Annotated in this window: 57 protein-coding genes (2 of these 57 cut by a window edge); 24 read left to right on the forward strand and 33 right to left on the reverse strand. The window is 65.8% G+C overall.

The window, feature by feature from the left end:
• From N2K98_RS09345 to N2K98_RS09355, 3 genes are all read right to left on the reverse strand, one after another.
• Positions 1-571 carry the 5' portion of an SPFH domain-containing protein gene (locus tag N2K98_RS09345; protein WP_255865636.1) on the reverse strand. It extends 395 nt beyond the left edge of the window, so 571 of the gene's 966 nt are visible here — the first part of the coding sequence; the start codon lies at positions 569-571; its stop codon lies off the left edge, out of view.
• A 107-nt stretch (positions 572-678) separates the two neighbouring features.
• A complete protein-coding gene (locus N2K98_RS09350) occupies positions 679-1158 on the reverse strand; it encodes an NfeD family protein (protein WP_230023739.1) in 480 nt (159 codons plus the stop codon).
• Between the two features lie 190 nt (positions 1159-1348).
• Positions 1349-2185: a methyltransferase domain-containing protein gene (locus tag N2K98_RS09355; RefSeq protein WP_255865637.1), complete on the reverse strand. Its 837-nt coding sequence runs from the start codon at positions 2183-2185 to the stop codon at positions 1349-1351.
• Positions 2186-2242: 57 nt separating this feature from the next.
• Between N2K98_RS09355 and N2K98_RS09360 the strand changes: the two genes are divergently transcribed.
• Positions 2243-4282: a S9 family peptidase gene (locus N2K98_RS09360; RefSeq protein ID WP_255865638.1), complete on the forward strand. Its 2040-nt coding sequence runs from the start codon at positions 2243-2245 to the stop codon at positions 4280-4282.
• An 11-nt stretch (positions 4283-4293) separates the two neighbouring features.
• Here the strand turns inward: N2K98_RS09360 and N2K98_RS09365 are convergent, their stop codons facing one another.
• Positions 4294-4923: a peptide deformylase gene (locus tag N2K98_RS09365; protein ID WP_255797671.1), complete on the reverse strand. Its 630-nt coding sequence runs from the start codon at positions 4921-4923 to the stop codon at positions 4294-4296.
• Between the two features lie 64 nt (positions 4924-4987).
• Between N2K98_RS09365 and N2K98_RS09370 the strand changes: the two genes are divergently transcribed.
• The gene (locus tag N2K98_RS09370) at positions 4988-5545 is read left to right on the forward strand and encodes an SOUL family heme-binding protein (protein ID WP_255797670.1); all 558 of its coding nucleotides are present in this window, start codon (positions 4988-4990) and stop codon (positions 5543-5545) included.
• Between the two features lie 185 nt (positions 5546-5730).
• Here N2K98_RS09370 and N2K98_RS09375 read toward each other — a convergent pair whose 3' ends face one another.
• The 3 genes from N2K98_RS09375 to N2K98_RS09385 form a co-directional block, all read right to left on the reverse strand.
• The gene (locus N2K98_RS09375; protein WP_255865639.1) at positions 5731-6165 is read right to left on the reverse strand and encodes a cytidine/deoxycytidylate deaminase family protein; all 435 of its coding nucleotides are present in this window, start codon (positions 6163-6165) and stop codon (positions 5731-5733) included.
• An 89-nt stretch (positions 6166-6254) separates the two neighbouring features.
• The gene (locus tag N2K98_RS09380) at positions 6255-6557 is read right to left on the reverse strand and encodes a DUF4193 domain-containing protein (protein ID WP_229951861.1); all 303 of its coding nucleotides are present in this window, start codon (positions 6555-6557) and stop codon (positions 6255-6257) included.
• A gap of 1021 nt (positions 6558-7578) precedes the next feature.
• Positions 7579-8415 (reverse strand): class I SAM-dependent methyltransferase, encoded by an 837-nt coding sequence (locus N2K98_RS09385; protein WP_255865641.1) that lies wholly within the window; start codon positions 8413-8415, stop codon positions 7579-7581.
• 234 nt (positions 8416-8649) lie between these two features.
• Here N2K98_RS09385 and N2K98_RS09390 point away from each other — a divergent pair, with 234 nt between their 5' ends.
• Positions 8650-8979: a helix-turn-helix domain-containing protein gene (locus tag N2K98_RS09390; RefSeq protein WP_255797667.1), complete on the forward strand. Its 330-nt coding sequence runs from the start codon at positions 8650-8652 to the stop codon at positions 8977-8979.
• A gap of 43 nt (positions 8980-9022) precedes the next feature.
• Here the strand turns inward: N2K98_RS09390 and N2K98_RS09395 are convergent, their stop codons facing one another.
• Together N2K98_RS09395 and N2K98_RS09400 are read right to left on the reverse strand one after the other, a co-directional pair.
• Positions 9023-9610, reverse strand: a complete 588-nt coding sequence (locus N2K98_RS09395; RefSeq protein ID WP_255865642.1) for a ClpP family protease — start codon at positions 9608-9610, stop codon at positions 9023-9025.
• Positions 9607-10236 (reverse strand): ClpP family protease, encoded by a 630-nt coding sequence (locus N2K98_RS09400; protein WP_255797665.1) that lies wholly within the window; start codon positions 10234-10236, stop codon positions 9607-9609. The genes N2K98_RS09395 and N2K98_RS09400 overlap by 4 nt, the downstream gene beginning before the upstream one ends.
• A gap of 192 nt (positions 10237-10428) precedes the next feature.
• Between N2K98_RS09400 and N2K98_RS09405 the strand changes: the two genes are divergently transcribed.
• From N2K98_RS09405 to N2K98_RS09425, 5 genes are all read left to right on the forward strand, one after another.
• Positions 10429-10872 (forward strand): YciI family protein, encoded by a 444-nt coding sequence (locus tag N2K98_RS09405; RefSeq protein WP_255797664.1) that lies wholly within the window; start codon positions 10429-10431, stop codon positions 10870-10872.
• 2 nt (positions 10873-10874) lie between these two features.
• The gene (locus N2K98_RS09410; RefSeq protein WP_255865665.1) at positions 10875-12122 is read left to right on the forward strand and encodes an RNA polymerase sigma factor; all 1248 of its coding nucleotides are present in this window, start codon (positions 10875-10877) and stop codon (positions 12120-12122) included.
• 107 nt (positions 12123-12229) lie between these two features.
• Positions 12230-13861 carry a glycoside hydrolase family 13 protein gene (locus N2K98_RS09415; RefSeq protein WP_255865666.1) on the forward strand — a complete coding sequence of 544 codons (1632 nt, stop codon included), beginning with the start codon at positions 12230-12232 and terminating at the stop codon, positions 13859-13861.
• 158 nt (positions 13862-14019) lie between these two features.
• The gene (locus N2K98_RS09420) at positions 14020-14367 is read left to right on the forward strand and encodes a UBP-type zinc finger domain-containing protein (protein WP_255797662.1); all 348 of its coding nucleotides are present in this window, start codon (positions 14020-14022) and stop codon (positions 14365-14367) included.
• Between the two features lie 37 nt (positions 14368-14404).
• Positions 14405-15190, forward strand: coding sequence for an SDR family oxidoreductase (locus N2K98_RS09425; protein WP_255797661.1), 786 nt, complete (start codon positions 14405-14407; stop codon positions 15188-15190).
• 6 nt (positions 15191-15196) lie between these two features.
• Here N2K98_RS09425 and N2K98_RS09430 read toward each other — a convergent pair whose 3' ends face one another.
• The gene (locus tag N2K98_RS09430) at positions 15197-16291 is read right to left on the reverse strand and encodes a lysylphosphatidylglycerol synthase transmembrane domain-containing protein (protein ID WP_255865643.1); all 1095 of its coding nucleotides are present in this window, start codon (positions 16289-16291) and stop codon (positions 15197-15199) included.
• Between the two features lie 168 nt (positions 16292-16459).
• Here N2K98_RS09430 and N2K98_RS09435 point away from each other — a divergent pair, with 168 nt between their 5' ends.
• The 5 genes from N2K98_RS09435 (at position 16460) to N2K98_RS09455 (ending at position 19709) form a co-directional block, all read left to right on the forward strand.
• Positions 16460-17605: an ABC transporter permease gene (locus N2K98_RS09435; RefSeq protein ID WP_255865644.1), complete on the forward strand. Its 1146-nt coding sequence runs from the start codon at positions 16460-16462 to the stop codon at positions 17603-17605.
• Complete coding sequence (locus N2K98_RS09440) at positions 17602-18303, forward strand: ABC transporter ATP-binding protein (protein WP_255865645.1); 702 nt, start codon at positions 17602-17604, stop codon at positions 18301-18303. Before N2K98_RS09435 ends, N2K98_RS09440 begins: the two co-directional genes overlap by 4 nt.
• Positions 18304-18328: 25 nt before the next feature.
• A complete protein-coding gene (locus tag N2K98_RS09445; RefSeq protein WP_255865646.1) occupies positions 18329-18934 on the forward strand; it encodes a TetR/AcrR family transcriptional regulator in 606 nt (201 codons plus the stop codon).
• Complete coding sequence (locus N2K98_RS09450) at positions 18931-19335, forward strand: DUF3054 domain-containing protein (RefSeq protein ID WP_255865647.1); 405 nt, start codon at positions 18931-18933, stop codon at positions 19333-19335. The genes N2K98_RS09445 and N2K98_RS09450 overlap by 4 nt, the downstream gene beginning before the upstream one ends.
• A gap of 92 nt (positions 19336-19427) precedes the next feature.
• A complete protein-coding gene (locus N2K98_RS09455) occupies positions 19428-19709 on the forward strand; it encodes an Lrp/AsnC family transcriptional regulator (RefSeq protein WP_227921514.1) in 282 nt (93 codons plus the stop codon).
• 27 nt (positions 19710-19736) lie between these two features.
• Here N2K98_RS09455 and trpD read toward each other — a convergent pair whose 3' ends face one another.
• On the reverse strand, positions 19737-20783 hold the full coding sequence (gene trpD, locus N2K98_RS09460) for an anthranilate phosphoribosyltransferase (protein ID WP_255865648.1): 1047 nt from the start codon (positions 20781-20783) through the stop codon (positions 19737-19739).
• A 160-nt stretch (positions 20784-20943) separates the two neighbouring features.
• Between trpD and ctaE the strand changes: the two genes are divergently transcribed.
• The 4 genes from ctaE (at position 20944) to qcrB (ending at position 25270) form a co-directional block, all read left to right on the forward strand.
• Positions 20944-21582: an aa3-type cytochrome oxidase subunit III gene (ctaE, locus tag N2K98_RS09465; protein WP_255797654.1), complete on the forward strand. Its 639-nt coding sequence runs from the start codon at positions 20944-20946 to the stop codon at positions 21580-21582.
• Between the two features lie 82 nt (positions 21583-21664).
• On the forward strand, positions 21665-22465 hold the full coding sequence (qcrC, locus tag N2K98_RS09470; RefSeq protein ID WP_255797653.1) for a cytochrome bc1 complex diheme cytochrome c subunit: 801 nt from the start codon (positions 21665-21667) through the stop codon (positions 22463-22465).
• A gap of 85 nt (positions 22466-22550) precedes the next feature.
• The gene (gene qcrA / locus N2K98_RS09475; protein ID WP_255797652.1) at positions 22551-23582 is read left to right on the forward strand and encodes a cytochrome bc1 complex Rieske iron-sulfur subunit; all 1032 of its coding nucleotides are present in this window, start codon (positions 22551-22553) and stop codon (positions 23580-23582) included.
• Between the two features lie 2 nt (positions 23583-23584).
• On the forward strand, positions 23585-25270 hold the full coding sequence (qcrB, locus tag N2K98_RS09480; RefSeq protein WP_255797651.1) for a cytochrome bc1 complex cytochrome b subunit: 1686 nt from the start codon (positions 23585-23587) through the stop codon (positions 25268-25270).
• Between the two features lie 98 nt (positions 25271-25368).
• Here qcrB and N2K98_RS09485 read toward each other — a convergent pair whose 3' ends face one another.
• The 7 genes from N2K98_RS09485 to N2K98_RS09515 form a co-directional block, all read right to left on the reverse strand.
• Positions 25369-25926: a hypothetical protein gene (locus N2K98_RS09485; protein ID WP_255797650.1), complete on the reverse strand. Its 558-nt coding sequence runs from the start codon at positions 25924-25926 to the stop codon at positions 25369-25371.
• Between the two features lie 60 nt (positions 25927-25986).
• Entirely contained in the window at positions 25987-26784 is a 798-nt protein-coding gene (locus N2K98_RS09490; RefSeq protein WP_370646405.1) for a GntR family transcriptional regulator, read from the reverse strand.
• A 210-nt stretch (positions 26785-26994) separates the two neighbouring features.
• Positions 26995-27396, reverse strand: a complete 402-nt coding sequence (locus N2K98_RS09495; RefSeq protein ID WP_255797649.1) for a cytochrome c oxidase subunit 4 — start codon at positions 27394-27396, stop codon at positions 26995-26997.
• A complete protein-coding gene (gene ctaD, locus N2K98_RS09500) occupies positions 27396-29120 on the reverse strand; it encodes an aa3-type cytochrome oxidase subunit I (RefSeq protein WP_229951841.1) in 1725 nt (574 codons plus the stop codon). The genes N2K98_RS09495 and ctaD overlap by 1 nt, the downstream gene beginning before the upstream one ends.
• Positions 29121-29128: 8 nt before the next feature.
• Complete coding sequence (gene ctaC, locus N2K98_RS09505) at positions 29129-29986, reverse strand: aa3-type cytochrome oxidase subunit II (protein WP_255797648.1); 858 nt, start codon at positions 29984-29986, stop codon at positions 29129-29131.
• A gap of 182 nt (positions 29987-30168) precedes the next feature.
• Entirely contained in the window at positions 30169-30549 is a 381-nt protein-coding gene (locus N2K98_RS09510) for a HesB/IscA family protein (RefSeq protein WP_229951839.1), read from the reverse strand.
• Between the two features lie 160 nt (positions 30550-30709).
• Complete coding sequence (locus N2K98_RS09515) at positions 30710-32125, reverse strand: dipeptidase (protein WP_255797647.1); 1416 nt, start codon at positions 32123-32125, stop codon at positions 30710-30712.
• A gap of 38 nt (positions 32126-32163) precedes the next feature.
• On the opposite strand from N2K98_RS09515, the gene N2K98_RS09520 reads away from it, so the two are divergent.
• Positions 32164-32757, forward strand: a complete 594-nt coding sequence (locus N2K98_RS09520) for a DUF3043 domain-containing protein (RefSeq protein ID WP_255797646.1) — start codon at positions 32164-32166, stop codon at positions 32755-32757.
• 66 nt (positions 32758-32823) lie between these two features.
• Here the strand turns inward: N2K98_RS09520 and N2K98_RS09525 are convergent, their stop codons facing one another.
• Positions 32824-33894, reverse strand: coding sequence for a quinone-dependent dihydroorotate dehydrogenase (locus tag N2K98_RS09525; protein WP_255865649.1), 1071 nt, complete (start codon positions 33892-33894; stop codon positions 32824-32826).
• Between the two features lie 78 nt (positions 33895-33972).
• Between N2K98_RS09525 and N2K98_RS09530 the strand changes: the two genes are divergently transcribed.
• The gene (locus N2K98_RS09530) at positions 33973-34971 is read left to right on the forward strand and encodes an alpha/beta hydrolase (protein ID WP_255865650.1); all 999 of its coding nucleotides are present in this window, start codon (positions 33973-33975) and stop codon (positions 34969-34971) included.
• Here the strand turns inward: N2K98_RS09530 and N2K98_RS09535 are convergent.
• The 8 genes from N2K98_RS09535 to N2K98_RS09570 form a co-directional block, all read right to left on the reverse strand.
• Positions 34958-35800: an isoprenyl transferase gene (locus tag N2K98_RS09535; protein ID WP_407079982.1), complete on the reverse strand. Its 843-nt coding sequence runs from the start codon at positions 35798-35800 to the stop codon at positions 34958-34960. The genes N2K98_RS09530 and N2K98_RS09535 overlap by 14 nt on opposite strands.
• 41 nt (positions 35801-35841) lie before the next feature.
• On the reverse strand, positions 35842-36591 hold the full coding sequence (gene recO / locus N2K98_RS09540) for a DNA repair protein RecO (RefSeq protein WP_255865651.1): 750 nt from the start codon (positions 36589-36591) through the stop codon (positions 35842-35844).
• Positions 36592-36659: 68 nt separating this feature from the next.
• Positions 36660-38402, reverse strand: coding sequence for a 2-isopropylmalate synthase (gene leuA, locus N2K98_RS09545; RefSeq protein WP_255865653.1), 1743 nt, complete (start codon positions 38400-38402; stop codon positions 36660-36662).
• 175 nt (positions 38403-38577) lie between these two features.
• The gene (locus N2K98_RS09550) at positions 38578-40101 is read right to left on the reverse strand and encodes an LCP family protein (RefSeq protein WP_255797641.1); all 1524 of its coding nucleotides are present in this window, start codon (positions 40099-40101) and stop codon (positions 38578-38580) included.
• Positions 40102-40191: 90 nt separating this feature from the next.
• Positions 40192-41121: a GTPase Era gene (gene era / locus N2K98_RS09555; RefSeq protein ID WP_255865656.1), complete on the reverse strand. Its 930-nt coding sequence runs from the start codon at positions 41119-41121 to the stop codon at positions 40192-40194.
• Positions 41114-42418: a hemolysin family protein gene (locus tag N2K98_RS09560; RefSeq protein ID WP_370646407.1), complete on the reverse strand. Its 1305-nt coding sequence runs from the start codon at positions 42416-42418 to the stop codon at positions 41114-41116. The genes era and N2K98_RS09560 overlap by 8 nt, the downstream gene beginning before the upstream one ends.
• Positions 42419-42438: 20 nt before the next feature.
• Positions 42439-42915, reverse strand: coding sequence for an rRNA maturation RNase YbeY (gene ybeY / locus N2K98_RS09565; RefSeq protein WP_255797638.1), 477 nt, complete (start codon positions 42913-42915; stop codon positions 42439-42441).
• On the reverse strand, positions 42912-44021 hold the full coding sequence (locus N2K98_RS09570) for a PhoH family protein (protein ID WP_255865657.1): 1110 nt from the start codon (positions 44019-44021) through the stop codon (positions 42912-42914). The genes ybeY and N2K98_RS09570 overlap by 4 nt, the downstream gene beginning before the upstream one ends.
• A 366-nt stretch (positions 44022-44387) precedes the next feature.
• Here N2K98_RS09570 and N2K98_RS09575 point away from each other — a divergent pair, with 366 nt between their 5' ends.
• Positions 44388-45359, forward strand: a complete 972-nt coding sequence (locus tag N2K98_RS09575; protein ID WP_255865658.1) for a GerMN domain-containing protein — start codon at positions 44388-44390, stop codon at positions 45357-45359.
• A 15-nt stretch (positions 45360-45374) separates the two neighbouring features.
• Here N2K98_RS09575 and N2K98_RS09580 read toward each other — a convergent pair whose 3' ends face one another.
• The 3 genes from N2K98_RS09580 to hrcA all read right to left on the reverse strand — a co-directional run bounded on the left by N2K98_RS09580 (position 45375) and on the right by hrcA (position 48402).
• Positions 45375-46142 (reverse strand): 16S rRNA (uracil(1498)-N(3))-methyltransferase, encoded by a 768-nt coding sequence (locus tag N2K98_RS09580; RefSeq protein ID WP_255865659.1) that lies wholly within the window; start codon positions 46140-46142, stop codon positions 45375-45377.
• A 1-nt stretch (position 46143) separates the two neighbouring features.
• A complete protein-coding gene (gene dnaJ / locus N2K98_RS09585) occupies positions 46144-47283 on the reverse strand; it encodes a molecular chaperone DnaJ (protein WP_255865660.1) in 1140 nt (379 codons plus the stop codon).
• Positions 47284-47388: 105 nt separating this feature from the next.
• The gene (gene hrcA / locus N2K98_RS09590; RefSeq protein WP_255865661.1) at positions 47389-48402 is read right to left on the reverse strand and encodes a heat-inducible transcriptional repressor HrcA; all 1014 of its coding nucleotides are present in this window, start codon (positions 48400-48402) and stop codon (positions 47389-47391) included.
• Positions 48403-48623: 221 nt separating this feature from the next.
• On the opposite strand from hrcA, the gene N2K98_RS09595 reads away from it, so the two are divergent.
• Together N2K98_RS09595 and N2K98_RS09600 are read left to right on the forward strand one after the other, a co-directional pair.
• Complete coding sequence (locus N2K98_RS09595; RefSeq protein ID WP_255865662.1) at positions 48624-49472, forward strand: DUF3097 family protein; 849 nt, start codon at positions 48624-48626, stop codon at positions 49470-49472.
• A 117-nt stretch (positions 49473-49589) separates the two neighbouring features.
• A complete protein-coding gene (locus tag N2K98_RS09600; RefSeq protein WP_255797632.1) occupies positions 49590-50018 on the forward strand; it encodes a DUF4870 domain-containing protein in 429 nt (142 codons plus the stop codon).
• Positions 50019-50099: 81 nt separating this feature from the next.
• On the opposite strand, the gene hemW is transcribed toward N2K98_RS09600, so the two are convergent.
• Positions 50100-51332: a radical SAM family heme chaperone HemW gene (gene hemW / locus N2K98_RS09605; protein WP_255865663.1), complete on the reverse strand. Its 1233-nt coding sequence runs from the start codon at positions 51330-51332 to the stop codon at positions 50100-50102.
• Complete coding sequence (gene lepA / locus N2K98_RS09610; RefSeq protein ID WP_255797630.1) at positions 51329-53182, reverse strand: translation elongation factor 4; 1854 nt, start codon at positions 53180-53182, stop codon at positions 51329-51331. The genes hemW and lepA overlap by 4 nt, the downstream gene beginning before the upstream one ends.
• Positions 53183-53357: 175 nt before the next feature.
• Here lepA and N2K98_RS09615 point away from each other — a divergent pair, with 175 nt between their 5' ends.
• Both N2K98_RS09615 and rpsT read left to right on the forward strand, forming a co-directional pair.
• The gene (locus tag N2K98_RS09615) at positions 53358-54098 is read left to right on the forward strand and encodes a type II toxin-antitoxin system PemK/MazF family toxin (RefSeq protein ID WP_255865664.1); all 741 of its coding nucleotides are present in this window, start codon (positions 53358-53360) and stop codon (positions 54096-54098) included.
• 174 nt (positions 54099-54272) lie between these two features.
• Positions 54273-54533, forward strand: coding sequence for a 30S ribosomal protein S20 (rpsT, locus tag N2K98_RS09620; RefSeq protein ID WP_146361896.1), 261 nt, complete (start codon positions 54273-54275; stop codon positions 54531-54533).
• Between the two features lie 354 nt (positions 54534-54887).
• On the opposite strand, the gene holA is transcribed toward rpsT, so the two are convergent.
• On the reverse strand, positions 54888-55863 hold the 3' portion of the coding sequence (holA, locus tag N2K98_RS09625; RefSeq protein WP_255865668.1) for a DNA polymerase III subunit delta. 62 nt of this gene lie beyond the right edge of the window; the window shows 976 of its 1038 coding nt (coding positions 63-1038); its start codon lies off the right edge, out of view; its stop codon occupies positions 54888-54890.

Raw genomic sequence — 55863 nt, forward strand, 5'->3', positions numbered from 1 at the left:
TGGTTGCGCGGCGTTCCCGCTCGGCCCGCATCTGCTTCTCCATGGAATCCTGGATCGACAGGGGCGGTTCAATGGCCTTGAGCTCCACCCGGGAGACCCGGATACCCCAACGGCCGGTGGCGTCATCCAGGACGCCGCGCAGCTGGCCGTTGATCTGGTCACGGGAGGTCAGCGCCTCTTCCAGGTTCAGGCCGCCCACCACGTTGCGGAGCGTGGTGGTGGTCAGCTGCTCCACAGCCTGGATGTAGTTCGCGATCTCATAGGTTGCTGCCCGGGCATCGGTGACCTGGAAATAGACCACGGTATCGATGGAGACCACGAGGGAGTCCTCGGTGATTACCTGCTGCGGGGGGAATGACACCACCTGTTCACGCAGGTCCAGCAGCGGCAGCATCCGGTCCACAAACGGAACCAGGATGGTCAGGCCGGGATTCAGCGTGCGCTGGTACTTGCCAAGCCGTTCGACGACGCCTGCCCGTGCCTGCGGGACGATCTTGACCGCCTTGACCAGGATGACCAGTACAAAGATCACCAGGACGGCGAGAATTAATAGGACTGCTGTTCCACTCATGTTCCCCCTTGCGTTCCGCGCGATCCGGGACGGATTCCGCGGTTTGGTTCAGCGGGATTCCTTCCGGAATTCCTGCATTTGGTTCGGCGGCCATGCCGCCTGATTTGTCAGTGTGCTGCTGTTGTTCCGGTTCCGGCCGCCTGGACCAGGGCGGTGGCACCCTCAATCCGTGCAACGCTGACCTCGACGCCCGCGGGCAGCGGGGATCCGTCAACGCTGCGGGCAGTCCACGTGTCGCCGCCGATTTTCACCGTTCCGGAGGAACCCGTCACGGATTCCAGCGTCAGCGCAGGCGCGCCGATGATCCGGTCGATGTTGGACAACTGGTCCTTGTCGCCCTTCTGCAGGTGTTTCAGCGCGATCGGCCGTACTACGCCGATCATGAGGACGGAGACCACCGCGAACACCACCACCTGCAGGAAGAGCGGGGCGGCGAAGAACGAGGCCAGCATAGCCGCCAGCGCGCCCACGGCGAGCATTCCGAAGAACAGGTCCAGGGTAAGGGCCTCCACGGCGGCGAATCCGAGGAAAAGCACCAACCAGAGGGCCCAGCCATAGCTGAGCATCCATTCGAAGACTTCCTGCATCCGTTTTCCCCTTATCTTCCGGACAGTACCCGTTGTCCTGTTTGTCCTGCTTGCCCTGCTTGTTCCGTAGCCTGCGGCACCGGTAGCGCGCGCGGCGGCGGTTACCGGGCGTTTAGTACATTCTGCCCGAGACCGTGCCGCAGACCTAGGGCCGCGGGCGGCGGAAGGATAACGTTTTGTGCGTCCTGCCTCAGTCGGCGCGGAAGATCTGCAGGGTGAAGGAAGCAGTCACCTCGACGGGGTCGGGCAGGGCGGCGAGGGTCCGGTCGAGGGCGGCCGGCTCCAGGTGCCGGGCGGAAGGACCCATCAACACGGCGTTTCGGACGTCCGCAGGGCGCAGCTGCATGGTGTACGTGCACTGTGTGGTGTGCAGGGCGGAGAATCCGGGTGACAGGGACGCAGCGACCCGTTCTTCCTTTTCGGCGGCGATACCCAGCATCGCCGCCCCTGCCCGGATTTCCTGCAGGTGCTCCGGCCGCGGAGTCACCACGGCCAGGATGCCGCCGGGAGCCAATACCCGGTGGAATTCCGGCGGGTTCCTCGGTGCGAAGACGTTCAGGACCACGTCCACGGAGGCATCCCGCAGCGGAAGGCGCCGCCAGACGTCCCACACGAGTGCGTAGGTTCCCGGCAGTGCGCGGGCCGCCCGGCGCAGCGCGTACTTGGAAATATCCAGTGCCACCGCCTCGGCCCCCGGAAGCGGACGCAGCACCTCGCCGAGGTAGTAACCGGTGCCCGCGCCGGCGTCGAGGACGGCCCCTGCACGGGGTGCTGCAGCCGACACGAGGCGTGCCAGCTCGGCCGCCATGGGCTGGTAGTGTCCGGCCGCCAGAAAGTCCGTGCGGGCCTGCACCATGGCGGCAGTGTCCGCCTGGAATTTAGTCCCGCCGCCGGTAAGGAGATTGAAATAGCCCTGCTTGGCCGCATCATATCGATGGCCTGCCGGGCAGCTGAGGGACCGGAAATCGGGATCGGGTTTGAGGCTGCCGCCACAGACGGGACAGACCAGCAGCGGCAGGGAAGGCATGAATCCATCCTAAGGCGGCGGTTGGCCCCGGCGGCCGCGGACATTAGGCTTCGGAGCGTGAAACCATGTGACCTGCCTCTCCTGAATTCCCTGTCCGCTCCGGCCGTGCATCCCGATGCCCTGCACTGCGTGGTCTCAGTGACCCGCCCGGACTTCACCGCCGATGCCTATACCGGGCAGCTGTGGCGTATTCCGTTGACGCAGGGCGGCCGGCCGCGGCGGCTCACCCGCGGTTTCCGGGACACGTTGCCGAAGTACAGTCCCGATGGTTCCAGTCTCGGATTCCTGCGTGCGGCGCCGGGGGAGCCGGCCCAGCTGCACATCCTGGGTGCCGGCAGCGGCGAGCCCATTCAGCTGACTGACGCATTGCTGGGCGTGTCCTGGTTCAATTTCGCCCCGGATGGCCGCAGCGTGGTGTTTTCCGCCCGTGTGCCGGAGGAAGGCCGGTACGGAACCATTGACGGCGTGGGTTCCACCGCTGAGGATCCCCGGCTTATCACCACCTTCAAATACCGGATGAACGGCGTGGGCTACACCAATGACAAGCCCGTGCAGATCTTCCACTTGATGTTGCCTGACCTCGACGCCGAGCCGCACATCCAGCCGCGGGGCCGGGCCAAGGACGACGGCGGGCCCGGAAAGGGCCTGCCCGAGGCCGTGCAGCTGACATCGGACCCAGCGGACCATCTGCAGCCGGTGTTCACTGCGGACGGCAGCAGGATCCTGTTCACGTCCTCCCCGGATCTGGATGACTCCCTGGTGTCCGATGTCTTCAGCATCCATCCGGACGGCACCGGCCTGACCCGGCTTACCAACCACGACGCCGGCGACCCGCTGACGGTCTCGGACCCGGTGGAAAGCGCCAACGGGCACTGGCTGTTCTATCTGGGCCAGGAGGTTTCCGTCACCGGCACCGATTTCGTTGCCCGCAACACCGCCCTGTATGCGGCCCCGGCGGCGGATCCGACGGCAGTGCGCCGGCTGACGGACCCGGAGAGCGTCGACCTGGCGGAGGGTACCGTCGTGCCGCACAACGGCGCCGAGGTGCTGGTCTTTCGCCGGACGCGCGGGGCGGGCGAACTCCTGGCCGTGGATCCGCGCGGACGCGTGGAAGTTCTGGTGGCCGGCCCCCGGGTCGTGGAAGCCGCCGGGTCCGCGGACGGCACAGTGGTGGTCAGCTACACCGACCCGCGGACGGCCGGCGACCTCGCCGTCGTCGAGGACGGCCGCCTCCGCGACGTCACGGATTTCTCCGAAGCGCTGCGCCGGGAAACCACGGTGACGCTGCCGGCGGAGGAAACGCACCCGTCCGGGGACGGCTATCCCGTGCACGGCTGGCTGGCCCTGCCCGAGGGACCCGGCCCGCACCCGGTACTGCTGAACATCCACGGCGGTCCGTTCGCCCAGTACGGGTGGGGGTATTTCGACGAGACGCAGATCTACACCAACGCCGGTTACGCCGTGCTGATGTGCAACCCGCGCGGGTCAGCCGGCTACGGGCAGGCGCACGGGCGAAGCATCAAGGAAGCCATGGGCACCCTGGACCTGGCCGACGTGCTCGCGTTCGTTGACGGTGCACTGGCCGCGCATCCGGAACTTGACGGGAGCCGGCTGGGCATCATGGGCGGATCCTACGGCGGCTACCTCACGGCGTGGACCATCGCACACGACCACCGGTTCACCGCCGCCGTGGTGGAACGCGGCTTCCTTGATCCGCTGTCCTTCGTCGGCTCAGCGGACATCGGCTGGTTCTTCAGTGCCGGCTACACGGGTACGGATCCGGCCGCCGTCCTGGCGCAGAGCCCGATGGCGTGCGTGGACTCCGTCCGCACCCCCACCTTCGTGGTCCATTCCGAAGAGGACCTGCGCTGCCCGGTGGAGCAGGCTCAGCGCTACTACACCGCACTGAAGCTGCGGTCGGTGCCTACGGAGCTGCTGCTCTTCCCGGGCGAGAACCACGAACTTTCCCGCAGCGGCACGCCGTGGCACCGGCGCAAGCGCTTCGAGCACCTGCTCGCATGGTGGGCCCGCTGGCTCCCCACGCCGCAGAACCCGGCCCCGGAGCAGGCGCGCACCCCGGAGCCTGCCCGGGCCTAAACCTGCCGGGTCTAGAAACCCAGTATCCGCTGGGCCTCGCCGATACCCGGCGCGGCCCAGCGGCGGGCGTATTCGGCATTGCTGCACAGAGACCGGGGAAGCATCCTGTCCACGTACACGGTTCCGAAGAGATGGTCCGTTTCGTGCTGGACGATCCGCGCCTGCCAGCCGCTGAAGCGTTCCATGCGCTGCCGGGACTGCAGGTCGGTGTAGTCCAGCACCACGGACCGCGGCCGGCGGACCACGCCTTGGTAGCCCTCGAAGGACAGGCAGCCTTCGAAGAACTCCGCAGTCTCGTCTCCGTCGGCTTCGTACCGGGGATTGATGATCGTGAAGAAGGGCAGGGGAGACCGCTCACGGACGGCCGAGGCCTCGGCTCCGGCGTCGAAGGTGTCCTCCAGCACCGCGATCTGCAGCGGAATACCCAGCTGGGGTGCAGCCACTCCCACGCCGGGGGCGGCGTGCATGACCCGGCGCAGAAGTGCAACAAGGGCGTCCAGTTCGGCGGCGTCCAGCTCGCCGTCGAAGGGCAGCGACTCACGGCGGAGGGCGGGGTGCCCCAGTTGGACTATCGGCACGAGCTCCTGTTCGAGCATCGGCAGGACCAGGTCACGCAGGAGGGCGGTGGAATCTGTGGGCACCGCTTCATCCTAGTAGCCGCTACGGTGTTCCCGCGCAGCCGGGGCGGCGTAACGTGTGCTCACCATGACCGAGCAGCAGCCGTACAGCGTCCTGGGACGGTATCCGGATTTCGAGTTGCGCCATTACCCCGCCCACCTCGTGGCCCAGGTCACCGTGAACGCAGGGTTCCAGGGGGCCGGCAATGCCGGCTTCCGGCACCTCTACGCGTATATCAGCGGGAGGAACACCTTTCTGTCTCCGCTGGAACCGTCGCCCGGAACCGACGGCATGCCCCTGGCGATGACGGCTCCGGTCCTGCTGGAACCAAGCCCGCTTCCGGGTGCTTTCTGCGTGGCCTTCGTCCTGCCCGCGGAGCTGACCGCGGCGTCCGCCCCGGTGCCTGAGGACCCGGCCGTCAGCATTGTTCCGGTGCCGGGCCAGACGGCTGCCGCTGCGGCGTTTTCCGGCCGCTGGAGCGAAGCCAACTATCAGGGCCATCTCCACGTCCTCCTGGCGGCTGTGTCTGCCGAAGGGTTCACCCCGCTGGGCCGTCCGCGGTTCGCACGGTTCGACCCGCCGTTCCGGCCCTGGTTCCTGCGCCGCAACGAAGTGGTTCAGGACGTGGAGGGGCCGGGGGATTGAAGCGGCAGCGCACTGATCTTCGGAACCGGATCAGATGTTAGCCGCGCATGGGTTTCCACGTCGAAGCGTTCCCGGCCGTAGCGCAGCTTGGACCGTTCGATGCCCTCCGGCCGGAACCCGGCGTTCAGTGCCAGCGTCCGCCTGCTTCCAGGGACGCAGCAGGGGAGAGGCACGCATCCGATTCATTACGCCGCTGGCGGGACGAATCCCAGCGGCAGCAGGTCGCCCGCGGGAATACTGACCGGGCCGTCCGGCGTCGGCAGGATCACGCGGATCCCGGGGTAGTAGTCGGCAAGGACCTGCCGGTCCCGTCCGCACGGGCTTTGGACGCCGCGGCCGTGGTTGCCGACGGCGACGATGCAGGTGGGATCGGCAGCTCCTGCCGCCCGTGCAGCGCCCAGGGCAACGAGTTCGGCGCAGGGACCGCCTGTGAAGTGGTACAGGTTCACGCCCGCGTGCATTCCGCCGTCGGCCGTCCTGACCGCCGCGCCCATGGTGTGGATTCCGTCTTCGTCGGGGCCGGCGTCCGTGGCAGCGTCAATGGTGCGCCGGGCCAGGTCCACGAGCGCCCTGTCCGCCGGGGTGAGTGCAACGGCGGATGGAGGAAGGGAGGTAGGCATGCGGAGAGTCTACGGTGCGGACCCTGCGTTAAAGACAAACAGCCGGGTCCGCCGTCTGGCGGAACCCGGCTGTGCGGCTCGGGGAGAGACTAGCCCTCGCAGTCCAGGCAGTAGGCCTCGCCGTTCTTTTCGCGTGCGATCTGCGAACGGTGGCGTACGAGGAAGCAGGACATGCAGGTGAACTCGTCTGCCTGCGGGGGAACCACCTTGATGAGCAGTTCCTCGCCGGAAAGATCCGCACCCGGAAGGTCAAAACCGTCGATGGCGTCTGACTCTTCGACATCGATGACTGCTGTCATCGCTCCGCCACGCTGCTGAGCTTTCAGACCCTCGAGGGAGTCTGTGTGCTGGTCTTCTTCCTTGACGCGCGGGGCATCGTAATCGGTAGCCATTTTCTTGTGCTTATCTCCTGATTGTGGGGGGGGTGAAGCGTAGATCATATAGGGCAACGAAAGTCGCTGCACCAAACCGTACAGGCGTGGCGGACCACGGATGACGAAATACGGCAGGAAAGTGATCAACGTCCCGTCGGAAGTTTGTATTCCCGCTTTCGCACCGGTAACGGCCCGGGCCGGGTCCGGCGGCGGGGCAGGGGGCGCGGCCGGGGCCGGGGCCGGTTATGTCAACCCGGAGGTCCCGGCCGACCCAGCCGGCGGAGGCATTATGTCAACCCGCCGAGGTGCTCTGTGCGCGGGTGGCGGAGGCGAAAAACTGTCCGACCAGGTCCGGCGGTTTGCCGGGCAGGGCAGGAGCCGGCGGGCGGTTATGTAAAGCCGCGCAGACAGCCCCCGGCAGGTTACCGGGGGACGTTATGTCAACTGATCGCAAAGAGGTGGATCCGTTACCGGGAGGCCGGAAACCGTGCGACCAGGTCGGCCGTTTTGGGGCCTCAGCCGAGGCGGCCTTCTTCGGCGCAGAACAGCGTCCCGGAACCGGAGCCTGTGCAGAAAAGGCCGGGGATGGCAAAATCCGGAAAAAAGCGCCAAAAACGGGGGATTAGCGGGTAATCGGGGCCGGATGGAAGGTTCGGGAATATCTGTGGTTTCCGCCACTTCCAGCACCCCGGTTATAACGCCGATAATCCACATTATGTCAACTAGCGTTTAGAAGGGGGTCCCCCGGGACGTCTGCTGCGCCCGGTCCGGGCACAGGGTCCCAGGCCCTGTGACGTATGGGCGCCGATGTGACCCCACTAGTCACAGCTGCACCATTTGGTGGGAGGCTGTGCACGGCGATGGTCCGGTCCGGTCACAGGGTCCCAGGCCCTGTGACGTATGGGCAACAATGTGACCCCACCAGTCGCATCGGCACCATTTGGTGGGAGGCTGTGCACGGCAACGCACGGCAACAGTCCCTACGGCTCCACATCCCGGGATTGGCGGCAGCACTGGAGAGGGCTACAGGCCCACTCCCCTAGGCGCGGTGCGCGGTAACCAGCAGATACTCCCAGTCCATGGCCGTGCCGCCGGTGCCGGCGCTGAATCGGCGAACCAGAGCCATCAGTTCCTCGTCCAGTGCTGCGGCCCGGTCGGGGCTGCCCGCAATCGACTTGTACACCGCAATGGTGGGCCCGTAGTTCGCCTTGAAGAAAGCGAGAAACTCCTCCGGCGTCGCAAACCGGTCAACGCGCACCGTCCGGCGCTCAGCCCGGAACTCCCGCACCCGGCCGGCCAGCAGCGACTGCACATGCTCCACACTCCCCCAGAGCGGCGGCGGCTGTGCCCCGGGAGGCGGCGGCGGGGCGTACGGCTTCATGGTGGCGAACATCCGTCCGATGAATCCTTCGGGCGTCCAGTTGATCAGGCCGATGCGACCGCCGGGCCGGCAGACCCGCACCAGTTCGGCTGCCGTCTGCCGGTGATGCGGGGCAAACATCACACCCACGCAGGAGATCACCGTGTCAAAGGACCCGTCCGCGAATGGCAGAGCCTCGGCGTCGGCCACGACCCAGCTGAGGTGCGCCCCGCGTGCTTCGGCCAGACGCTTGCCGGACTCCAGGAGTTCCGGGGTCAGATCCGAGGCGGTCACGTCGGCCCCGGTCTCAGCGGCGGGAATGGCCGCGTTTCCCGTACCGGCCGCGACATCCAGCACTTCGTCTCGATCAGTAATGTTGCAGGCCTGCACCAGCACGGGACCCAGACCGGAAATGATTTCGGTGGCCACAGCGGTATAGTTCCCGAGCGCCCATACCGCCCGGAGTTTTGCTTTGAGTTCCCGATCGGCTTCGACACCGCTTTGGGTTTCCGTCATGGTCCTCACGTCCTTGCAATGGCGGGACGGAAGACCGCCCCCTGGACTGGCTCTCGGTGGGGCAGCCGCACGCTGTTCCCGGCCATGCTCCACACTGTAGGACTGTGCCCGCCCGGACGAAAGACCCGCCCGCTTCAGGTTGCGGGCAACGCCAGTTGCCGCCCTCCGCTCTGGGCAGAACTGCCGCTGGCCCGGACCCATGGCCCCGGGCCGCAGTGCGTTTTACCATCAAGGATGAGCGAGATTCTTCCTTTCAACGGCCCGTCCGAAACCGCCTCCGACCCTTTGTGGCGCCAGGTGCTCGGAGAACTCCTGCGCCGGCTGCGGCACGAACGCGGCTGGACCCTCGGCGGGCTCGCTGCCCGGTCGGGGATTTCGCCGCAGTACCTCTCGGAAATTGAACGCGGGCTCAAGGAACCGTCCAGTGAGATGGTGGCCGCCGTCGCCGGGGCACTGGGCCTCACCCTGCTGGACCTGACCCTCGGGGTGGCCGAGTCCCTGATCACCGCAGGCGACGCCGCCCCCGTCACGGCTCCGCAAAACGCCTTCCGTCTCGCGGCCTAAAACAGGCACAGGGACAGGTACAGGGACATAGCCCAAGGACCCGTCACCCCTGCTGGATTACGTGGTCCACCAGGCCGTATTCGCGGGCCGCTTCGGCAGTGAACAACCGGTCCCGGTCGGTATCCGTCCGGAGCGTCTGCAGGCTCTGGCCGGTGTGGCGGGCGAGGACTTCCTCCATGTCGGAGCGCACCCGCACCAGCTCGTCCGCCTGCAGGATCAGGTCGGGAATGGTGCCTCGACCTGACGCTGCGGGCTGGTGCAGGATGATCCGCGCATGCGGCAGCGCGGCGCGTTTGCCTTCGGCGCCGGCGGCCAGGAGGACGGCCCCCACAGCCACGGCCTGGCCCACGCACGTGGTGGCAACGGACGGGCGGATGAAGCGGATGGTGTCGTAGATGGCCAGCATGGCGCTGGGATCTCCGCCCTCGCAGTTGATGTAGAGCTCGACGTCGGCTTCCGGGTTGTCCGACTGCAGGAAAAGCAGCTGGGCTATCAGCGCATTGGCGACGCCGGCGTCAATGGCCGTGCCGACGTAGACAATCCGCTCCGTGAGCAGGTGGGAGTAAATGTCCATGATCCGTTCGCCGCGGGGATGCTGGGCGACGACGTTGGGGATGGTGTACGTGCTCATCGGACTCCCTCCCGGACCAGGCTCCGGAACCCGGCCGTCACCCGGCCCGCCGGCCTGAACTCCGCCAGGGACCCGGCGATGGCGTCAATAAAGCCGTAGTCGAGGGCTTCCTCTGCGGTATACCAGTGGTCACGCAGGGAATCGGCAAAGATCCGCTCGACGGGCTGGCCGGTGTCCTCCGCGATCAGGCGCAGCACGGTGTCCCGCGTGTAGCGCAGATCGTCCGCCTGGAGCTCGACGTCGGCCGCAGTACCGGCGAGTCCCGCCGACCCCTGATGCATCAGCACGCGGGAGTGTCGCAGCGCCCGGCGCTTGCCGCGTGTGCCGGCCGACAGCAGGAACTGCCCGGCGCTGCAGGCTATTCCGAAAGCGAGCGTGGATACGTCGTTGGGGATTGCCCGCATGACGTCGCGGATCGCCAGCATTGCGGGGACGGATCCACCAGGGGAATGGATCCAGAGTGCTATGTCGGATTTCGGGTCCTCAGCCGCCAGGGCAATCAGCTGCGTGGCCAGCAGGGTTCCATTGTCGTCATCCAGCGGCCCGTCCAAGACGAGGACTCGGCGCTCGAAAAACTCTTGGCGGATTCTTTCGGTAAACAGCGGAGCTTTTTCGGTTTCATTCATGCCCCCACGCTGCGCCTGCCCGGACGGCAGGAGAAGGGGTATCTGCCCTCGGCGGATCTGCTGTCAGCAGTGCCTGCTGCGGCCCCGGAGAGAGAAAAGATTTTCCGGGCTGTCGATATCCATCCTGCCCGTTCGACGTCATAGTAGGAGGCGCATCAGCACCTTCTACGAACAAGCAGCAGGGAGAGTGCCATGAAGTACATGTTCATCATGCGGGCCACGGACGAGGCCGTGCAGGCATCCAAGGACATCCCGTTTGAGCAGATCATCAACCAGATGGGCGCCTACAACGAGTCGATGATCAATGCCGGAGTGATGATCGGCGGCGAAGGCCTGGCAGACGTCTCCGAGGGCAGCGGGCTGGTGGTCGACTTCGCCGAGGACCCGCCATTGGTCACCGACGGCCCCTACGGTGAAACCCACGAGCTCTTCAACGGGTTCTGGATTGTGCAGGTGGGGTCCCGCGAGGAGGCGGCAGAGTGGGCCAGCCGTGCACCGCTCGGCCCAGGGTCCAAACTCGAGGTCCGCCGCGTGAACGAAGCTTCCGATTTCGCCGATTTTGCGGACAACGAATACATCCGGAAGGAAGAACTGTGGCGTCAGGAAGAGGAGAGCCTGAAGGCGGAGAACAAGTAGCCGTGGATTCCGCGGCAGCGGTCCGGGGACGCCTCGACGCGCTGTGGCGTATCGAAGGCGCCCGGATTGTGGCCGCCCTCGCCCGGGTGACCGGCGACGTCGGACTGGCCGAGGATGCTGCGCAGGACGCCGTCGCCGAAGCCCTGGTGTCATGGAGCGGAACGGGTATTCCCCGTAATCCCGGTGCCTGGATCAGCGCGGTGGCCAAACGCCGGGCGATCGACAGGTGGCGGCGCGCCGAGCGGCTTCAGGACCGCTACGAGATGCTGGCACGCCGGGCGCAGGATGAGGCAGCCCCGGAATGGGACCCGCTGCCCGACGATGTGCTTCGGCTCCTCTTCACCGCCTGCCATCCGGTGCTCTCCACGGAGGCCCAGATTGCGTTGACCCTGCGGGTGGTCGGTTCGCTGAGCACCGCCGAGATCGCCCGGCTGTTCCTGGTCCCGGCTGCCACTGTGCAGCAGCGCATTGTCCGGGCTCGGAAAACACTGGCGGCGGCGCGGGTCCCCTTTGAACCGCCCGAGCCCAATGAGTGGACGCCGCGGCTGCGCGGTGTCCTGCATGTCATCTACCTGATGTTCACCGAGGGGTATGCGGCCACCACAGGGGAGAACTGGACCCGGCCGGAACTGGCGAACGAGGCGCTGCGGATCGGCCGGATCCTCACCGGGCTGGTCCCCCGGGTACCGGAAGCGCACGCGCTGGTGGCCCTGATGGAGTTCTCCGCTTCCCGCTTCGCCGCCCGCAGCGGGCCCGGCGGCGCGCCCGTCCTGCTGGCGGACCAGGACCGTACCCGCTGGGACCGGGTGCAGATCCAACGCGGCGTCGCGGGTCTTGCCCGTGCCGACGAACTGTCCAGGGAACTCGGCCGCCCACGGGGCAGCTATGCCCTGCAGGCAGCCATTGCGCAGTGCCACGCCACGGCCGCACGTGCCGAGCTCACGGACTGGCCCCGGATCGTCCTGCTCTACGAAACACTGGGGCGGCTCTCCCCCGGACCGGTGGTCGACCTCAACCGGGCGGTGGCAGTGTCCATGGCCACCGGGCCGGAAGCCGCCCTGGCCATCGTGGACCGGCTGGCGGCCGAAGGAGCCCTGCACGGATCCCACCTGTTGCCGAGTGTGCGGGCCGAGCTGCTGGCACGGCTCGGCCGGACAGAGGAGGCACGGGCCGAGTTTTCCGTTGCCGCAGGGCTGGCCGGGAACCGCCGCGAACGGGAGGTGCTCGAACGCCGGGCCGCCGCTCCCTGAGACGTCAGGTGCACCACACGCGTTGGTAGAGTCCAGACAACGTAGAAACACCTCCCACCCGAAGGACCGCCTTGACCGCTCCCGCGCAGCCATTCCCCGCCGACCCGATGAAGGATCCGCACTGGTGGCGGCAGGCCGCCGTCTACCAGATCTATCCGCGCAGCTTCTCGGATTCGAATGCGGACGGCCTCGGTGACCTGCCCGGCGTCACAGCCAAGGTCCCGTACCTCGCGCAACTGGGGGTCGACGCCGTCTGGCTGAGCCCCTTCTACCCCTCGGCGCTCGCCGACGGCGGATACGACGTCGACGACTACCGCGCCGTCGATCCGCGGCTGGGCAGCCTGGCCGACTTCGATGACATGGCCGCGGCACTGCACTCCGCCGGCATCAAACTGATCGTGGACATCGTCCCGAACCACTCCTCCAACCGCCACGCCTGGTTCCAGGAGGCGCTGGCGTCTCCCAAGGGGTCCCCCGCCCGCAACCGGTATATCTTCCGCGACGGAACAGGACCCGGCGGAAGCCTGCCGCCGTCGGACTGGCAGTCCGTTTTCGGCGGCAGCGCCTGGGAGCAGGTGCCGGACGGGCAGTGGTACCTGCACCTGTTCGCCCCGGAACAGCCCGATTTCAACTGGGAGAACCCCGAGGTGCGCACGGAGTTCCTTAGCACCCTGCGCTTCTGGTCCGACCGCGGCGTGGACGGGTTCCGGATCGACGTGGCCCATGCACTCGCCAAGGACCTCGCTGAGCCCCTGGCAACCAGTGCCGAGCTGGCGGCGGAAGGTGAGGGCCTGGACGGCGGCCACCCGTTCTGGGACCGCGACGAGGTCCACGAAATCTATGCCGAGTGGCGGAAGCTGTTCAACGAGTACGATCCTCCGCGCACGGCGGTGGCCGAGGCCTGGGTGCATGCCTCGCGCCGCGGGCGGTATGCCAGCCCCGAAGGCCTGGGCCAGGCGTTCAACTTCGACCTGCTGCAGGCGGACTTCGACGCCGCCCGGTTCCGGGAGATCATCACCGCCAACCTGGACCAGGCCGCGGCCACCGGGGCCTCGTCCACCTGGGTGCTGTCCAACCACGACGTCGTCCGGCACGCCACTCGTTACGGCCTGCCGCCCGCTCCGGAGGGCAGCTCCAAGGGACAGGACGGGAAAGCCTGGGTCTTCTCGGGCGGCACCGCACCGGCACTGGACCGGGAGCTGGGCCTGCGCCGGGCGCGGGCCGCCACCCTGCTGATGCTTGCACTGCCCGGCTCGGCCTACCTGTATCAGGGGGAGGAACTGGGCCTGCATGAAGTGGCGGACATCCCGGACGCTGACCGGCAGGATCCCACGTTCTACCGCAACCCGGGTGTGGACAAGGGCCGTGACGGATGCCGGGTGCCCCTGCCCTGGACCGCGGAAGGACCGTCCTTCGGATTCGGCGCCGGCTCCGCCCATCTGCCCCAGCCGGAGCACTTCGCGTCCGCGGCGGTATCGGCCCAGGAACGGGACGGGGACTCGACCCTGCTGTTCTACCGCCGGGCACTGGAGCTCCGCGGCAAGCAGCAGGGTCCGGAGGAACTCGACTGGCTGGACAGTCCGGCCGCCGTGCTGCACTTCCGGCGGCCCGGCGGGTGGCAGAGCATCACCAATTTCGGCACCGAAGCCATCGGGTTGCCGGCGGGGTCGGTACTGCACAGCAGCGGCCCGCTCGACGGCGGCCTGCTGCCGCCCGACACCACCGCCTGGCTGGCCTAGGCTGGACGCCGGGGGCCGGCTTCGGACCTGCTGCGCCCGGAACCTGTTGCGCTCCGGCACCTGTTGACGGGGACGGCCGGGTAGCTACCGTGGTGGGGACGGCAGCACAATGTGCCGGCCGGTACTGACGATCCACCCGTACCTGAAGGAGGTCCCCCATGGACCCGATCCCCGGTATCAACGTTTCGGTTCCGCCCAGCGGCCCGGGCTGCGTGGAATGCGCCCAACTGGAGGGGTGGTGGTACCACCTGCGCCGATGTGCCGAATGCGGGCACATCGGCTGCTGCGACAGCTCCCCCGGGCAGCACGCCACCCTTCACCAACAGCAGACCGGGCATCCCGTCATCCGGAGCTTCGAACCCGGTGAGGACTGGTTCTGGAACTACGCGGATTCCTCGGTCTTCGCCGGACCGGAGCTGGCCCCGCCGGCCCACCACCCGAATAGCCAGTCCGTTCCCGGACCGGCCGGCCGGGTGCCTCCGGGCTGGCAGGAGCTCCTGCACTGAAATGCCGGTGCCGGGCTGACAGGTCTACACTGTAAACATGACTAGAACCTACATTGTGACCGGATCCGCCTCCGGCATCGGAGCAGCAACCGCCGCAATCCTGAAGGAACGCGGCAACACCGTCATCGGCGTCGACCTGCGCAACGCCGACGTCGAAGCGGACCTGAGCAAGCCCGAGGGCCGCTCCGCCGCCGTCGCCAAGGCCGTGGAACTTGCCGGCGGGAACGTCGACGCCGTGATCGCCTGCGCCGGCATCTCCGCCCCCGCACCCATCACCGTCGCCGTGAACTTCTTCGGCGTCACGGATTTCCTGACCGAACTGGCCCCGGTCCTGGCCAAGAGCAGCGCGCCCCGCGCCGCCGTCGTCAGCTCCATGGCGAGCCTGCAGCCCAACTCCCCCGAGCTTGTCGACGCCATGCTCGCCGGCAACGAGGAAGAAGCCCTGCGGATCGGCCAGGCACTCGCCGACAACGGCCCCCAGACCGGCTACCTCAACTACCCCTCCAGCAAGCGCGCCCTGAGCCGCTGGGTCCGCCGCGAAAGCATCAGCCCCGCCTTCGCCGGCGCCGGCATCCCGCTGAACGCCGTTGCCCCCGGCACCGTGCTCTCCGCCATGACGCGCGACCTGCTGTCCACCCCCGAAGGCCGGGCCATGGTGGACGCGAATGTCCCGATGCCGCTCAACGGCCACTCGGAACCGGAAGTTATTGCCCGCCTCCTGATCTGGCTGACCTCCGAGGAGAACAGCCACACCACGGGACAGACCATCTACACCGACGGCGGCGCCGACGCCACGCTGCGCGGCGACGACATCTGGTCCTAATCGGCCTCACCGCCCATCCGCGGAACCGTTGGCGCCGGTGAGGACTATCTCCCGGCGCCGGCGGCCCGCCCGGCGCAGCACACCCAGCCGCAGTGAGACATAGGCCAGCGCCCCTACGGGGATCGGCAGCCAGAACTGCAGGATCCGCCAGGACAGGACCCCCAGGACCGCAACGTGTGACGGTGCGCCGAATCCGGTGAGAGTGGGGACCAGCAGCCCCTCCACCAGCCCTACCCCGCCGGGGGTCAGCGGCACCATCGACACCAGCCCGGCCAAGGAATAAGCGACCAGCAGCTCCCCCGGCCCCAGCACGTGGCCAAACGCCGCTACCAGCACCCACAGGCAGGCTGCGTCCAGAAGCCAGCGCAGCGCCGCCAGCGCCACCCCGGCAAGAAGCCGGCGCGGCTGTGCACGGAACATCTGTGTTTCGCCGGCCACCGTCCGGACAAATTTTTCGGCACTGTCCGGGTGCATCAGCGGAACCGCTCCTGCCACCGACCGCACCACCCGCACCGCTCCCGCGAGATGCCGGTCCAGGACGGTCAGCAGAGCCACGACAAGCACGAACAGCGCCAGCACCACTGCCCCGGCGGCCGCGTAATAGCCGCTGACGTTCACCTGCCCGAGCATGGACAGCAACCCGATACCAAACAGCGCACCGAGAACCAGGTTCGCTCCCAGCACCTGAATGGTTGCCGCACTGAGCGCATCCTGCGGCGGAGATCCGGACAGGGTGAGCAGCCGGAACCGGGCAGCGGCCGACGTCGTTCCGCCGCCGGGCACCACGTGGTTAATGGCGGTGTCGCACAGGTCGATCCGCACCAACGTGAAATAGGACGGCCGCGAGGTGCCAGGCAACACCACCCGCGTCAGCGCGCTGTAGCTCAGCCAGGAGGTGACCTCCAGGCACAGCGCACCCACCAGCACTATCAGCGGCAACCCGGCCAAGGACCGCAGGACGTTGTCGATACCGACCAGCTGCGGCAGGACCGCGTATTCGAAGACCAGCACCAGCACCACGGCCACCGCCATCGCGCGCAGATACCGCCGGCGGCGGGACGAATGCCGGGAACCGCGTGCCGAGAAGCCGTGCCTGGGCATGGTCCAAGCACAGCAGACGGGCTGCATCCATGCCAGCCCCCGGTCATTGCCCGGGCAGGCAAGGGTGCAACGCGCGCATTTCGTCTCGGCGGGCACTTTCTGACATGATGTTGGTATGTTACCGACACTGTGTTGGCAACATTTCCAGCAATCCACCAAGGGGTTCCGATGTTCCTAGCGCTTCGAGAGTTGCGTTTTGCCCGGGCCAGGTTCGGACTGATGGGCGGCGTCGTCGCCCTCATCGCCGTTCTCATGGTCCTGCTATCCGGCTTGTCCTCCGGACTGGTCAACGACGGCGTGTCCGGCCTGAAAGCCATGCCTGCCACCGCCTTTGCCTTCAATGAAGGCACCAAAACCGACAACGCTTTCTCCCGCAGCGTCGTCGACGAACACCAGGCCGCGGTCTGGGCCGAACAGCCCGGCGTCGAGGAGTCCGCCCTGATGGGCACCGCCATGATGAACGGCACCACCGGCAACGGCACCCAGGTCGACCTGGCCCTGTTCGGGATCGAGCCCGGTTCCTTCCTGGCGCCGACGGTCGGCGAAGGACGCAGCATTGCCGCACCCAACGAGATCGTGGTGTCAGCCACTGCAGCCGAAGAAGGCCTGCACATCGGCGACGTCGTCACCCTGGAGCGCATCGGCGTCGAATTGACAGTGGTGGGCTACACCGACGGGCAGGCGACTTTCGGGCACGTCGACCTCGCCTACCTGCCGCTGGACACCTGGCAGTATCTGGCCAGCGGACAGAGTTCCCCCGGGGCGCCGACCGCTGACACCGTGTCCGGCGTTGACTTCGACACCGCCAGCACGGTTGCCCTAAAGGCGGCCGACGGAGCGGACATCGATTTCGCCGCCGGCGATGAAGCGGCCGGAACGGTCACCTCGACCCTGGCGGAATCCTTCAACGCCTCCCCCGGCTACTCCGCCGAAACCATGACCCTGGAAATGATCCAGATCTTCCTGTACGCCATCTGCGCCCTTGTGGTGGGCGCGTTCTTCACGGTCTGGACCATCCAGCGCAAGCACGAACTCGCTGTGCTGCGCGCCGTGGGCGCCTCCACCGGATACCTGCTGCGTGACGGACTGCTCCAGGCGGCCATCATCCTGGTGACCTCCACCGTTGCCGGCATTCTCGCCGGCCTCGCCATGGGTGCCGGACTGACTGGTACGGCCATGCCGTTTGCCCTTGAGGCCACTCCCATCCTGACGGCCGCGGTCCTGACGATCGTCCTGGGTCTGGCGGGCGCCGCCCTGGCCATTGTTCGGATTTCCCGCGTAGACCCCCTGGCAGCCCTTGGAGGACAGAGATGAGCACCGCCACTGAAGAACGCACTCCCGGCACGCGTACCGGCGGACTGCTGATCGAGTCCGCGAACCTCGCCCTGGGCGACGGTGACAGCACGGTGCAGGCCCTGGCTAACGTCTCGCTAACCGTCCGCCCCGGTGAGATGGTCGCCGTCGTCGGCCCGTCCGGCGCCGGAAAGTCCAGCCTGCTGGCCGTGGCCGGGGCCCTCACCACCCCCGATTCCGGTTCCGTCCGGGTCAATGGAGTGGATCTGGACACCTTGGGCAAGGCGGCCCGGGCCCGGTTCCGCCTGCAGGAGATCGGCTTCGTGTTCCAGTCCGGGAACCTGATTCCGGCACTGAATTCGGCGGAACAGCTGCGCCTGATGCAGAAGCTTGCCGGCGCCCGGGACATTCTCGACCCGCTGGAGCTCCTGGCGGCAGTGGGCATGGACCACAAGGCCCGGAGCCGGCCCGACCAGCTGTCCGGTGGTGAGCGCCAGCGGGTCGGGATTGCGCGTTCACTGGTGAACCGGCCGTCGCTGTTGCTCGTGGATGAGCCCACCGCTGCCCTGGACCGCGCCCGCAGCCAGGACGTGGTTGCCCTGCTCGCCCGGGAAACCCATGAGCGCGGCGTTGCTACAGTTATGGTGACGCACGATCACGACGTCCTGCACCACTGCGACCGCGTCGTCGAAATGGTGGATGGGCGCCTCTCAAGCTAGCCACAGCACGAACAGGAGGGCATAAGTGCCCCGAATCACTGCCCCCACGGTGGCCGAACACCGGGCGGCACAGCAGCGGGCGCTGCTGGACGCGGCACGCACCCTCCTGGCCCGCACCGGCGAGGCCCCCAGCATGGCCGAAGTGGCCGCGCTGGCGGGCCTCGCCCGTCCGAGCGCCTACCAGTATTACAAGTCCCGCCAGGATCTCCTCCATGCCCTGGTGCTGGACGTTTTCCCGCGCTGGACGCAGCGGGTGCGGGAAGCCATGGATGCGGAGCCGGAACCCGCGGACCGCATCATGGCCTATGTGCTGACGAACATCCGCCTGGTCGCGGAGGGTGAGCACGCCGTCGGCAACGCGCTGGCCGCCGTCGCCCCCGGCGAGGAACTGGACAACCAAAGTGCCATGATGCACCGCCAGCTGCTCACTCCGCTGGTGGAGACGCTGACTGCGATGGGCGTTCCGGATCCGCCGGTGACGGCCGAGCTCATCAACGCCATCGTGCATTCGTCCACCAGGCTGCTGGAATCCGGCACCGGGCCGGAGACGGTCGAGGAGCGGGTACGGGAACTCCTCGGCCCCTACGTCCGCGAAAACCGCACTATCCCCATCCGGGAGAACACCCCATGACAGACACCACCATCCGATCTGCCCCAGCCGTCCGGACCTGGCCCTGGGTTCTTGCCACGGACCTCGTCCTCATCGTCGTTTTCGCCGCCCTTGGCCGGCAAAGCCACGAACACGGCCTGGCCGTCCTCGGCATCCTCACCACCGCACTGCCGTTCCTGCTGGCATGCCTGCTCTCGTGGGCGGCCTTGCGCGCCTGGCGGCGTCCGGCACGGCTATGGCCCGACGGCGTCGTCATCTGGCTCGGAACCGTAGCCGCCGGTCTGGGAATCCGTGCGCTGGCCGGCGGCGGCACCGCCGTCAGCTTCCAGATGGTCACCCTGGCAGTGCTTGGAGTGTTCCTGCTCGGCCAGCGCGCGGCGTGGACAGTGGTTTCCCGCCGCCGGCACCGTTCCATCCACTAGGCTCAAAGAGAGCAGCAGCGGACGCCGCCGCATTAAGACACTGCCGCATCTAGACACCGCCGCACTAAGAGACCAGCAGGGAAGGCCCCTCCATGATCACCGCTTTTGTACTCATCCAGACCGACTCCGCCAGGATCCCGGAATGCGCCGAGGAAATCTCCGAGATCGACGGCATCAGCGAGGTCTACTCCGTGACCGGCGAATGCGACCTGATCGCCATCGCACGGGTGCAGCGCCATGAGGACCTCGCCGATGCGATTGCCAACCGACTGTCCAAGGTCGACGGGGTGATCGGAACCACCACGCAGATAGCGTTCCGTGCCTACTCGCAGCACGACCTGGACGCGGCGTTCTCACTGGGCTTCGACAGCTAGCAGCCGCCGCAGGCCTGCCGGCCCCGCTTACTGGGTGACGGCCACCCAGCGGTCCAGCGCCGCCTGGGCCCCACCGCCGTCGATCGAGTCGCAGGCGCGGGCCAAACCGCGGGACAGCCGTTCAATCAGCGGGCCGTCCGCCCCGCGGTCCAGGGCCACCAGCGCCGCGGCCGCGTTCAACACGACGGCGTCCCGCACCGGCCCCTTGTCCCCCGCCAGTACGCTGCGCACCACTGCCGCATTCGCGGCGGCGTCACCGCCCCGCAGATCCTCCAGCGTGGCCCGGCTGATCCCGAGATCCAAGGGATCCACTACGGACTCCTCTACGGCACCGTTACGGACTTCCCAGACGGTAGAGACACCGGTGGTGGTCATCTCGTCCAGCCCGTCGCCGCCGCGAAACACCAGGGCCCGCACACCGCGCCTGGCCAGCACGCCGGCCATCAGCGGTGCCAGCCGGGCGTCTGCGACACCAATGGCCGATGCGCTGGGGTTGGACGGATTCGTCAGCGGTCCCATGAAGTTGAAGGCGGTGGCCACACCCATCTCGCGGCGCGGCACGGCGGCGAAGCGCATGGATGGGTGGAAGACCTGGGCAAAGCAGAACGTGATGCCGGCCTCGACAGCAGCCTGAGCCACCCGGTCCACCGACAGATCCAGCCGGACCCCCAGTGCTTCAATGACGTCCGCAGATCCGGAGGCCGACGACGCAGCGCGGTTCCCGTGCTTAACCACCTTCGCGCCGGCTCCCGCGCACACGAGTGCGGCCATGGTGGAAATGTTGACCGTGTTGTGGCGGTCCCCGCCGGTGCCTACGATGTCGAGCGTCTCCCCCGGGATGTTGATGGGGCGGGCACTGGCAACCATCGCCTCGACGAGGCCGGTGAGCTCGTCAACGGTTTCGCCCTTGGCACGCAGCGCCACGAGGAACCCTGCAATCTGGGAGTCCGTGGCATTGCCGGCCATGATGGTGGCCATGGCCCATCGGGTCTGCTCAGTAGAGAGGTTTTCGCCTCCGATGAGGGCATTAATCAGGCTCGGCCAGGTGTCACCGGAACTCGGAATCGTAGTCACACACCCTAGGTTATCTACGTTTCGTAGAAAAAGCTGATTTCTTTCTGTGAGGCCTATTTCCGCGCCAATACTGGGATCCGGGGCGGCGTTGCCCGCTTTGGACGCGCCGTCGGCCCCGATCTGTTGGAGAACTGGGCAGTTTTACCGCCATAATGTCTATGTGACAACAGCGACCCATGCCCCCAGTACCCCGGCTCACCCCACGCTGAACCGCCCCAATATGGTTTCCGTAGGAACCGTGGTGTGGCTCTCCAGCGAACTGATGTTCTTTGCTGCTCTCTTCGCCATGTATTTCACTCTTCGCTCGGTCTCGACCGAACTGTGGGCCATGGAGACCGAGAAGCTGAACGTTCCGTTCGCTTTCGTGAACACGGTGATCCTTGTTTCCAGCTCCTTCACTTGCCAGTTCGGCGTCTTCGCCGCAGAACGACTTCAGCCTCGCCGCACCGGAGGGCTCCTGAAGTTCTCCCGTTGGGGCATGACTGAGTGGTTCCTGCTGACCTTCTTCCTCGGAGCAATCTTCGTCTCCGTACAGGCCTACGAATACGCCATGCTCGTCTCTGAAGGCGTCTCCCTCTCGTCGAACTCCTACGGTTCCGCGTTCTACCTCACCACCGGTTTCCACGGCCTGCACGTGGCCGGCGGCCTGATCGCGTTCCTCTTCATCATCGGCCGTGCCTACGCCGCCAAGCGCTTCGGACACTTCGAAGCAACTTCGGCGATCGTAACCTCGTACTACTGGCACTTCGTCGATGTGGTCTGGATTGCCCTGTTCGTCATCATTTACTTCCTCAAGTAACACTGCTTGAGGACCCGCACCCCACGAAATACTTCAAAGTGGCACAAGTTTCCCAAAGACCACATAAGTTAGGAACTACGAAGTGAAGGCACTATCGCAAAGGCGGCGTCATCCCCTCGCAGCAGTCGCGCTGCTGCTGCTGGGACTCCTCGTTACGGGTGGTCTCTATGCCGTAGCCAACGGAGCCAACCAGGCCCAGGCAGCTACCACCACGTACACTGCCGAAGACGTCAGCGAGGGCGAGAAGCTCTTCGTCGCCAACTGTGCAACGTGCCACGGCATTGAAGCCACGGGCACCGAAAACGGGCCTTCGCTGGTAGGCGTCGGCGCAGCATCGGTCGACTTCCAGGTGGGCACCGGCCGTATGCCGATGGCCATGCAGGGCCCGCAGGCCCAGGAGAAGCCGGTCCAGTTCAGCGAAGACCAGACCGCCGAACTGGCTGCCTATGTCTCCAGCCTCGGTGCCGGCCCTTCGGTTCCGGATTCGGAATACCTTGAGCCGGACACCACCGATGAAGAGGCATCCGCCAACGGCGGTGAGCTGTTCCGCGTGAACTGCGCCATGTGCCACAACGCCGCAGCTGCCGGCGGCGCACTGACCCGGGGCAAGTTCGCTCCGAGCCTGGACGGCGTCAGCGAAAAGCACATCTACGAGGCCATGGTCACCGGCCCGCAGAACATGCCTGTCTTCAGCGACACCAACATCACTCCCGAGGACAAGCAGGACATCATCACGTTCCTCAAGGACATCGAAACCAGCGGCTCCCCCGGTGGAGCCCAGCTGGGCTCGCTCGGTCCCGTATCCGAGGGTCTGTTCATCTGGACCGCCGGTCTGGGAATCATCATCGCTTTCACCATCTGGTTGACCTCCCGGTCTTCCTAACCACAGCCGCGCTCACCTCCACGGGTGACATCACAGTTACATATAGGTCTATAAATGCAGTTTTCAGAGAAGGATGAGGGGGATCATGGGCGACCATAGTCACGGCAGTCCGAACACCTCGGGCACCGTCGCTACGGCTGGCCAGGGAGATGAGGAGAAGTTCCAGAATCCGGGACTTCCCCCACACCGCCCTCGTCTAGCCGACACAAATCCCCGCGCCGAAAAGCGGGCAGAGCGGCAGGTGGCGAGCCTGTTCATCGTGTCGATCATCGGCACCATCGTATTTTTCATCGGGTACTTCAGCATCCACCTGGATGATGCCAGCATCGCTGAACTGCGGCTGCAGAACATCCTCCTGGGGCTCGGCACCGCGTTCGCGATGCTCGGAATCGGCGTCGGCATTGTCCACTGGGCAAAGACGCTTATGCCGGACCACGAGATCACCGAAGAGCGTCACGAGATCCGTCCTGAAGAGGATCGTGTGATTGCGGAGAAGATGGTTGGGGACATCATCGAGGAAACGGGCATCAAGCGCCGTCCCCTGATCCGCAACACCCTCCTCGGCGCCATGGTCCTGGCACCGCTGCCGGCTATTGCCGTCTTCCGGGACCTCGGCCCGCTTCCGGGCAATACCCTTCGCCACACGATGTGGAAAGAGGGTACCCGCCTGGTGCGCGACCCCAGCGGCACCCCGATCAAGGCTTCGGATGTCACCCTGGGCTCGGCGTTCCACGTCATCCCCGACGGTCTGAACGACCTGCACGAGCACAAGCTCGAGGAAAAGGCCAAGGCTGTTGTCCTGCTGATGCGCCTGAACCCCGAGGACCTGAACCCCTCCCCCGGCCGCGAAGACTGGGCAGTGGACGGCATTGTCGCCTACTCCAAGATCTGCACGCACGTTGGGTGCCCGGTTGCCCTTTACGAGCAGCAGACGCACCACCTGCTGTGCCCGTGCCACCAGTCGACCTTCGATGTCACGCAGGAATGCAAAGTCATCTTCGGACCGGCCGGGCACGCACTGCCGCAGCTGCCGATCGAGGTCGACAGCGAGGGCTACCTGGTCGCCCAGCGCGACTTCGAAGAACCTGTCGGACCGAGCTACTGGGAGCGTGGCTAACCATGAGTGTTACCTCTGCCACCCCTTACGAGGCCAAAACCCGTCTGGGACGCGTCACCAACTTCGTTGACTCACGGGTCAACGGCTCCGGCATGGTCAAGGGTCTGGGCCGCAAGATCTTCCCCGACCACTGGTCGTTCATGTTCGGCGAAGTGGCGCTGTACTGCTTCGTCATCCTGCTGCTGACCGGAACGTTCCTGACGTTCTTCTTCGATCCGTCCATGGCGGAAACGCGTTACGAAGGCAGCTACGTTCCGCTGCGCGGCGTGGAAATGTCCGTGGCCTATGAGTCCTCCCTGAACATCTCCTTCGATGTCCGCGGCGGCCTCTTCATGCGCCAGGTGCACCACTGGTCGGCCCTGCTCTTCGTAGCGGCCGTCTCGGTGCACATGCTCCGCGTGTTCTTCACCGGCGCGTTCCGCAAGCCCCGCGAGCTCAACTGGGTGGTGGGCGGCGTCCTGCTGATCCTGTCCCTGGCTGCCGGCTTCACCGGCTACTCCCTCCCCGATGACCTGCTCTCCGGCAACGGCCTGCGCATCATCGACGGCGTCATCAAGTCTGTCCCCGTGGTGGGCACCTACATCAGCTTCTTCCTCTTCGGAGGTGAATTCCCCGGAACGGCGATTATCGGCCGTCTGTACATGCTGCATATCCTCCTGGTTCCGGCGCTGATCCTGCTGATGATTGCGATCCACCTGTTCATGGTGGTCATCCACAAGCACACGCAGTTCCGCGGCCCCGGCCGGACCAACAACAACGTTGTCGGTTACCCGGTCGGCCCGGTCTACGCAGCGAAGGCCGGCGGCTTCTTCTTCATCGTCTTCGGCGTGATTGCCATCATCGCGGGCTTCTTCACCATCAACCCGATCTGGAACTACGGTCCCTACGATCCCTCCCCCGTGTCCGCCGGTACCCAGCCTGACTGGTACATCGGTTGGGTCGACGGCGCCCTGCGCCTGATGCCCGGCTTCATCGGCGGGTTCCCGCTGGAATGGGTCATCCCGTTCCCGTGGGGCGATAACACCCTGTCGCTGAACGTGCTGCTGCCGGCCCTGGGCCCGGCAGGCCTCGTCTTCACCCTGCTGTTCGCATGGCCGTGGATCGAAGCCTGGCTGACCAAGGACAAGCGGGTCCACAACCTGCTGGACCGTCCGCGCAACGCGCCGTACCGCACCGGCGTCGGCGTTGCAGGCATCACGTTCTACTGCGTCATGTGGGCCGCTGCCAGCTCCGACCTCATCGCCACGCACTTCCACGTGTCGCTGAACGATGTGACGTACTGGCTCCGTGTCCTGTTCTTCGTTGGTCCGATCCTGGGCTTCATCATTGCCCGCCGCATCGCCCTGGCGCTGCAGCGCAAGGACCGCGAGATTGTCCTGCACGGTGTTGAGAGCGGACGCATCGTCCGTCTCCCGCACGGCGAGTACATCGAGGTGCACGAGCCGCTGGACGAGTACAAGCGCTACCGCCTGGTGGACTTTGACTCCTACAAGGCGCTCCCGGCCCAGCCGGACGCCAACGGCAAGATCTCCGGAAAGGAGAAGCGACGCGCCAAGCTGTCCCGCTTCTTCTTCGAGGACCGCGTTGCTCCGGTGACGCCGTCCGAACTGGAGAATGCGCATCACCACGAATCGCCGTCCGAGGTTGCAGCCAAGGCTGACGACCAGGTGTCGATCGAACAGCGCTAGCCGCAAGGCAGTGTAAGAAGAGGGCCCGACCGGATCATCCGGTCGGGCCCTCTTCTTTGTTATCCGCACGTACCGGCGGCGTGCCGGTGATTAGTTCGCTAGGCCAGCGTGAACGGCCGCTTGGCCGGAAGCGGATACCGCTGCTTCAGGGCCGTCAGGTCGGCCACGGGCGCGGATCCAATGGTGAGTTTGGTGAAGTCCAGCAGCGGGTCCCGCAGCACTACCTTCAGGCCCGCAACTGCCTTGTTCACGTCCGGGACCAGGCAATAGATATTCAGCTTGCGCGGTGCGAACTCCGTGTGGTCCACCTCCCCCAGCCCCCGCCACAGGAAGTACGACGAAATGGCCTGGGTGGCCTTGTGCTCGAGGTAACGGTCCCGCTCGGTGCCGTCGGCGGTCTTGAGTGCGTACTGAACGATGACCCAGTGTTGGTCTGCCGGATCAATCTCCGCGTATCCCTCTTCCTCCGAGGTGACGGCAAAGGCGTGCAGTAGGCCCTCCGCGGCGTCGGGCGCCACATCCTGTACCTTCGCCGACCCTTCGTAGCCCACGGGGCCGGAGGAAAGCATCAACTGCCCCTCGTCCTCGTCATAGAGGGCCTCACGGAAATGGAGCACCCCCGCCTCGTCGCGCTTGTACATCCGAATGGTGACCATAGTGGTGTTCCTCTTCCTGCTGTGGTTTGTGGGCGGGGCCTGCGACCCCCTGGGTGGCACTCAGGCGCTCGGTCGCCGGCGCGGGTGGTATGAGCGGGGGGTGCGTACTCCGGGACGCTGAAGCGGCACCCAGAGCTTGTAGCGGTCCGCGCGGTAGTAGGACACCGAGTAGTCGACCATTGCCCGTGACACGTAGGCGTGGCGCTGGATCTTCAGCACCGGTGCGCCGAGCTCAACGTTGAGCAGGCGGGCGATGGAGGCCGAGGCCGCCGTTGCCTCGATGGTGTCCTCACCCCACTCCATCACCAGGCCGTACCGCTCGCTCAGCACGTTGTAGAGCGACGTCGGCGGATCTTCCTCGAGAATGCCGGGTACGTAGTGCGCCGGGATGAAGTTTTCATCAACGCTCATCGGTTCGCCGTCCGCCAGCAGCTGCCTGCGGAAGCGGATAACCGGCTGGCCCGGTTCAATCTGCAGCTCGCGCGCCACCAGCTGCGAGGCGCCGATCTGCTCGAAGCTCAGGACGTGTGCGTCGGGGACCATGCCGCGGCGGTGCATTTCCTCGGAGTAGGAAGTCAGCTGTACCTGCAGGTCCATCTTCGTCCGTGCCACGAAGGTCCCCAGCCCGACGACGCGCTCCAGGACGCCGTCCGCCACCAGGGCATCCACGGCCTGGCGGATGGTCATGCGGGCCACGGAGAAGTGTTCGGAAAGCTCACGCTCTGAAGGGATGGCCTCCCCTGCCCCGGCATGGGTTTCCACGAACCGGCGGAGGATGCCCTGGAGCTGTACGTGCTTGGCGATGCCTGCGGCCGGATCGATGCCCTCGGTGAGCAGCCGCAGCCGGTGATTGCTCACCGGTGGTGTCCCGAAGCGGCGGACGGACCATACCTACGCATACTTCTATTCCGCCCCTTCGGCTGGGAAAACTGCTGCCGTCTAAGAATACCGGTATCTCTGCACCGCCCCTCCCCTGCAGCGTTCCTTGTCTCGTGGGGCGGACCAACGCAAAAAGGAAGGACCCGCAGTCACCTGCGGGTCCTTCCTTTTTATGCTGTTATGCAGTCCCTAGTGGGCGTGGTTTCCGCGGCTGTACTCGAAAACCCAGCCAACCAGCGCGATGACGGCTAGGCCGGCACCGATGTACAGGATCCACCAGCCCACTGCCATGCCCAGGAAGCCGATAGCGGCAGAGGCACCCAGCAGCAGCGGCCACCAGCTCCACGGGCTGAAGAAGCCCTGCTCGCCGGAACCTTCGTGGATCTCGGCGTCCAGACGATCCTCGGGGCGGGGACCGACCCGCTTGCCGGTGAAGCCGATGTAGTAGGCGATCATCCCGGACATGCCGCCGGTGAGGAAGAGCGCCAGGTAACCGACGGGCTCCGTCCACTCGACCATGTAGCCGTAGACCACGCCGACGACGACGAAGAACGGCGCCATGTAAGCGAAGAGTTTAGTCTCAACCTTCATTAGACTTTTTCCTTCCGGTCGCCGGGGCCGAATACCTTGGCAGCCGCGGAATCGTCAGTGACGTGCTGCTGCAGCTCGGGGTGGTGCAGGTCCAGTGCCGGACGCTCCGAACGGATCCGGGGCAGCGACGTGAAGTTGTGGCGCGGCGGCGGGCAGGAAGTTGCCCACTCGAGCGAGCCACCGAAGCCCCAGGGGTCATCCACTTCAACCTTCTTGCCGTGGCGCCAGGTGATGTACACGTTCCAGAAGAACGGGATCATCGAGGCACCCAGGACGAAGGAGGCGATGGTGGAGAACTGGTTCATCGCGGTGAAGTTGTCTTCCACCAGGTAGTCGGCGTAGCGGCGCGGCATGCCCAGGACACCCAGCCAGTGCTGGATGAGGAAGGTGCCGTGGAAGCCGATGAACAGGAGCCAGAAGTGGATCTTGCCCAGGCGTTCGTTGAGCATCTTGCCGGTCCACTTGGGCCACCAGAAGTAGAAGCCTGCGAACATCGCGAACACCACGGTGCCGAAGATGACGTAGTGGAAGTGTGCCACCACGAAGTACGTATCCGAGACGTGGAAGTCCAGCGGCGGGGAGGACAGGATGATGCCGGTCAGACCGCCGAAGAGGAACGTAATGAGGAAGCCGATGCTCCAGAGCATGGGGGTCTCAAAGGTAATGGACCCCCGCCACATGGTGCCGATCCAGTTGAAGAACTTCACGCCCGTAGGCACCGCAATCAACATCGTCATGAAGGCGAAGAACGGCAGCATGACTGCGCCGGTCACGTACATGTGGTGCGCCCAGACCGTCACCGACAGGGCGGCGATGGCGATGGTTGCGTAGACCAGGCCCTTGTAGCCGAAGATCGGCTTGCGGCTGAAGACCGGGAAGATCTCGGAGACGATGCCGAAGAACGGCAGGGCGATGATGTAGACCTCGGGGTGGCCGAAGAACCAGAACAGGTGCTGCCACAGGATGGCGCCGCCGCGTTCCGGATCGAAGATGTGCGCTCCGAAGCGCCGGTCGGCGCCGAGGGCGAACAGTGCAGCAGCCAGGGGCGGGAACGCCATCAGGACCAGGATGGCCGTAACCAGCGTGTTCCAGGTGAAGATCGGCATGCGCCACATGGTCATGCCCGGGGCACGCATGCAGATGATGGTGGTGATGAAGTTGACCGCACCGAGGATGGTGCCGAAGCCGGACAGCGCCAGGCCGAAGACCCAGAGGTCTCCGCCCACGCCCGGAGAGAACGTGGTGCTGGACAGCGGGGTGTACGCGAACCAGCCGAAGGAAGCTGCGCCCTGCGGCGTAATGAAGCCGGCAACGGCAATGGTGCTGCCGAAGAGGAAGAACCAGAACGCCAGGGCGTTCAACCGCGGGAAGGCAACATCCGGTGCGCCGATCTGCAGGGGCATGATGACGTTCGCGAAACCGGAGAACAGCGGGGTGGCGAACATCAGCAGCATCACGGTGCCGTGCATCGTGAACAGCTGGTTGTACTGGTCCTTGGTCTGCAGGATCTGCATACCGGGTTCAAACAGCTCCGCGCGGATGACCAATGCCATCACGCCTGCGAGGCAGAAGAAGATAAACGAGGCAATCAGGTACATGTACCCGATCGTCTTGTGGTCAGTGGACGTGATCCAGCTGACAACGATTCGTCCCTTGGAGACGGGTACTACGCGAGGCGCAACCCTGGTGCCGGAATCTTCCGAAGTGTATTCGAGAGTAGTCATGACGTCACCTACTTCCTAACTTCGCTAGATTCTGAGTTGTACTGGCGGTCGTAGTTCTCGTCGACCTGCCCGCTGGGCAGGGTCGCTACGTACTCGTCGTACTCGGCTTCGCTGACAACCTCGACGTTGAAGAGCATTTCGGAGTGGTACTCACCGCAGAGCTCGGCGCACTTACCGTCGAAGGTTCCGGTCTTACCGGTTTCGAGGGTGATGACGTTGGTGCGGCCGGGGTAGACGTCCATCTTCTGCAGGAACGCAGGCACCCAGAAGGAGTGCTGGACGTCGCGGGTGTTCAGCTGCAGTTCGATGGTCTGGTCAACAGGGAGCACCAACGTGGGGAACTCGTCCTGCTTGACTTCCTGGCCGTCGAGGTTTACCTGAACGCCCTGGTAGTACTTGTCTTCGTTGACATAGTTGAAGTCCCAGGACCACTGCTTGGCGCGCACATCAATGATGACCCGGTCCGGGTCATCGCTGGTTGCATTGATCGCCTTGATGTCCTGGTTGGTGAAGTAGAACAACACCAGAACCATGAACAGCGGTACGGCCGTGTAGAAGATTTCCAGCGGCAGGTTGTAGCTGAGCTGGCGGGGGTACCCGGTCTCGTTCTTGCGGCGGCGGTAGGCAACCATGCACCACAGGATCAAAGCCCAGGTGAGGATACCAACCGCCAGGGCGGCAATCCACGAGTTGACCCACAGGTCAATGATGCGGCCGGTGTGGTTAGTGGTGTCGCGGTCCGACGGCAACCAGCCCGTTTGAGCCTCCGATGAACACCCCGATAAAAACAACGCGCCGGCCGACGTTACGGCTGAGATCTTTAAGATCCTGGCGCGTCGGCTGCTGGTTCGGTCCTGCGAACTCACAGACGGCCCTTCCTCTTGTTGCGTGCAAGTGCTGTCCGTACGGAGACAAAAAAGTTCCCGTCTACGGACATTAGTTTTACTACTACGTGTAGAGCTTACCCGTACGCGCGGCGATCCAGTGACAGATCACCGCCGCGCCGGGCGTTTAATGCTCCTATTGCGGGCCGCCGCAGCCATGGTTCCTAGTGGAAGGAATCTCCACAGGCGCATGAGCCGCCGGCGTTGGGGTTGTCGATGGTGAACCCCTGCTTCGAGATGGTGTCCTCGAAGTCGATCGATGCGCCGGACAGGTAGGGGACGCTCATCTTGTCCACGATGACCTCGACGCCGTCGAAGTCACGGACGGCGTCGCCGTCCAGGACGCGCTCGTCGAAGTAGAGCTGGTAGATGAGTCCCGAGCAGCCTCCGGGCTGGACTGCCACACGGAGACGGAGGTCGGTGCGGCCTTCCTGCTCCAGCAGGCTGCGGACCTTCTGTGCGGCTACATCAGACAGCAGTACTTCGTGTACGGGCAGCTCGGCCTCTGCTGCAGCGGTCGTGTTTTCGCTGGTGGAAACGCTCATAGTTTCTCTCTTTCCTCAGCTGGTCTTTCCGCGTACACGCCTTGAATCGCCTGCCGCGGGCCGGACCAGTGTCTCAATGGTACGTCTGCTGGCCCCCAACGATCTAACAGGTGCCGGGCCTAAAAGAATTCCCGCCCGGCACCTGCTTTGGTCCTGTTTCCTAGCCTGCAACGGCTCCCAGGCGGGCGAGGAGCAGCGCTTCGGCCAGGATGGCGTTCCGGAAGTCGCCCAGGTCCAGTGATTCGTTGGCGCTGTGGGCGCGTGAATCCGGATCCTCGACGCCGGTGATCAGGATCTGCGCCTCCGGGAACAGTTCCACGAGGTCCGAGATGAACGGGATGGATCCGCCCATGCCCGATTCCACCGGCTCCACACCCCACGCCCGTTCGAGGGCCCACAACGCGGTGCGTGCGGCGCTGGCAGTGGTGTCGGTGGCGAAGGCATTGCCCTGCTCCCCCGGTGTGAACGTGACCTTGGCACCGAAGGGAGCATGAGCCTGGACGTGTGCCTCGACGGCTGCCATGGCCTCCTCCGGGCTCTGCCCGGGGGCCAGGCGCAGACTGAACTTCGCGCGGGCCTTCGGCTGGATGGTGTTGGAGGACATCGCCACGGTCGGTACATCTATGCCGATGATCGACAGGGCGGGTTTGGTCCACAGCCGGGAGGCAATGGAGCCCGTTCCGGCGAGCCGGACGCCGTCGAGCAGCGACGAATCGGCACGGAAGTCTGCCTCGGGGTACTCCACGGCGGCATCGTCACCGGACACGAGTCCGGCGATGGCGACGTCGCCGGCGTCGTCATGGAACGTCGCAATCAGCCGGGCCAGCAGGGTGGGCGCGTCCAGCACCGGACCGCCGAACATCCCGGAGTGCACGGCGTGGTCCAGCACCTGCACCTCCACGGTGCCGTCCACCAGCCCGCGCAGGCTCGTGGTGAGCGCCGGTACACCTACCTTCCAGTTGCCCGAATCGGCAACCACAATGACGTCGGCCCGCAGCAGGTCCTGGTAGGTCTCCAGGAAGGTGCGGAAGGTCGGGGACCCGGCTTCTTCCTCACCTTCGATGAACAGGGTGACACCGACGCCGGACTCCTCCCCCAGGACGTCCTCCAGGGCACGCAGTGCACCGATATGCGCCATGATGCCGGCCTTGTCATCAGCAGCGCCGCGGCCGTAGAGCCGTCCGTTGCGCTCTTCGGCGGTGAAGGGGTCGGACTCCCAGAGGTCCGGGTCCCCGGGCGGCTGGACATCGTGGTGGGCGTACAGCAGGACGGTGGGCGCGCCGGCCCGGGCGGGACGGCGGGCGACGACGGCGGGGCCGCCGGGGGTGCCGTTGTTGTCCACCCGGAGCACCTGGACGTCTTCGATGCCGGCTTCGCGGACCAGCTCGGCGACGGCGGCGGCACTGCGGTTCAGGTGCTCCGGATCAAAGGAGTCCCACGCGATGCCCGGGATGCTCACCAGGGACTTGAGCTGCTCGACGGTCCGCGGGAAATCCGCGGCCACGCTGGCACGGAGGGCGTCCTCATGGACATCCGCGGATGAGGGATTTGCGTCTGGAGTGGGGTTGGAAGTCATAGCCAAAACCCTACAATCTTTCACGGTATCCTTGGGATGTGTTCGGACGAAAGAAAGAAGCGCCCACCGCGCAGGAAACTGTGGACCAGGCAGCTGCCGCTGACCAGGCAGCCAACGTACGGGTGGGCAAGGGTGCCCCGACGCCCCGCCGCAAGGACCAGGTAGCCGCCCGCCGGCGGCCGTTGGTTCCTGATGACCGGAAGGCGGCCAAGGCTGCCAACCGCGATGCACTCCGGGAGGAGCGGCTGAAGACCCGCCGCGCCCTGGACACCGGCGAAGAGCGTTACCTTCCCCTTCGGGACAAGGGCCCCAACCGCCGGTTTGTCCGCGACGTTGTTGATGCCCGCTGGAACATCGGCGAATTCATCATGATCGCTGCGCTGGTCTTCGTCCTGTTCAGCTTCATCCCGAGCATCGATGTCCAGCTGATTGTGATGGCTGCGTTCTGGGTGCTGATCCTTTTGGTCATTGCGGACAGCTTTATGCTGCGCCGGCAGATCCGGAAGCGCCTGACGGCCAAGTTCGGCGGGCCCAACCCCGGTGATGTCTGGTACGGGGTTTCCCGTTCCCTGCAGCTGCGGCGTTTCCGCCTCCCGAAGCCGCAGGTCCGCCGCGGCCAGTACCCCTCCTGAGCGTTTTCCAAGACAAACTTCCGTACGAAAAATGAAAGGGCCGCCCGCGGGCGGCCCTTTCATTGCTTAACGGCGCGCCCGGGCCAGGCCCCGGTTGATCCGTGCCGCCCAGAAAGGACCTTCATACAGGAACGCGGTGTACCCCTGCACCAGAACCGCACCGGCATCGAGGCGCTCCTGTACATCGGCGGCCGTTTCCACTCCCCCGACGGAAATGATGGCCGGGCCGTCCTCCCCCAGCCCGGCGCGCAGCCGCCGCAGTACCTCGAGGGACCGTTTCTTCAGCGGGGCACCGCTGAGCCCGCCGACGCCGCAGGCAATCACGCGTTCCGGGTCGGTCACCAGGTTTTCCCGGGTGATGGTGGTGTTGGTGGCGATCACGCCGTCCAGCTTCAGGGACAGGGCGAGCTCGGCGACGTCGTCAATGTCCGCGTCGCTCAGGTCCGGGGCGATCTTGACCAGCAGCGGGACGTGCCGGCCGGCGGCCTCGTCTGCGGCGCTGCCCACCTGGGCCAGCAGCGGCCGCAGCGTGGAAATGTCCTGCAGCAGGCGCAGCCCGGGCGTGTTGGGTGAGCTGACGTTAACGGCGAGGTAGTCGGCGTAGGGGGCCAGTTCCCGGGTGCTGGCGAGGTAGTCCTCAACGGCGTCCGTGAGTTCGACGGTCTTGGTCTTGCCGATATTCACACCGATGACGGGCCGCGGCGTCCCGAAGGCTTTTGCCAGTGCCGTCCGGGCCTTGTCCAGGCGGGGCGCCACGGCGGCGGCGCCGTCGTTGTTGAAGCCCATCCGGTTGATCACCGCCCGGTCCTCGACGAGGCGGAACAGGCGAGGCTTCGGATTGCCCGGCTGGGCGGAGGCAGTCACGGTACCCACCTCCACGTGCCCGAAGCCCAGGTTGCAGAGGGCAACAATGCCCGAGCCTTCCTTGTCGAATCCCGCAGCCAGCCCGAACGGGGACGGAAACGTCAGGCCCAGTGCCTCGGTCCGCAGCACCGGGGCAGGGCGCATCAGGCGGCGCAGCACCGGACCGGCGGGCGTGCGGGCGGCGGCACGGATGAGGACAAAACCGATCCGGTGGGCCAGTTCGGGATCCATGCCGGAGAAAACGAGCCGGAAAAAGGCGGGATAGATGCGCATACGTCAAAGATTGCAGAACCGGCACCGTGTGCCAAACCCCAACGGCAAACCGGCGCGCGGTCGGCTAATGTCGGTTGCATGCGCCGCGAACACCCCACTTGGAAACCTGATGTTCTCGGCGACGGGTTCCGCAGCCTGACCCTCGAGCTGGGGGAAGACGACGAAGGCCCGGTGGTTGCAACCCTGGTCTCGTACTGTCCGCCGGTTCCGCCCGTCCCGGCCGGAGGCAAGATCGATGCCGTCCTGTACCTGCACGGATGGAGTGACTATTTCTTCCAGGCGGACCTGGCACGGTTCTGGGCCGCGCAGGGGGCGGCCTTCTACGCCCTCGACCTGCGCAAATACGGCAGAAGCCTGCGCCCGGGGCAGTCGGAGGGCTATGTGAGCGACCTGGCGGAGTACGACGCCGATATCGAGGCGGCGCTCGAGGCTATGGAGGCGGATATCCAGGCCCGTTTCGGCGCGGGCATGCGCACCACGCTGATGGCGCACTCGACCGGCGGGCTGGTCGCCGCACTCTGGGCGGACCGTTTCCCCGGGCGCCTGCAGGCACTGATCCTGAACAGTCCCTGGCTGGAGCTCAGCGGCAGTTCCATGCTCCGCTTCGCCACCAACGGCCTGCTGGAACCCGTCGCCCGCCGGAGGCCCCGGACCCGGCTGAGGATCCCCGAGTTCGGTTTCTACTTCCGGAGCATCAGTTCAGCGATGGACGGAGAGTGGGACGTGGATCCGCTCTGGCGTCCGCCGTTCAGTTTCCCGGTCCGCGCCGGCTGGCTCAGGGCTGTGCTCGCGGGGCACGCCCGGGTCGCCCGCGGCCTCGACATCCGGGTCCCGGTGCTGCTGCTCGCCTCTGCCGCCTCCACCATCTCCCCCACGTGGAATCCGCTGATGCTGCGCACCGACAGCGTGCTGGACGTGAACCTGATGGTGCAGCGCGGCGTCCTGCTTGGCCCGGAGATCACCGTGTACCGGTTCGACGGTGCCCTGCACGACACCCTGCTTTCCGCGCTGCCCGTCCGCACCCGGGTCTACGAGGGGATCCAGCGGTGGTCCAGGGCCTTTATCATCCCGCGTTAGCTCCGGCCTTGTCAGGTGCAGCGGCAGGCGCCTGGCCGGCCGCTTCCCCGGTGTCCGTGCCGCCGGCCGCCTTGTCTACGGCACCGCCGTACCTGCGGTCCCGGCGGGCATAGATTTCCACCGCTTCCCACAGGGTCCGCCGGTCTACGTCCGGCCAGAGGGTGTCCATAAAGACCATCTCGGCGTATGCGGACTGCCAGAGCATGAAATTGGAGAACCGCTGCTCGCCAGAGGTGCGCAGGAACAGGTCGACGTCGGGCAGGTCCGGTTCGTCCAGGTACTTCTGGATGGTCTTCTCGGAAATGGACCCGGGCCGCAGCTTGCCCTTCTGGACGTCGGCGGCAATGGCGGCGACGGCGTCGGCGATCTCGGCCCGGCCCCCGTAGTTCACGCACATGTTCAAGGTGCACACGGTGTTGCTGCGGGTTTCTTCTTCCGCAATTTCCAGTTCCCGCACCACGCTTTGCCACAACCGGGGACGGCGACCCGACCAGCGGATCCGTACACCCCACTCGTTGAGCTGGTCCCGCTGCCGGCGCAGTACATCCCGGCTGAAGCCCATGAGGAAGCGGACCTCCTCCGGGGAACGCTTCCAGTTCTCCGTGGAGAACGCGTACACGGAAACATGGCGGATGCCCATCTCGATGGCGCCGGCCATAACGTCCAGCAGCGCAGCCTCCCCGGCGCGGTGTCCCTCGGTCCGGGGCAGGCCGCGCTGGTTCGCCCAGCGGCCGTTGCCGTCCATCACGATCGCCACATGGGCGGGCACCAGCTCCGCCGGAACAGGCGGCGGAACCGCGCCGGAGGGGTGCGGAGCAGGCCTGCTCACGGGTCCTGCCGGCCTGGCAGCGGAAGATTTTGAACGCAAGGTCAGACACGCTCCACATGTTGAAGGGACCGCAGCACCCGTTCCAGGTGCCACTGAAGATATCCGGCCACCAGGCCGGCGGACTCGTGGCGCGGCTGCGGGCCGGAGGCGTCGGCCGTGGTCCAGTCACCGGTAAGCAGCGCGCCGAGCAGCACCATGGTCTCCGGGGACGGCGACGCCGAGCCGGGCGGCCGGCAGGCGGGACAAACAGCTCCGCCCAGCGGTGCGGAGAATGCGGTGTGCGGGCCAGGGGCTCCGCAGCGTGCACAGTCGGTGAAGCTCGGTGCCCACCCGGCGGTGGACAGGGCGCGCAGCAGATAGGAATCCAGGATCAGTTCCGGGGCGTGGGAACCGCGGCTGAGGGCCGCGAAGGCGCCGATCACCAGCTGGTAGTGGGCCTTGGCGGACTCGCCGTCGATGTCGGTCAGCCGCTCCGCGGTTTCGGCAATTGCGGCCGCAGCTGTGTAGCGGGCGTAATCGGCTGCAATGCCGTGCCCGTAGGCGCCCTTGGTCTGGGCCTGGGTCACGATGTCCATGTTTCGGCCGTGCGCGAGCAGCAGCTCGGCGACCATGAACGGTTCCAGCCGGGCGCCGAACTTGCTCGACGTCCGCCGAACGCCTTTGGCCACGGCCCGGACCTGCCCGTGTTCGCGGGTGAGGAGGACGAGGATGCGGTCCGCTTCGCCCAGCTTGTGGGTGCGCAGGACAACCGCGTCATCCCGATAAGTGCGGGATGCAAAGGATTTGGCCACGAAACCTATTTTCCCATGCCCGGGCACGCCCGGCGGACCGCTGCCGCCCGGCGTGCCCCCCGGGCAGCCTAGGACTGGTCCCGGATGGCCCGGTTCACGGCCGAGATGACGGCCTTCAACGCGGACATGGTCGTGTTGGGATCGATCCCCACACCCCACAGCACCCGCTCCCCCACGGCCAGCTCAACGTACGCCGCGGCGTGCGCGTTGCCGCTGGCGGACAATGCGTGTTCGGTGTAGTCGAGCAGCCGGACGTCGATCCCGTCCTGGCCCAGGATTTCCAGCAGCGCCGCAATGGGACCGGTTCCGCTGGCCATCCGCCGCTTCACTATGCCGTCCGCGCTCAGGGTGGCGGTGAGATTGAAGCGCCCGTCGGCAGCCGAGTCCGCGTTTACCGACGTCAGCTCGTAATGTCCCCAGGCCGCGCCGTCGGACTCCGGCGTGTGCGGCAGGTACTCGTCCTGGAACACCTTCCAGAGCTCTGCTCCGGTGATCTCGCCGCCGGCGGTGTCCGTGCGGCGCTGGATCACCCCGGAGAATTCGATCTGCGCGCGGCGCGGCAGGTCCAGGTTGTGCTCATTCTTGAGCAGGTAGGCCACGCCGCCCTTGCCGGACTGGGAATTCACGCGGATCACTGCTTCGTAGCTGCGGCCGATGTCCTTCGGATCGATCGGCAGGTAGGGCACGCCCCACTGCAGCTCGTTCACCGTCTTGCCGTCCGCGGCGGCCTGGCTCTCCATGGCTTCGAAGCCCTTCTTAATGGCGTCCTGATGGGAGCCGGAGAAGGCGGTGAAGACCAGGTCCCCGCCGTACGGTGACCGCTCGGGCACGGGGAGCTGGTTGCAGTATTCGACGGTGCGGCGGATCTCGTCCATGTCGGAGAAGTCGATCTGGGGGTCTATGCCGTGGCTGAACAGGTTCATGCCCAGCGTCACCAAGTCCACATTGCCGGTGCGTTCGCCGTTGCCGAAGAGGCAGCCTTCAATCCGGTCCGCGCCGGCGAGGTAGCCCAGTTCCGCCGCTGCGACACCGGTGCCCCGGTCATTGTGCGGGTGCAGGGACAGGATGACGGATTCGCGGTTGGCAATGTTCCGGTGCATCCACTCAATGGAGTCCGCGTAGACGTTCGGTGTGGTCATTTCCACCGTTGCCGGAAGATTCAGGATCATCTGCCGGTCAGGGGATGCCTCCAGGACTTCCGCGACCGCGTCGGAGATCCGCAGCGCAAAATCCAGCTCCGTGCCGGTGTAGGACTCGGGCGAGTACTCGTAGGTGACATCGACGCCGCGCAGCTGCTCCTCGTATTTTCTGCACAGGCGCGCACCCGAGAGGGCAATATCCACAATGCCGTCGCGGTCCGTGTTGAACACAACGCGTCGCTGCAGCACCGACGTCGAGTTGTACAGGTGGACGATCGCCCGGTCCGCGCCCTCAAGGGATTCGTAGGTGCGCTCAATCAGGTGCTCCCTGGACTGGGTCAGGACCTGGATGGTGACGTCATCAGGGATCCGGTCCCCCTCGATAAGCTGGCGCACGAAGTCAAAGTCCAGCTGGGAGGCGGAGGGGAAACCGACTTCGATCTCCTTGAACCCCATCTTCACCAGCAGGTCGAACATCTTATGCTTGCGTTCGGGCGTCATGGGGTCGATCAGCGCCTGATTCCCGTCCCGCAGGTCCACGGCGCACCAGCGCGGTGCCTTGGTGAGGACCTTGTCCGGCCAGGTCCGGTCCGGCAGGTTCACGGCAATCTGCTCGTGGAAGGGAACGTACTTGTTGATCGGCATGCCCGAGGGCTGCTGTGCGTTACGCATGGTGTTGTCTGGCCTTTTCTAGTCGATCATCAGAAAGAGTGGCCGGGCAACACAGACTCCGCAGCGAGGGGCGGCCTAAGCAGGTGCTTGTGTGGCCTCGCCGCGGCAGCTAAGGAGGAGGATCTCTGCGTGCACGTGACCAGACTAACACGCAGCCGTCCAGGTTCCTGAAGAGCTAGTTCCCAAACGCCGTCTGGCACGTTACCTGGGCCGCGGTTTGTCCGTCCAGGTCTCCCAGATCGCCCAGATCCCCCATCGTGGAACCGCTGGCGAAGTCCGTGCCGATCTGCACGGATACCCCGGTGTAGGCGCCGCTGAGTACCACCTGCACATCAGGAATGTTCAGTGTCCGGGCCACTTCCATGGCCATCTCTTCATATCCGTAGCCGTAGAAGATCTGGGTGGCCGGGCTCTGGGCACCCGCTGTGCCGCCGGCAAGGGCCTGGATGAACCCCTTGGAGGTGAGGTACTCGAGGACCGCGGTGTCGCGGCCGGCGGTGCCCGAAGCGTTGACCAGTGTCACCGGAACGGCAGCGGGGTCAACGGCGGGGGCGGCAGGTTCCGCCGTCCCGGGAGCGGCAGGGGTGCCCGCTTCTGCCGTATCCGTAGCCTCCGGTGACGGTGTTGCGCCCGCGGTGATGCCCTGGTCGGAGACCAGCGCGTCGAAGAGCGGCTGGGCCTTGGCTTCGTCGAGGACCAGCCTGTTGGTGTCGTATTCATACGGCACCACGGGAGCCGTTACGAAGGCAACATTGCCGAGGTCAACGTCTTTAAGGCGGGTGGCCAGTGAAACCAGGTCGGGGATGTTCGCAAGCTCTTCGTCCACGGTGAGGTTCTTCGTGACGGTCTCCGCAATCGAATAGAGCTTGGGCAGGTTGTTCAGCGTTCCCTCATCCTTGACCTTCCGGACCATGGAGGCCAGGAAGCTTTGCTGCGCGCGGATCCGGCCTTCGTCGCCTCCGTTGCCGAAACCGTGCCGGGTCCGGAGGAAGGCAAGGGCCTGCTCGCCCTGGACGCTGCTCACTCCGGCCGGCAGCTTCAGGCCGGAGAGCGGGTCGTCAACGGGCTGGTTGACGCAGACCTCCACACCGCCGAGGGTGTTCGACAGTTCCTTCACTGCATCGAAGTCGGCCATCATGAAGTGGTCGATCGACAGACCGGTGACCTCGTTAATGGCAGCAACGGTGCAGCCGGGGCCGCCGTTGCCCAGGGCCCCGTTCAGTTGGCCCAGGTCCATGGCGTCATACACCGTGCCGGATTCGGGATCCTCACATGTTGGCAGCGGGACCAGAAGATCGCGGGGGAAGCTGACCACGGTGACGTTCGAGCGGTCCGCCGTGAGATTCACCAGCATCATGACGTCGGAGTTGTTCGAGTCCTGCCCGTCACGCTTATCGGTGCCGAGCACCAGGATCTGCATCGGATCAGTGTTGGCGTCTACCTGCTCCACCGGTGTGTCATCCGACCCAAGATTCAGGGGCTGGGTTTCGAAGTTACCCCTCAGCCTCAGCAGTTGGACGGCGCCGAACACCACCCCGCCGACCAGCACCAGGGCCAGCGCCGCGGCAATGCCTTTAAGCAACGGGTGGCCGGCGGCGGCGCCGCTCGAAAGGTGCCTGCCGCCTGGTTCTGCTGAACCCTTACCTGTAGTCGGTTTTCCCAAGGGGCCGCCGCCCGTTGCGGCACGGCGAGATGACATAGCCGGTCCCCTTCATGAATCAAAGTGCTCAAACGAATGCTTCAAAGTGTACGGCCAGATCCTGTGGATACGGGACCGGGCCGCTCCGGACTAGAAACCGAGCTTCACCAGCTGCTTGGGATCGCGCTGCCAGTCCTTGGCGATTTTAACGTGCAGGTCGAGGTACACCTTAGTGCCCAGCAACGCCTCGATGCCGCGTCGGGCGGTGGTTCCGACGTCGCGCAGCCGGGACCCGCCGCGGCCGATAATAATGGCCTTCTGCGACGAACGCTCTACGTAGAGGTTGACCCGGACATCCAGCAGCGGATTATCTTCGCTGCGTCCCTCACGCGGCACAATCTCGTCCACCACCACTGCAAGCGAGTGCGGCAGCTCGTCGCGGACGCCTTCAAGGGCTGCTTCACGGACCAGTTCGGCCACCATCACGGCTTCGGGCTCATCAGTCAGTTCGCCGTCGGGGTACAGGGGCGGGGACGCGGGCATGTGCCCCGCCAGGACTTCCGCCACGGTACCGACCTGGAATCCGTCGGCTGCCGAAACGGGCACGACGTCGGCCCATCCTGCCTCCCCCAGCACTTCATTGCCCAGCGCGGTGACGGACATCAGCTGCTTGGCCAGGGCGGCGCGGTCCACCAGGTCCGTCTTCGTGACCAAGGCGATTACGGGTGTCCGCTTCAGGGCCGCCAGCTGCGCAGCGATGTAGCGGTCGCCGGGGCCAACCGCCTCGTTGGCGGGCAGGCAGAAACCAACGGCGTCAACCTCCGCCAGGGTATCCGCCACCAGTTCGTTCAGCCGCTTGCCCAGCAGGGTCCGTGGACGGTGCAGGCCCGGGGTATCCACGAGGATCACCTGGGAGTCCTCGCGGTGGACAATGCCGCGGATGGTGTGCCGGGTGGTCTGCGGCTTGGCGGAAGTGATGGCCACCTTGGAACCGACCAGCGCATTGGTCAGGGTGGACTTTCCGGCGTTGGGCCGGCCCACCAGGGAAACGAATCCTGCGCGGAACTGCGGTTCAGTCATTACGGGGTACCAATTCTGTAGAGCGGGTGCGCGGAGCAGGGTTTCTGCCCTCATCGCTGATTTCTTCGTTTTCTGTGTTCCAGGCCAGCACATGCGAAACGCGGTTGCGCCGGCCCTCCAGCCGTTCGGCGTGCAGTGCGATGCCTTCGACCACTACCTCGCTGCCGACAATCGGGACGCGGCCCAGGGCCTTGGCCAGGAGGCCGCCCACCGTGTCCACTTCATCATCCTCCAGTTCGACGCCGAACAACTCACCAAGGTCGTCGATGCCGGTCTTGGAGCTGACCCGGTAGCGGCCGTCGCCGAGGCCTTCGATCTCGGGGCGCTCCGAGTCGTACTCGTCCACGATTTCCCCGACGATCTCTTCGATCAGGTCCTCCAGCGTAACCAATCCCGCCGTTCCGCCGTATTCATCGATGACGATCGCCACGTGCGTGGACTCGCGCTGCAGTTCCTGCAGCAGCTCGCTTACGGCCTTGGACTCGGGAACGTAGCGGACGCTCCGGGCGTAATTCTCGACCTTCTGCACCGAGGCCCGCTCCGGGTCACTGTGCATCTGCGCGGCGACGTCCTTCAGGTAGAGGATGCCCACCAGATGGTCCGCACTGTCCTCGATGACCGGGACACGGGAATAGCCCGAGCGCAGGAACAGCGACATGGCCTGGCGCAGCGTGCTGCCGGCTTCGATGCACACCATGTCCGTGCGCGGGACCATGACGGACCGGACCTTGGTGTCGCCGAGTTCGAAGACCGAGTGGATCAGTTCCGCCTCGGTATCCTCGATCATGTCCGCATCGGACGCGCGGTCCAGCAGTTCCCGGAATTCCTCTTCCGTGAAGAACGCGGCATCGGGCCCCTGGGTGCCGGGGGCGACGGCGGTGCCGAGGCGGACGAGCCATCCCGGGATCGGTCCCAGGACCGTCCGCAGCACACGGACAAGTCCGGCCGTGAGTACAACGACGGCCGTGACGTGCTTGCGCCCGATCTGTCTTGGCGAGACGCCGACGAGGACAAAACCGACGGCAGCCATGGTCACCGTGGCAAGCAGGCCCGCCAGCCAGATGTTGTCCAGCAGCAGCTGGAAGAGCGTCGCCACAGACACGGCCATGGCCATTTCGAACCAGACGCGCCAGAACCGCAGCGCATGCATGTGTGCCACCGGGTGCGCCAGGATACGGCGCAGCGGGGCTCCTGCCTTGCCGTGGAGCAGCGCTTCGGCGTCCTGCCGGGGCAGGTAGCCGTACGCCGATTCCGCGGCGGTCAGCAGGCCCGCCAGGACCATGAAAGCCATGGCCATGACGATGAGGACGCCAATACTCAACTTCGGGTCTCCTTGGGTGCCTGTTTACCCAGGTAGGCGGAAAGGAGGCGGCGCTGGAGACCAAACATCTCCTTCTCCTCCTCCGGCTCGGCGTGGTCGTAGCCCAGCAGGTGAAGGACGCCGTGGGTGGTCAGGAGCAGCAGCTCCTCACCGGTGCTGTGGCCGGCGTCGGCGGCCTGCCGGGCCGCCACCTGCGGGCACAGCACAATGTCGCCAAGGACGCCGGCGGGGGTGATCCGGCCGGCGGTTCCGGGGCGCAGCTCATCCATCGGGAAGGACAGCACATCCGTGGGACCTGGCAGGTCCATCCACTCAATGTGCAGCTTCTCAATGGCGTCCTCGTCCACGAGGATGATGGACAGGTCTGCTTCCGGATGCACGTACAGGCTATCCAGGAGGTACCGGCCCAGGCGGGCCAGTTCCTCTTCATCGACAGCCGGTGCACTGGATTCGTTGTTCACTTCGATGCTCATGCGCGGGCCTCCCGGCTGCGTCCGGCACTGGAGTGGCCGCTGCTGTTGGACCGGGCGCCGTCGTTGGACCGGCCGCCGTTGGACCGGGCGCCGTCTCCGCGGGCTGCCCCGGAGCGCCGGACCTCGTCCCATTCGCTGTAGGCCGTGACAATGTCACTGACGAGGCGGTGCCGGACGACGTCCACTGCCTGCAGTTCCGAGAATGCGACGTCGTCGATGCCGCCCAGGATGTCGTGGACAATCCGCAGGCCGGAGGCGGTGCCGCCGGGCAGGTCCACTTGGGTAACGTCGCCGGTGACGACCATCTTGGAGCCGAAGCCGAGACGGGTGAGGAACATCTTCATCTGCTCGGGCGTAGTGTTCTGGGCTTCATCGAGGATGATGAACGCGTCGTTGAGCGTCCGGCCGCGCATATAGGCCAGGGGCGCCACTTCAATGGTGCCGGCGGCCATCAGGCGGGGAATCGACTCGGGGTCCATCATGTCGTGGAGGGCGTCGTAGAGCGGCCGCAGGTACGGGTCGATCTTGTCGCTCAGGGTCCCCGGAAGGAAACCGAGCCGCTCCCCCGCTTCCACTGCCGGACGGGTGAGGATGATCCGGTTGACCTCTTTCTGCTGCAGGGCCTGCACCGCCTTGGCCATGGCCAGGTACGTCTTGCCGGTGCCCGCGGGACCGATGCCGAAAACCACCGTGTTGCGGTCAATCGCATCCACGTAGTTCTTCTGGTTCAGGGTCTTGGGCCGAATGGTCTTCCCCCGGGTGGAGAGGATGTTCTGCGTCAGGACATCGGCCGGGCGGTGCGTGCTCTGGTCCTTGAGCATGCTGATCAACTGCTCGAGAACCTGCGGTGTGACCCGGGTCTGGTGACGGGCCAGTACACGGACTTCATTGACCAGGCGTACGGTCTGCTCCACCTCCGCCGCGGGGCCGGACACGGACAGTTCGTTGCCGCGCACCATCAGGCTTACCTCGGGATTTGCCGTCTCAATGATCCTGAGCGCCTCATCGTTGGCACCCAGCGACTGGACCATGTGTTCCGTGGAGTCAAAGACTATTGTCTGGTTATCCAGCCGAATGGTGCCGATTTCCATTGAAGATTCGGTCATATAGACGGCCCTTTCAGGCCTTTCATCGCCCCTTATAGAGTCTGGTTTTAAAAGTTCATCGACCTTTTTACGGTGGTGACGGTTGGTTCGGGTATCCGTCCCACCAAAGCAAACGCCCTGATGCAGGCGATTATTTCCCCTGAACCCGGGTGCGGCCTCTGCGCGCCGCGCACCGCACGCTACCTAAATCTTACTTGATGCACCCCCCGGCGCACGGAAGAGCATCCGGTTTTATCTCGGCCCCGCAACGGTGATGTCTCAATCGTGTTTCAGTCCGGGCGCAGGCCCGTCCGCAGCACGGGCGGGCCCCGAAGCATGTGCAAAGGTTGAAGACGTACGTTTTCGAGTTACCCCTAAGGAGGATGGATGGACGCCGGGTCCAACAACGCAACGTCCTGTCTCCGAGGGCTAAGCCAGCGGTATTTCCTGGCCGGTTCGCTAGTGGCCGCAGCTGCACTGGGGCTGGGTGGATGCGGCGTTGTAGCCGAGAATCCCACCATCACGATGCCCTCGTCCTTCGACGCCGGCGAAGTCCCCGCCGCTGCTCCCATGACCGTCTCCCCGCCGGCGGAAGCGAGTTCCGTCGGCACCCTCATGCCGGTGTACTGGCTGGGACGAAACGACTCGACGGTCAGTCTCTACCGTGAGTTCCTTCACTCAGACAACACCGGTGATCCCATCGGTGAGGCAGTTCAGGCCATGACGGCGGACAAGCCGCTGGACCAGGACTACTTCACTCCCTGGCACGCGGCGGACAGCGTCACCGCATCCATTTCCAGCAAGAACGTTATTACCGTGGACATCTCCTCGGATGCGTTCAAGGGTTCCCTCGACTCCGGCATGGCCCACCGTGCAGTGCAGCAGCTGGTTTACACCGCCACGGCGGCAGCCGCCAACGCGGGTTTGACGACCGTGGGGCAGGAAAGCAGCGTGGCGATCCTGGTGGACGGCAAGGAGGGGTACCGTGCGTTCGGCCATGTGCCCCTGGAGGAGCCCCTGAACAGGGACCCCGCACTGGTGGCGCCGATCTGGGTGATTGATCCGCAGGAATCGGAGATCCGCGGCACGGATGTCGAGGTCAGCGGAACTGCGGTGGCGCAGACGGCTGAACTGCATTGGCGGGCCGAACCCATAGTGGACGGCAGGCCCTCATCCGGGGCGGCCGCTTCCGGCAGCGTGGAACTGGACAAGGCGCCCGGCAAGACCGGCGAATTCAGCTTCACTGCTTCCCTCGCCCCGGGTGAATACAGCCTTCGGGTCTACTACACCGGGCAGGAAACCGCCGGGGATTCCAAGCGCATTACGGTCTCGGCGTCCCCGCAGGATCCGGGGCACTAGCCCGGCGGACTTCCTCTACCAGCGGCCGAGCAGCTGATTCAGCACGGCCAGCGCCGCCGGCCCCGCAGTGGAGGAACGAAGCACGTGCGGTCCCAGCCGGACGGCAACGGCCCCGACGCCGCGCAGCGCTTCCAGCTCGGCGGGGCTGATGCCGCCTTCCGGACCTACAACTACCGCAATGGATGCGGAGGCGTCGTCCGGACCGCGCCTGCCGAGGTCACGCAGCGCATTCGCCAGCGGTACATCGGCCTCCTCATGGAGCACAAGGACAAGGTCAAGTTCCGCCAGCCGGGACGGCAGGGCGCGGCTGTCCAGCGCGGGCTCCACCGCAGGGATCCGGGAACGCCGGGACTGCTTGGCCGCGGCAAAAGTAAGAGCCTGCCATTTGGCCTGTCCCTTGACCGCCTTCTCGGCGCGCCACCGGACAATGCTGCGGTCGGATTGCCACGGGATGACGGTGTCGACTCCCAGCTCCGTCGCAGCTTCCACGGCCTGCTCGTCCCGGTCCCCCTTGGCCAGTGCCTGCACCAGGAGGAACCGTTCGGGTGCAACCGGTTCGTCAAGGACGTCCGCCACCCGCAGTTCCAGAAGGGACGCACCGGTTTCCGTCACCGTGCCGGTGAGCCGGCGCCCGGCGCCGTCGACCACGTCCACGCTTTCACCGGCTTCGAGGCGCTTGACCGACACCGCATGCCGTGCCTCCGGCCCCTCGAGACGGAAAATGTCTCCGGGCCCGGCGGCCGCCACCTGCGCCGGGTCACCGAAGAAAATCGGGTTGGTCATCTCAGAGGTTGCCCAGACGGTCCCGCAGCTTGGCGAAAACGCCGTTGCCTGAGCTGTTCAGCTTTCCCTCGCTGTATTCCTCACCGCGCAGCTTGGCGAGCCGGCGGAGGAGTTCCTCCTGCTCGGAGTCCAGCTTCTGCGGGGTCTCCACGTGCAGGTGCACCCGGAGATCGCCGCGGCCGTGGCCCCGCAGGTGCGTGACGCCGAGGTCGTTGAGGACGGACACCTCGCCGGACTGCGTGCCGGGCTTGACGGTGATTTCGCGGTCGCCGTCGAAGGTCTCCAGTGCAACTGTGGTTCCCAGCGCTGCGGCCGTCATGGGGATGGTGAGTGTGGCGTGCAGGTCATCGCCGTCGCGGAGGAACGTCGGGTCATTGTTGACCCGGATCTCCACGTAGAGATCGCCGGCGGGGCCGCCGGCCATCCCGGCTTCGCCCTGTCCGCCGAGCTGGATCCGGGTACCGGTGGCGACGCCGGCGGGGATCTTGATGGTCAGGGTGCGGCGGTTGCGGACGCGGCCTTCTCCGGAGCACTCGTGGCAGGGGTCGGGGATGACGGTGCCGAAGCCGTTGCAGGTGCCGCAGGGCGCCGAGGTCATGACCTGGCCCAGGATGGAGCGGACCGCCCGCTGAACCTGACCGGTGCCGTGGCAGATGTCGCAGGTGCGCGGGGAGGTGCCGGGCTGGCAGCAGGAGCCGTCACAGGTGGGGCAGACGACTGCAGTGTCGACGTCGATCTTCTTGTTGGTGCCGAAGACAGCGTCCTTGAGGTCGATCCGGACGTTGATCAGGGCGTCTTGTCCGCGCCGGCTGCGTGAGGCCGGTCCGCGTCCTCCGCCCGGGGCGCCGCCGCCGAAGAAGGTGTCGAAAATGTCCTGGAAGCCGAAGCCCTGGGCACCGAAGCCCCCGCCGCCGAAGCCGTTGTCGTTGCCGTTCTCGTTGCCCGTGGTGTCGTAGATCCGCCGTTTTTCCGGATCGGAAAGAACCTCGTAGGCGTGCGATACGGCTTTGAATTCATCCGAGGCACCCGGAGCATTGTTGACGTCCGGGTGCAGCTTGCGGGCTAGCTTCCGGTACGCCTTCTTGATTTCTTCACCGGTGGCGTCTCGTCCGACACCCAGAACCTGGTAGTGATCGCTCACTCGTGCACATCGCTTTCCTGTATTGCGTGCCTTCAAACTTTGAAGACGGAGGTTGGATTCCCGCCGGTTCCCCGGCGGGCGGGTCCGTCACTGCTGGGGACCGCGTTAGTTGTTCAGTATTCGGGACAGATACCTGGCCACGGCACGCACGGCCGCCATGGTGGTGGGATAGTCCATCCGCGTGGGGCCGAGAATGCCGACTTTCGCGGTGGCGTCGGGACCGTATCCCGTAGCCACCACCGATGCTTCCGACAAACCGCCGTGCGGATTCTCCCGTCCGATCCGGACGGCAACGCCGCGGGCATCCTGTTCCATCTCGGACAGCAGCCGGAGCATCACCACTTGTTCCTCAAGCGCTTCAAGCACGGGACCGATAGTCAGCGGGAAGTCTACCGTGGAGCGCGCCAGGTTGGCTGTCCCTGCCATCACCATGCGGTCCTCGCGGTTGATGCCCGCCAGCTGCTCCAGGCAGTGGCCCAGGGAGTTGCCGACGCGCCTGCGATCGGCCGGCACGGTGGCGAGGGCATTAGCCAGCTGGCTGGTGATGCTGCTCAGCGGCGTGCCTGCCAACGCGGCCAGGAAGTGCTGGCGCAGGTCCATCAGGTCCGGCTCCGTCACCGGCTGCGGAACGGTAATGACCCGCTGCTCTACCCGCCCCGTGGTCGAGATGAGCACCACCAGCACCTGCGACGGTGCCAGCAGGACAAATTCAATGTGCCGGACCTTGGCATTGCCCAGATGCGGGTACTGGACCACGGCCACCTGGTTGGTCAGCTGGGACAACAGCCGGACGGTACGGTCCATCACATCGTCGAGGTCGTCGGCTCCCTCCAGCAGCGACTGGATGGCGCGCCGTTCGGGAGCCGAGAGCGGCTTGACGTCGGAGATCCGGTCAACGAACAGACGGTAGCCCTTGTCAGTGGGGATGCGCCCGGCGGACGTATGCGGGGCGGTGATCAGCCCCTCTTCCTCAAGGGCGGCCATGTCATTGCGGATGGTCGCCGAGGAAACGCCCAGGTGGTGGCGTTCCACAAGTGCCTTGGATCCCACGGGCTCGCGCGAATGGACGTAGTCCTCAACAATGGCGCGGAGGACCTCGAGTCGGCGTGGTTCACTCATGGTTTTCCCTCCCTGTTGATCGGCGGTTTGATCGGCGTGTTGACCTGCGTCGTGATCTGCGTGGTGACCTGCGTCGTGATCTATGGGCAGAGCGCCGGACGTTTAGCACTCACAGTGTTCAAGTGCCAAGTCTAGTACGGATCGGCAGCGTTGCTAGCATTGAGGAACCCGTGGCCTGCTGCGGTTTCCGCCCGATCAGAACCGTAAGTGAGGCAACTTCCGTGTCCAGCTTTTCCTGGGGTCCGCAGGACATCACCGCGCCGGCCCGGACCGTCCTGCGCAAAGTCGGCGCTGAAACCGGCCTGGTCCTTGAGGACGTGGCCTCGGGCTGGGTCGGCGCGGTGGTACGCGTGGAGAAATCCGGCGGGCTGCACCTGATGGTGCTCGAAGACCGGCGCGGGAAAAAGAAATCCTTCGAACTGGGCTTCGGCTTCCTGCTCGAAGGCGAGCCGGTGGAAGTTGTGCCCGCGGCTGCCGCTTCAGCCAAGGCAGGTCCGGCCCGGACGGCGTCCGGCTCGGTGCGCGTCGCCAACCAGCGCGCCCGCACCGCCCGCGCCAGCCGCATCTGGGTGGAAGGCAAGCACGACGCCGAACTGGTGGAAAAGGTCTGGGGTGATGACCTGCGGGTGGAGGGAATCGTCGTCGAGCCCCTCCACGGCGTCGATGACCTGTACTCCGCGGTTCGGGAGTTTGCCCCGGGCCCGGGACGCCGGCTGGGCATCCTGGTGGATCACCTGGTTCCAGGCTCCAAGGAATCGCGCATCGCGGCCGAGGCGATGACCTCCCCCGGCGCGCCGGGCAATGTCCTGATTGTCGGGCATCCGTACGTGGATGTCTGGCAGGCCATCAAGCCGACCGTGATCGGACGTACCGCCTGGCCGGTGGTCCCCCGTCACCTGGACTGGAAAACCGGCATCCTGCAGGGACTGGGCTGGCCGCACCGGGACCACACCGACGTCGCAATGGGCTGGAAGAAGCTGCTGGGGCAGGTGAACAGCTATGCGGACCTGGAACCGTCACTGCTCGGACGGGTGGAGGAAGTCATCGATTTCCTGACCGTTCCCGGGTGAGACGCGCATCGCACTGCCTGCCTCCTTTCCTGTAGGAAGTGCGCGAGCCAGTACCCTTGAGGAATACGTAGTAGCGGACCGACCCTGTGTCACCATGAGCCAAAAGGAATATACGCCGTGTCCAACACACGCCAGAACCACCACCCCCGACCGGAAGAACACGGCGGAGCGCAGCGTCCCGTTTACCAGGGCGCCCCGGCCAATGCACTGCCGCTGACCGCGTCCGAGGACCGGCAGTGGGCAACTCTGGCGCACTTCGGCGGCATCCTCGCTTTTGTTCCGTCGCTGATCATTTACCTGGTGTTCCGCGACCGCGGTCCGTTCACTGCACAGGAGTCCAAGGAAGCCCTGAACTTCACGCTCCCGCCAAGCATTGCTGCCCTGACGGTCTGGGCGCTGTCCTTCATTCCCGAGATCGGCGGCTTCTTCGCCGTGCTCAATGCCATGATCTGGGTCTACGTTGCCGTGTCCTCGGTGATCGCAGGCATCGAGTGCAACCGCGGCCGGCCGTACCGCTACCCGCTCAACCTGCGCCGTATCCAGTAGCGCCGCATCCAGTAGCGCCGCAGGAAGCAGCGGTGCAGGGCAGCTACGCCGCCGGAGGGCCGGCCGGCACCGCCACCGAACTCAGTCCGGCAGCAGCCGCCGGACCACCGCGTCGGCCAGCAGCCGTCCCGACGGGGTGAGGATCACCTTTCCGGTCAGCGCAGCCCTCGGATCCACGAGGCCGTCCGCCATGAGTCCCGCCACGGCAAGCCTGCCGGGCTCACGCAGCCGGTCCAGGGCCAGGCCTTCGGCGAGACGGGTCCGCAGCATAACGTCTTCCACGTACCGGGTATCGGCGTCCAGGGTCTCGCGCCCGACGGCGGGCGACTCCCCCGCGCCGATCCGCTGGGCATAGGCGGTGGGATGCTTGGCATTCCACCAGCGGACGCCGCCGGCATGTGAATGGGCTCCCGGGCCGACTCCCCACCAATCATCGCTGCGCCAGTAGGCCAGGTTGTGGCGGCACTGGTCCTCGGGGGTACGCGCCCAGTTGCTGACCTCGTACCAGTTCAGCCCGGCAGCGGTCATCATTTCATCCGCCAGCACGTACTTGTCGGCATGGTCGTCGTCGTCGATGGGCGGCACCTCGCCGCGGCGCATCCGGGCGGCGAGCTTGGTTCCTTCCTCGATGATGAGCGCGTAGGCGGAGATATGGTCCGGCTCGTAGCTCAGCGCCTCTTCAAGCGAGTGCTTCCAGTCGGCCATGGACTCGCCCGGGGTTCCGTAGATGAGGTCAACGCTTACGTGCAGGCCGGCGTCGCGCGCCCACTGCACGGCCTGCGGAACCCGCGACGGCGTATGCGTGCGGTCCAGCACTGCCAGTACGTGCGGCACTGCTGACTGCATGCCGAAGGAAACCCGGGTGAACCCGGCGTCGGCAAGCAGCTGCAGGGACTGCGGCGTGACGGAGTCCGGGTTCGCTTCGGTGGTGACTTCGGCACCGGGAGCCAGGCCCCACTGGTCGACGGCGGTGCGGAGGATCAGCGCAAGATCCTCCGCCGGGAGCAGCGTGGGCGTGCCGCCGCCGAAGAAAACGGTGCCCATCCGGCGTTCCGGCAGGCCCGAACGCCGCAGAGCGTCCGCGGCGAAGACCACCTCGCGGGCCGCCGTTCCGCCGTAGGCTGCCTGCGACGCACCGCCTCCCAGCTCAGTGGCCGTATACGTGTTGAAGTCGCAGTAGCCGCAGCGGACGGAGCAGAACGGAATGTGGACGTAGAGTCCGAAGTTCCGCTCCGCTGCTCCGTCCGCGGCCTGTGCGGGGAGGAGACCGTCGGCGGGTGCCGGGTCTCCGAGGGGCAGTGCACTGGGTGTCACTTCTTGGATTTGTCCTTGGATTCGTCGGAGGAAAGCGCAGCCACGAAGGCTTCCTGGGGAACTTCCACGCGGCCCACCATCTTCATGCGCTTCTTGCCTTCCTTCTGCTTTTCCAGCAGCTTGCGCTTACGGCTGATATCGCCGCCGTAGCACTTGGCAAGCACGTCCTTGCGGATGGCGCGGATGGATTCGCGGGCGATGATGCGGGAACCGATGGCTGCCTGGATGGGCACCTCGAACTGCTGCCGCGGGATCAGCTCACGCAGCTTGCCGGTCATCATAACGCCGTAGGCGTAGGCCTTGTCCTTGTGCGTGATGGAGCTGAAGGCGTCAACCTGCTCGCCCTGGAGCAGGATGTCCACCTTGACCAGGTCGGCAACCTGGTCGCCGTCGGCCTTCCAGTCCAGGGAGGCGTAGCCGCGGGTCTTGGACTTGAGGATGTCAAAGAAGTCGAAAACGATCTCGGCCAGCGGCAGGCGGTACCTGATTTCCACCCGGTCCTCGGAGAGATAGTCCATGCCGCCCAGGACACCGCGGCGGGCCTGGCACAGCTCCATGATGGCGCCGACAAATTCGTTCGGCGCCAGGATCGTGGCGGAGACCATCGGTTCGCGGACCTCTTTGATCTTGCCTTCGGGATACTCGCTCGGGTTGGTCACAGTGACCACCTTTTTGTCTTCGAGCGTCACCTCGTACTCCACGTTGGGCGCGGTGGAGATCAGGTCCAGGTTGTACTCACGCTCGAGCCGTTCACGGGTGATTTCCAGATGCAGCAGGCCCAGGAAGCCCACCCGGAAGCCGAAGCCCAGCGCCGCGGACGTCTCGGGTTCGTACACCAGCGCGGCGTCGTTAAGCATCAGTTTTTCCAGCGCTTCACGCAGCACCGGGTAGTCGGCGCCGTCGATGGGGTACAGCCCGGAGAACACCATGGGTTTGGGGTCGGCGTATCCGGGCAGTGATTCAGAGGCCGGCTTGGCCAGGTTGGTGACGGTGTCGCCCACCTTGGACAGGCGTACGTCCTTCACGCCGGTGATGAGGTAGCCCACCTCGCCCACGCCCAGGCCCTTGGACGGGGTGGGTTCCGGCGAGCTGACGCCGATTTCGAGGAGTTCATGGCTGGCCCGGGTGGACATCATCTGGATGCGTTCACGCGGGGACAGCGATCCGTCGATCACGCGGACATAGGTGACGACGCCGCGGTAGGTGTCATACACGGAGTCGAAGATCATGGCTCGGGCGGGAGCGTTGGGGTCGCCCACCGGTGCCGGAATCTCGCGGACAATCTGGTCCAGCAGGGCTTCAACGCCAACACCGGTCTTGCCGGAGACCCTCAGTACGTCCGCCGGGTCGCCGCCGATCAGCTTCGCCAGTTCCTCGGCGTACTTCTCCGGCTGCGCCGCCGGGAGGTCGATCTTATTCAGGACCGGAATGATGGTCAGGTCGTTTTCCATCGCCAGGTAAAGGTTCGCCAGCGTCTGCGCCTCGATACCCTGGGCGGCGTCCACCAGCAGCACTGCTCCTTCGCAGGCAGCCAGGGAACGGGAAACTTCGTAGGTGAAGTCCACGTGGCCCGGGGTGTCGATCATGTTCAGGGCGTAGGACTGCCCGTCCAGCTCCCACGGCATGCGCACGGCCTGGGACTTGATGGTGATGCCGCGCTCACGCTCGATATCCATCCGGTCCAGGTACTGGGCCTTCATGTTCCGGTGCTCAACCACTCCGGTGGACTGGAGCATGCGGTCGGCCAGGGTGGACTTGCCGTGGTCGATGTGGGCGATGATGCAGAAGTTTCTGATGATCGCCGGATCCGTCGCGGCAGGCACCGGCGAGAAGCGGGCCATGGGTGACACTGTGGCGGTTCCTTTACTGTTCCGGGACAATCCGGACGCGGCGCGGTGCGCGGGTGTCCTTGGTCCTGGCGGTTCTAGTGGGAGTTCTGTCGAGTTAACAGTCTCCCACGTTTGCCTGCCGCAGCAGGAACCGGACGCACCTGAGGTTTTGCGGCGGGGAGCATAACGTAGTGCCATGCCCTTTAACGCCCGCTCTTTTGCCTCGATTGCCCGCACGGCGCTCCGCCTGCTGCGCTCCGCTTCCTCCTCTGCCGGCCCCGCCGAAGGCAGCCGTGAGACCCGCAGCCCGGACCGCTCCCGCACGCCGGATAACGGCCGGACCCCGGAGACCCGGCGGACGCCGGATGGCGGCCGGACCCCGGGGACCCGGCGGACGCCGTCGCCCTCCCCCAGGGCCAAGGCAGCTCCCCCGCGCAGCCCGGCGACCGGGCAGTCGCCGTCGACTTTGCCGCCGTCGTCGCAGTCGCGGTCATCCGCGCGGACCACCGCGCGAGCCACGCCGGAGGTCGCCGGGACGGGTTTCCTCGGCGACTACACCGGTCCTGTCACCCCGGTCTACGCCCCGCAGCCCGACGGCGATCCCGATCCCGGCGAAGTGGTGTGGGCCTGGGTCCCGTTCGAAGACGACCCCAGCCAGGGCAAGGACCGTCCGGTCCTGCTGATCGGGCGCAACGGCGGCCTGTTGCTGGGCCTGATGATGACCAGCCGGGATCGGAACAACAGCAGCGGTTCCGATCCCCGCTACCTCGATGTCGGCACCGGCCCGTGGGACAGCAAGGGGCGTCCCAGCGAGGTGAAGCTGGACCGCGTCCTGCAGCTCGAACCGGGCAGCGTGCGCAGGGAAGGTGCAATCATGGATAAGAACGTGTTCCAGACTGTTGCCCGCCGGCTGGCCGTGATGCGTCCGGCACGCTGAACCGCCGCTTTAGTTACCGGAGCCCAAACTCTGCTAACATTTATTGCTGTGTGTCCGCGCAGGTCGACGGGCACTTTGGTTCAGGCGCCATTACGGTATCCCCACGCCGCTCAGTCAATGTCTGGGCTGAAATACCCTCACCGACCAAGTCCGCAATACAAAGAGAGTTTATAAGTGGCCAATATTAAGTCCCAGAAGAAGCGCATCCTCACCAACGAGAAGGCGCGTCAGCGTAACAACTCGGTGAAGTCCGAGCTGAAGACCGTCATCAGCAAGGTTGATGCCGCAGTCAAGGCCAGCGACAAGGACGCAGCAGCCGAAGCGCTGAAGACCGCCAGCCGCAAGCTGGACAAGGCCGTCAGCAAGGGCGTAATCCACAAGAACAACGCTGCCAACCGCAAGTCGGCCATCTCCAAGAAGGTCAGCGCGCTCTAACCAGCAGCCAGCATTACAGACTTACCAAGCGTGGCCGGTCCTTCGGGACCGGCCACGCTTTGTTTTAACCGGCGCGTCCGGACTGTTCCGGCCAGCGTGGTGTGCCGGTCCGAATAGGCCGACTGAGCCAACGCGGGCCGAGCGGGCGCATACCGACTGAGCCAACGCGGGCCGAGCGGGCGCATACCGGCTGACCAACGCGGGCCGAGCGGGCGCATACCGGCTGACCAACGCGGGCCGAGCGGGCGCATACCGGCTGACCAACGCGGGCCGAGCGGGCGCATACCGACTGAGCCAACGCGCGCCGAGCGGGCGCATACCGGCTGACCAACGCGGGCCTGCGGGCAGCCGCCGCTAGCGCCCGGACGCCGCCAGTGCGATGACGGTGACGGCCCGTTCCACGGCATACACCGGGTCCCGTCCGGCTCCCTTTACCTGTGCATCGGCTTCGGCGAGGGCCTGGACGGCTTCGATCAGGGATTCCGAGGTGAACCGCTGGGCATCCCGCCGTGCCTGATCCACCTGCCAGGGCGCCATGGACAGTTCCTTGGCCATCGATGCGGAGGATCCACGCAGGTTGGCCACCCGCGCCACTGCGCGGACCTTCATGGCCAGGGCGCCGACCAACGGCACCGGATCCACTCCGGTATCCAACGCGTGCCGGAGCATGGACAGCGCCTGCGCCGCGCGGCCGGCCAGGGCCGCGTCGGCAACTTTAAAGGCCGTGGCCTCGACCCGCCCGCCGTAATAGCGCTCTACCAGTTCCTCGGTGACCTCGCCGGTGGAATCGCTGATCAGCTGCTGGCAGGAGGCTGCAAGTTCGGAGAGGCTGGACCCGACGGCGTTTACCAGCGCCCGGGCCGCACCCGGGTCGATCCTGCGGCGGGCAGTGCGGAACTCCGAAGTGACGAAGTCCAGCTTCTCAGCATCCTTCTTGAAGGGCTGGCACTCGACGACAGGCGCTCCGGCAGCCTTAACTGCATCCAGCAGCTTCTTGCCCCGGTTGCCGCCAGCGTGGTGCAGCACCAGAACGGCATCCGGAGACGGATCCTTCAAATAGGCCAGCGTTTCGGTGAGGAAATCCTCGTTCATCGACGCGAGATTCACGGCCTCGATAAGTTTCGCTTCCCCGAACAGTGAGGGGCTCGACTGCAGTGTGAGTTCCCCGGAGACATAGGTGGAGGCGTCGAAGTGCACCAGTTCCGTGTCGGGCTGCTTCTCCCGGAGCAGTCCGCGCAGCCGGTCCCGGGCCCGGGATGCCAGATAGTCCTCGGGGCCTGCCAGCAGGACCACCGGGGCTGGTTCGACCTCGCGCCAGGAGACCGTCGCT

The sequence above is a fragment of the Arthrobacter jinronghuae genome, assembly GCF_025244825.1.
Classification (GTDB): Bacteria; Actinomycetota; Actinomycetes; order Actinomycetales; family Micrococcaceae; genus Arthrobacter_B; species Arthrobacter_B jinronghuae.

What these genes read in the sequence shown, in the direction of transcription:
- N2K98_RS09355 (WP_255865637.1), bottom strand. Translation starts at nt 2,185, where the DNA reads ATGCCTTCCCTGCCGCTGCTGGTCTGTCCCGTCTGTGGCGGCAGCCTC.
- N2K98_RS09570 (WP_255865657.1), bottom strand. Translation starts at nt 44,021, where the DNA reads ATGACCGAATCTTCAATGGAAATCGGCACCATTCGGCTGGATAACCAG.
- N2K98_RS09455 (WP_227921514.1), top strand. Translation starts at nt 19,428, where the DNA reads ATGATCACCGCTTTTGTACTCATCCAGACCGACTCCGCCAGGATCCCG.
- N2K98_RS09400 (WP_255797665.1), bottom strand. Translation starts at nt 10,236, where the DNA reads ATGAATGAAACCGAAAAAGCTCCGCTGTTTACCGAAAGAATCCGCCAA.
- N2K98_RS09370 (WP_255797670.1), top strand. Translation starts at nt 4,988, where the DNA reads ATGACCGAGCAGCAGCCGTACAGCGTCCTGGGACGGTATCCGGATTTC.
- qcrB (WP_255797651.1), top strand. Translation starts at nt 23,585, where the DNA reads ATGAGTGTTACCTCTGCCACCCCTTACGAGGCCAAAACCCGTCTGGGA.
- N2K98_RS09390 (WP_255797667.1), top strand. Translation starts at nt 8,650, where the DNA reads ATGAGCGAGATTCTTCCTTTCAACGGCCCGTCCGAAACCGCCTCCGAC.
- N2K98_RS09350 (WP_230023739.1), bottom strand. Translation starts at nt 1,158, where the DNA reads ATGCAGGAAGTCTTCGAATGGATGCTCAGCTATGGCTGGGCCCTCTGG.
- N2K98_RS09580 (WP_255865659.1), bottom strand. Translation starts at nt 46,142, where the DNA reads ATGACCAACCCGATTTTCTTCGGTGACCCGGCGCAGGTGGCGGCCGCC.
- N2K98_RS09375 (WP_255865639.1), bottom strand. Translation starts at nt 6,165, where the DNA reads ATGCCTACCTCCCTTCCTCCATCCGCCGTTGCACTCACCCCGGCGGAC.
- N2K98_RS09415 (WP_255865666.1), top strand. Translation starts at nt 12,230, where the DNA reads ATGAAGGATCCGCACTGGTGGCGGCAGGCCGCCGTCTACCAGATCTAT.
- N2K98_RS09380 (WP_229951861.1), bottom strand. Translation starts at nt 6,557, where the DNA reads ATGGCTACCGATTACGATGCCCCGCGCGTCAAGGAAGAAGACCAGCAC.
- qcrA (WP_255797652.1), top strand. Translation starts at nt 22,551, where the DNA reads ATGGGCGACCATAGTCACGGCAGTCCGAACACCTCGGGCACCGTCGCT.
- N2K98_RS09425 (WP_255797661.1), top strand. Translation starts at nt 14,405, where the DNA reads ATGACTAGAACCTACATTGTGACCGGATCCGCCTCCGGCATCGGAGCA.
- N2K98_RS09560 (WP_370646407.1), bottom strand. Translation starts at nt 42,418, where the DNA reads ATGGCCATGGCTTTCATGGTCCTGGCGGGCCTGCTGACCGCCGCGGAA.
- N2K98_RS09385 (WP_255865641.1), bottom strand. Translation starts at nt 8,415, where the DNA reads ATGACGGAAACCCAAAGCGGTGTCGAAGCCGATCGGGAACTCAAAGCA.
- N2K98_RS09430 (WP_255865643.1), bottom strand. Translation starts at nt 16,291, where the DNA reads ATGCCCAGGCACGGCTTCTCGGCACGCGGTTCCCGGCATTCGTCCCGC.
- N2K98_RS09485 (WP_255797650.1), bottom strand. Translation starts at nt 25,926, where the DNA reads ATGGTCACCATTCGGATGTACAAGCGCGACGAGGCGGGGGTGCTCCAT.
- ybeY (WP_255797638.1), bottom strand. Translation starts at nt 42,915, where the DNA reads ATGAGCATCGAAGTGAACAACGAATCCAGTGCACCGGCTGTCGATGAA.
- N2K98_RS09395 (WP_255865642.1), bottom strand. Translation starts at nt 9,610, where the DNA reads ATGAGCACGTACACCATCCCCAACGTCGTCGCCCAGCATCCCCGCGGC.
- N2K98_RS09510 (WP_229951839.1), bottom strand. Translation starts at nt 30,549, where the DNA reads ATGAGCGTTTCCACCAGCGAAAACACGACCGCTGCAGCAGAGGCCGAG.
- N2K98_RS09420 (WP_255797662.1), top strand. Translation starts at nt 14,020, where the DNA reads ATGGACCCGATCCCCGGTATCAACGTTTCGGTTCCGCCCAGCGGCCCG.
- N2K98_RS09435 (WP_255865644.1), top strand. Translation starts at nt 16,460, where the DNA reads ATGTTCCTAGCGCTTCGAGAGTTGCGTTTTGCCCGGGCCAGGTTCGGA.
- era (WP_255865656.1), bottom strand. Translation starts at nt 41,121, where the DNA reads ATGACTGAACCGCAGTTCCGCGCAGGATTCGTTTCCCTGGTGGGCCGG.
- N2K98_RS09450 (WP_255865647.1), top strand. Translation starts at nt 18,931, where the DNA reads ATGACAGACACCACCATCCGATCTGCCCCAGCCGTCCGGACCTGGCCC.
- ctaD (WP_229951841.1), bottom strand. Translation starts at nt 29,120, where the DNA reads ATGACTACTCTCGAATACACTTCGGAAGATTCCGGCACCAGGGTTGCG.
- N2K98_RS09495 (WP_255797649.1), bottom strand. Translation starts at nt 27,396, where the DNA reads ATGAAGGTTGAGACTAAACTCTTCGCTTACATGGCGCCGTTCTTCGTC.
- N2K98_RS09440 (WP_255865645.1), top strand. Translation starts at nt 17,602, where the DNA reads ATGAGCACCGCCACTGAAGAACGCACTCCCGGCACGCGTACCGGCGGA.
- N2K98_RS09515 (WP_255797647.1), bottom strand. Translation starts at nt 32,125, where the DNA reads ATGACTTCCAACCCCACTCCAGACGCAAATCCCTCATCCGCGGATGTC.
- N2K98_RS09525 (WP_255865649.1), bottom strand. Translation starts at nt 33,894, where the DNA reads ATGCGCATCTATCCCGCCTTTTTCCGGCTCGTTTTCTCCGGCATGGAT.
- N2K98_RS09615 (WP_255865664.1), top strand. Translation starts at nt 53,358, where the DNA reads ATGCCCTTTAACGCCCGCTCTTTTGCCTCGATTGCCCGCACGGCGCTC.
- N2K98_RS09405 (WP_255797664.1), top strand. Translation starts at nt 10,429, where the DNA reads ATGAAGTACATGTTCATCATGCGGGCCACGGACGAGGCCGTGCAGGCA.
- hrcA (WP_255865661.1), bottom strand. Translation starts at nt 48,402, where the DNA reads ATGAGTGAACCACGCCGACTCGAGGTCCTCCGCGCCATTGTTGAGGAC.
- N2K98_RS09530 (WP_255865650.1), top strand. Translation starts at nt 33,973, where the DNA reads ATGCGCCGCGAACACCCCACTTGGAAACCTGATGTTCTCGGCGACGGG.
- N2K98_RS09550 (WP_255797641.1), bottom strand. Translation starts at nt 40,101, where the DNA reads ATGTCATCTCGCCGTGCCGCAACGGGCGGCGGCCCCTTGGGAAAACCG.
- leuA (WP_255865653.1), bottom strand. Translation starts at nt 38,402, where the DNA reads ATGCGTAACGCACAGCAGCCCTCGGGCATGCCGATCAACAAGTACGTT.
- N2K98_RS09575 (WP_255865658.1), top strand. Translation starts at nt 44,388, where the DNA reads ATGGACGCCGGGTCCAACAACGCAACGTCCTGTCTCCGAGGGCTAAGC.